We start from the raw sequence: 57,671 nt of genomic DNA on the forward strand, positions 1-57,671 counted from the left end.
TTGCTGTTGCCCTCTCCGTCAGTGACCTCAGCAGTCATGGTGCGCAGGGTGTCCTTGCCATAGTTGTCCGGATTGTCCGAATTGCTGCGATAAACCAGATTGCGCAGAGCCTCCTGATAATCAGCCTTCGAACCCGGCCCGCTCAGCGTGCCGACGCCTGTTTTCGGATCATAGCTCCAGCTCATACCCTCGGGCAGAGTGTAACCCTCAGCAAAGGCAAGCACGTCACCGGGCTGGAAACCCTCCGCGATCCGGACGGTTGCACCGGTCATATCCTGATCATCAACATCGGACAGCACAACACTGTCAAAGACAGGAACTGCATCCTCACCTTCAACGAAGGTAAAGGTGGGCCGTGGCGTCCCGTCTGCATTGAAGGCCCGGCTGTAGATCGCCCCGGCATTGTCCCAGGTGGCAACCCAGCCGCCATCGTCCAGTGCCTTGACGCTGACGTTCGTCTGGTTTCCGGCTGTGATCACATTCAGCGGGATAGGCCCGCCGATCTTTGAACCGTCCGCAGCGAAGAGCTGACCATAAACACCCTTGCCGTCGCTGTCGTTCGCGCTCCAGACCGCAATCCAGCCACCATCTTTCAGAGGCGCGACATCCACGTCACTTGTTACCGTGTTGATGATCTGAAACTCGTCACTCAGCGGATTGCCGTCCGGCTTGTAAATCCGGCCATAGGTTCCGTCAGGCCCCCGCCATGTGACAACCCAGCCACTGTCCTCAAGGGCCGTGACGCTCGCGCGCTGCTGATTGCCCTCTGTCGTGGTGTTATTGACAGGGAACTCGCTTCGCCAGCCGTTGGAGCTGCTGTAAATCTCCTGACCGTCCTTGTTGTAAGCCTTGCCATAGATACCGAAACCGGAACCATCCTGACCCTTGCTCTGCCAGACGATTACATAACCGCCATTGGGCAGCCCCACCACAGAGGGGTAAAGCTGACGGTCATTTGTGTAGTCGTTGGCCTGTCGTTCCACGCCGACCTTGCGACCCTCGGAATCATACCGCTGATAACGCACAGCATAGCTGGACCCGTCCGCATAAAGAGACTGCCAAGCAATAATCCAGCCGCCATCTTCCAGAGCCGTTGCGGTCGCACCGGACTGGTGATTGCTTGTTCTGGTGTTGGCCCGGAACGCGGGGCCTTGTGGCGTTCCATCCGCATTGTAGGCCCGGCCAAAGACCTCGCCACCGGAATCCCAGGCTGTAATCCTGCCGCCATCCTTCAGCACAGTCCGTGCCTGTGGAACATCATCTGTCGGGGTTTCACGACTGCCGGCAGAGTTGTCCAGCACGGGGGCCTGATTGACAGGGGTGATGCCGAGCTTTGTCCGGACAGCTTCACCGTTGCCAGTGCCATCGTTCACCTGCGTGACAATGGTGCGCTCAGGATCGTTACCGTAGTTGTCCGGATTGTCGGACGTGCTCCTGTACTTGATATTGCGCAGAGCTTCCTGATAGTCCGCGACTGAAGCAGCCCCGCTCAGCGTGGCAATGCCTGTGTCCAGATCATAGTGCCAGCTCATACCTGCAGGCAGGGTGTAACCCAGAAGGGTAAGCGCGTCGCCCTCCCGGAAATCCTCAATCCGGATCGTTGCACCGTCCATCAGGCCGCTGTCCGGGTCAGACAGGACAATCCCGTCCAGAAGAACCGCTGGCGTGCCACCTTCGGTGTAATCGCCTTCCCTGACAGCAGAGGCATCCAGAACCGCCCTGTCGTTCACTCCGCTCACCCCGACCTTTGTCCGGACAGCTTCACCGTTGCCACTGCCATCATTCACCTGCGTGACAATGGTCCGCTCCGGATCGTTGCCGTAGTTGTCCGGATTGTCGGACGTGCTCCTGTACTTGATATTGCGCAGAGCTTCCTGATAGTCCGCGACTGAAGCAGCCCCGCTCAACGTACCGACACCTGTGCCCAGATCATAGCGCCAACTCATGCCCGCAGGCAGAGTGTAACCCAGAAGGGTAAGCGCGTCGCCCTCCCGGAAATCCTCAATCCGGATCGTTGCACCGTCCATCAGGCCGCTGTCCGGATCGGACAGAACGATCCCGTCCAGAAGAACTGCTGGCGTGCCGTCTTCGGTATAGTCGCCTTCCCTGACAGCAGAGGCATCCAGAACCGCCCTGTCATTCACTCCGCTCACCCCGACCTTCGTGCTGACAGACTCGCTGTTGCCACTGCCATCATTCACCTCTGTGCTGATGGTGCGCAGGGTGTCCTTGCCATAGTTGTCCGGGTTTTCCGATGTACTGCGATAAACCAGATTGCGCAGGGCCTCCTGATAGTCGGCCTTTGAACCGGCTCCACTCAACGTGCCAATGCCTGTGGCCGGATCGTAGCTCCAGCTCATGCCCTCCGGCAGGCTGTAACCCTCCCTGAAGGCAAGCGCGTCGCCGGGCTGGAAACCCTCCGCGATCCGGACGGTTGCACCGGTCATATCCAGATCATCAACATCAGACAGAATAACTTTGTCGAAGACAGGAACAGCGTCCTCACCTTCAACAAAGGTTACAGGAGGCCGTGGCGTCCCGTCTGCATTGAAGGTCCTGCTGTAGGGCACTCCGGCATTGTCCCAGGTGGCCACCCAGCCACCATCGTCCAGCGCCTTGACCGTTACACCGGTCTGGTTTCCGGCCGTGATCGCATTCAGCGGGATAGGCCCGCCAATCTTTGAACCGTCCGCCGCATAGAGCTGACCATAAACACCCTTGCCATCGCTGTCGTTCGCGCTCCAGACCGCAACCCAGCCGCCCTCTTTCAGGGGCGCGACATCCGCCCTTACTGACGCGTTGAGGATATGGAACTCGCCGCTCAGCGGATTGCCGTCCGGCTTGTAGATCCGGCCATAGGTCCCACCATCAGAGCCGCGCCACGTGACAACCCAGCCACTGTCGTCAAGGGCTGTGACAATCGCGCGATCCTGATCGCCCCCTGTCGTGGTGTTGACAGGAAACTCGCTCCGGAAACCGTTGGAGCTGCTGTAAAGCGGTTGGCCGTCCTTGTTGAAAGCCTTGCCATAGATGCCGAAACCGGAGCCATCCTGCCCCTTGCTCTCCCAGACGATCACATAACCGCCATTGGGCAGCCCCACCACAGAGGGGTAAAGCTGACGGTCATTTGTGTAGTCATTGGCCTGTCGTTCCACGCCGACCTTGCGACCCTCGGCGTCATACCGCTGATAACGCACAGCATAGCTGGACCCGTCTGCCAAGAGAGACTGCCAGGCAATGATCCAGCCGCCATCTTCCAGAGCCGTTGCGGTCGCACCGGACTGGTGATTGGCTGTTCTGGTGTTGGCACGGAACTCGGGACCCTGTGGCGTTCCATCCGCGTTGTAGGCCCGGCCAAAGACCTCCCCACCGGAATCTCTGGTTGTAATCCAGCCACCATCCTTCAACACAGTCCGCGCCTGAGGAACATCATCTGTCGGAGTTTCGCGGCTCTCACCGGCAGAATTGTCCAGCACAGGCGCTTCGTTGATGGCTTTGACCGTCACGGTCGCGGACACCGTGTCACTGCTGTCCTCATCATCATTGTCGAAACGGGCCTTGATGGTGCGGGTTGGCTCTGCTCCATAGGCATCAGGATTTTTCGATGTGTTGTTGTAGACAATATTCCGCAGAACTTCCTGAAAGGCCTCTGCCGAAGCTCCGGAACTGTTGATGATTCTGATCGTAGCTCCTGCAGTTCCTGCCTCATCATCATTGTACAAAACAGTGAAACCATCCGGCAGTGTATAACCGGGCGCCAGATCCAGAATGTCTCCGGTCTGGGGATTGTCAACATAGACCAGCAGGGCTTCGACCCTGTTGTCCGGGTCGGACAGAACCGCCCCGTCGAAAGGTGCAACGGGTGTTCCGTTTTCCACATAATCAGCGGACTTCACCCCGGATGTGTCAATGACAGAAGGATCATCCGTCCCTGTCACCCCGACCTTTGTGCTGACTGGCGTGCCATTGCCACTGCCATCATTCACCTGTGTGACAATGGTGCGCTCCGGATTGTTGCCGAAGTTGTCAGGATTGTCAGACTTGCTTTGATAGGCAATGTTGCGCAGGGCCTCCTGATAGTCCGCAACAGAACCGGAACCACTCAGTGTGCCGATGCCTGTCTCCGGATCATAGCTCCAGCTCATACCCTCCGGCAGACTGTAACCCTCCTTGAAGACAAGTTCGTCGTCATCCTTTTGAAAGCCTTCTGTAATTTTGACCGTTGCACCATCCACGGTTTCGCTGTCCGGATCGATCAGTACAATCCCGTCCAGAAGAACCGCTGGCGTGCCGCCTTCGGTATAGTCGCCTTCCCTGACAGCAGAGGCATCCAGAACCGCCTTGTCATTCACACCATTCACCCCGACCTTTGTCCGGACAGCTTCACCGTTGCCACTGCCATCGTTCACCTGCGTGACAATGGTGCGCTCAGGATTGTTGCCGAAGTTGTCAGGATTGTCAGATGTGCTGCGATAGGTGATGTTCCGCAAGGCTTCCTGATAGTCGGCAGCAGAACCGGGCCCGCTCAGCGTGCCGATACCTGTGGCCGGATCATAGCTCCAGTTCATGCCTTCGGGCAGAGTGTAACCGTCTGCCAGTACAAGCGCGTCGCCGGGCTGGAAACCCTCATCAATCCGGACCGTTGCAGTATCCATGGCCTCGCTGTCCGGGTCGGACAGAACGATCCCGCCCAGAAGAACCGCTGCCCCGTCTTCTGTATAGTCCGCGTCACTGACAGCAGAGATATCCAGAACCGGAACTCCGTTCACGCCTTTGACACCAACGTCCGAGGTCACGGTATTGCTGTTGCCCTCTCCGTCAGTGACCTCAGCAGTCATGGTGCGCAGGGTGTCCTTGCCATAGTTGTCCGGATTGTCCGAATTGCTGCGATAAACCAGATTGCGCAGAGCCTCCTGATAATCAGCCTTCGAACCCGGCCCGCTCAGCGTGCCGACGCCTGTTTTCGGATCATAGCTCCAGCTCATACCCTCGGGCAGAGTGTAACCCTCAGCAAAGGCAAGCACGTCACCGGGCTGGAAACCCTCCGCGATCCGGACGGTTGCACCGGTCATATCCTGATCATCAACATCGGACAGCACAACACTGTCAAAGACAGGAACTGCATCCTCACCTTCAACGAAGGTAAAGGTGGGCCGTGGCGTCCCGTCTGCATTGAAGGCCCGGCTGTAGATCGCCCCGGCATTGTCCCAGGTGGCAACCCAGCCGCCATCGTCCAGTGCCTTGACGCTGACGTTCGTCTGGTTTCCGGCTGTGATCACATTCAGCGGGATAGGCCCGCCGATCTTTGAACCGTCCGCAGCGAAGAGCTGACCATAAACACCCTTGCCGTCGCTGTCGTTCGCGCTCCAGACCGCAATCCAGCCACCATCTTTCAGAGGCGCGACATCCACGTCACTTGTTACCGTGTTGATGATCTGAAACTCGTCACTCAGCGGATTGCCGTCCGGCTTGTAAATCCGGCCATAGGTTCCGTCAGGCCCCCGCCATGTGACAACCCAGCCACTGTCCTCAAGGGCCGTGACGCTCGCGCGCTGCTGATTGCCCTCTGTCGTGGTGTTATTGACAGGGAACTCGCTTCGCCAGCCGTTGGAGCTGCTGTAAATCTCCTGACCGTCCTTGTTGTAAGCCTTGCCATAGATACCGAAACCGGAACCATCCTGACCCTTGCTCTGCCAGACGATTACATAACCGCCATTGGGCAGCCCCACCACAGAGGGGTAAAGCTGACGGTCATTTGTGTAGTCGTTGGCCTGTCGTTCCACGCCGACCTTGCGACCCTCGGAATCATACCGCTGATAACGCACAGCATAGCTGGACCCGTCCGCATAAAGAGACTGCCAAGCAATAATCCAGCCGCCATCTTCCAGAGCCGTTGCGGTCGCACCGGACTGGTGATTGCTTGTTCTGGTGTTGGCCCGGAACGCGGGGCCTTGTGGCGTTCCATCCGCATTGTAGGCCCGGCCAAAGACCTCGCCACCGGAATCCCAGGCTGTAATCCTGCCGCCATCCTTCAGCACAGTCCGTGCCTGTGGAACATCATCTGTCGGGGTTTCACGACTGCCGGCAGAGTTGTCCAGCACGGGGGCCTGATTGACAGGGGTGATGCCGAGCTTTGTCCGGACAGCTTCACCGTTGCCAGTGCCATCGTTCACCTGCGTGACAATGGTGCGCTCAGGATCGTTACCGTAGTTGTCCGGATTGTCGGACGTGCTCCTGTACTTGATATTGCGCAGAGCTTCCTGATAGTCCGCGACTGAAGCAGCCCCGCTCAGCGTGGCAATGCCTGTGTCCAGATCATAGTGCCAGCTCATACCTGCAGGCAGGGTGTAACCCAGAAGGGTAAGCGCGTCGCCCTCCCGGAAATCCTCAATCCGGATCGTTGCACCGTCCATCAGGCCGCTGTCCGGGTCAGACAGGACAATCCCGTCCAGAAGAACCGCTGGCGTGCCACCTTCGGTGTAATCGCCTTCCCTGACAGCAGAGGCATCCAGAACCGCCCTGTCGTTCACTCCGCTCACCCCGACCTTTGTCCGGACAGCTTCACCGTTGCCACTGCCATCATTCACCTGCGTGACAATGGTCCGCTCCGGATCGTTGCCGTAGTTGTCCGGATTGTCGGACGTGCTCCTGTACTTGATATTGCGCAGAGCTTCCTGATAGTCCGCGACTGAAGCAGCCCCGCTCAACGTACCGACACCTGTGCCCAGATCATAGCGCCAACTCATGCCCGCAGGCAGAGTGTAACCCAGAAGGGTAAGCGCGTCGCCCTCCCGGAAATCCTCAATCCGGATCGTTGCACCGTCCATCAGGCCGCTGTCCGGATCGGACAGAACGATCCCGTCCAGAAGAACTGCTGGCGTGCCGTCTTCGGTATAGTCGCCTTCCCTGACAGCAGAGGCATCCAGAACCGCCCTGTCATTCACTCCGCTCACCCCGACCTTCGTGCTGACAGACTCGCTGTTGCCACTGCCATCATTCACCTCTGTGCTGATGGTGCGACCGGGATTGTTGCCGAAGTTGTCCGGATTGTCGGACGTGCTGCGATAGGTGATGTTCCGCAGGGCTTCCTGATAGTCCGCGGCAGAACCGGGCCCGCTCAGGGTGCCGATACCTGTCTCCTGATCATAGCTCCAGCTCATGCCCTCGGGCAGACTGTAACCTTCCCTGAAGGCAAGCGCGTCACCGGGCTGAAAACCATCCATAACCCGGACCGTCGCACTTTCAATGCTCTGGTTATCGACATCGGTCAGATCCAGTGTGTCAAAGACTGCCACCGCTGCACCGCCCTCTGTATAGGCCTTCATATTGACCGGCACACCATTGGCATCATAACGCTGCAGATAAATGTCATTGGCCGAGCCGTCCGCTCCGCGTCCCTCCCATGCAATCACCCAGCCCCCATCGGGAAGCGCTGTAATGGCAGGAGAGCCCTGCAAACCCGCCGTGTCATCATTGACCCGGAACTGAGGGCCCTGCGGATTTCCATCCTTGTCAAAACGGCGGGCAAAGACACCATCTCCGTCGCCTTCTCCGGCACCGCTCCAGACCGCAACCCAGCCACCGTCTTCCAGTGCAGCAACAGCCGGATCCCACTGTATGCCAGTCGTGTACTCATCATTGAGCAGGAACTGGGGACCTTTCGGATTACCATTCTCGTCAAATATCCGGGCATAGACACCCGAACCGTCGCCTTCACCGTCGCCGCTCCATACGGCCACCAGACTCCCGTCTTTCAAAGGCACAATATCCGGCCAGATCTGACCGCCACCGGTATGATCATTCACCCGGAACTGGGGACCTTTCGGGTTGCCATCCCTGTCATAGATCCGGGCATAGGCACCCTGTCCGTCGCCGTCTCCCGCACCCTGCCATATAGCCACCCAGCCACCGTCCGGCAGGGCTGTGACGTCCGGATTGACGTGCTGGCCGCTCGTGTGACTGTTGATCCGGAACTGGGGACCTTTCGGACTGCCATCCCTGTCATAGGCCCGGCCATAGACATGGTGCCCACCTGAAGAGCTTTGCCAGACAGCCACCCAGCCGCCGTCTTCCAGCACCGTTACAGCCGGATGGATCTGATCACCAGCCGTCTGGTTGTTAACCACAAACTCCGGCCCCCGCTTGCTGCCATCTGCATTGAAGGCCTGAGCGCGAATATCCTTGATGTTCGTCCTTTTCTGCTGGGACCCCCAGATAGCAACCCACCCTCCATCGGGCAGGGCTGCAACATCCCCATTCCACTGTTCTCCCCAGGTGTATGAATTCGCATGGAACTCCTGACCTTGTGGCCTGCCATAGGCATCATAGGCCTGACCGTAAACACCATCACTGGTGCCGCCCGCATCCTGACCCAGGCTTGTCCAGATCGCGACCCAGCCCCCGTCGGACTTTGCCGCAAGCTCCGGCACCGCCTGACGATTGCTGGTATAGCTGTTGGAGCGCACAGACTCTGGTGCCATGCCCAGCTCTGACGTGTCGTTTACAGGGATGATGCCAATGGTTGTACTGACAACGGCACCGGTGGCACTTCCATCATTCACCTCTGTGCTGATGGTGCGCTCCGGATCATTGCCGTAGTCGTCAGGATTTGCTGACGTACTGTGATAGGCGATGTTGCGCAGGGCCTCCTGATAATCCGCAACAGAGCCGGCCCCGCTCAGCGTGCCGACACCTATTTTCGGATCATAGCTCCAGCTCATACCCTCCGGCAGGCTGTAACCATCCGCAAGGACAAGCGCGTCACCCGGCCGGACATCCGTGATCCGGACCGTTGCCCCGTCCACATTCTGATTATCGGCATCGGACAGAACGACACCGCCCAGAACCGGCACAGCCGCACCGCCTTCCGTGTAATCCCCTCCGGGAAACCCGGGTCGGGCCACAATGGGTTGCCAGTCCGCTTCCCCTTCCTGACGATATTGCAGGAGATAGTCACCGTTGCCCTGCCAGTTCATCGCAAGGAATTCGAAATCATAGAAGCCGGATTTTGCTGGTGTGAAGCTGCCGGTCGTGCTCCGGAACGACGAACTGTCGCTCAGGATTTCCCGACCGTTGAGCGTCAGTTTGGTCACATCATCAACGGCCTCGAGGAACTGATAGGTCTTGCCCTCTTCGAGCCAGATCCTGCCGGTAATTCTGGTCAGAGTGTCCACAGCGTTGTCGCCCTGGAACTCTCTCAACACCAGCGGAGTATCCGGGCCAAAGGCAGGACTGTTTGCCAGGACATCATCAAGCGACGGCTGTCCACCTCCGGTTGGTGCCTGCGCAAACTTCGCTTCATAGAGAACACCCGGAAGACCGGGGTTTTCCAGCACAGGCGCCTGATTGACAGGAACGATGCCAAGGGTTGTGCTGATTGGATCTCCATTGCCGTTTCCGTCATTCACCTGTGTGATGATTGTCCGCTCCGGATTGTTCCCGTAGTTGTCCGGATTGTCCGATGTGCTTTGATAGACAATGTGGCGCAGGGCTTGCTGATAGTCCACAACGGAGCCGGGCCCGCTCAGCGTGCCGATGCCTGTCGCCGGATCATAGCTCCAGTTCATACCCTCCGGCAGACTGTAACCCTTCGCAAGCACAAGCGCGTCACCGGGCTGGACACCATCAATACGGACCGTCGCACTCTCCAGCCCCTGATCATCCACATCAGACAGCTCAACTGCACCCAGCACGGGAACCGCATAGCCGCCTTCCGTGAAGGTTGCGGGTCTAGCGGTACCGTCTGCATTGAAGGCCCGGCTGTAGTATTCGTCACCGTTATTGAGCCAGGTGGCCACCCAGCCGCCATCTGCCAGCGCCCTGACGATGACGTTCGCCTGATTTCCTGCCGAGATCATGTTGAGCGGGATCGGTTCACCGATCTTCTCGCCGGTCGCCGAATAGAGCTGTCCATAAACATCGTGGTAATCATCGCCTCCGCTCCAGGCACTCCACACCACAACCCGGCTACCATCTGCCAGCAGCGCGACATCTATGTCATTGTTTCCTTTCGAATTCTCAATCAGAAACCCGTCAGCAAGCGGGCTGCCATCCGCATTGTAAAACCGACCGTACATATCGCCATTGGCACCCTCCCACAGGACCATCCAGCTACCATCATCCAGCAACCTGATCTCCGGATCGAGCAGATAGCCCTTTTTGACCAGGAATTCGCCCTGGCTGTTGGTGGAGGGCTCGTTGACAATCGGCTGACCGTTCCGGTCATATACCCGCCCATAGATCCCCGCATCGAAACCATCCCGGCCATCGCTGATCCAGACGATCACATAGCCACCGTTCGGCAGAGCGGCAACAAACGGAGCAAGCTGACTGCCATTGGTATGGTCATTGGCCACCTCTTCTCCGCCGACCTTCTCGCCAGCAGCATTGTAACGCTGATAGACGACACCAGCACCGGAACCATCAGCATCAATTGACTGCCATACGATAATCCAGCCACCGTCTGCCAAAGCCGCGATTTTCGGTTCGAAAAACTTATCTGCCGTTGTGCTGTTGACCCGGAACGGTTCGCCAACCGGTTGACCGGCCTCATCATAGCGCTGAGCATAGACATCATCACCGTAAGTCTCGGCTTCAATGCGGCCACCATCTGCCAACACATCCGGTTTCAATTGCTGCGGGATGTCAATGGCAGGAGCTTCAGCACGGGTATTGCCGGCAGGGTTCTTCACCTCCGTCGCATCGTTCACGCCGATCACACGGACGATGCTGTTCACCGGCACACTGGCATGGGCACCATCATAAACCAGAGCGGAGATCTCGCGATAGGTATTGGCACCGAAGTTGTCCGGATTGTCAGACGTGCTGTGATAGGCAATGTTGTTCAGAGCCTCCTGATAGTCCGCAACGGAAGCGACACCACTCAGCTCACCAATCCCTGTCACAGAATTGTAGCGCCAGCTCATGCCTTCCGGCAGGCTGTAACCCTCCTTGAGAACAAGTGCATCCCCCGCAAGCGGATTGACAATCTGAACGATCGCAGCCGCCATGGTCTCGCTGTCCGTATCGGAAAGCGTTGCACCCTCCAGCACGGGAACGGCTGCACCCTCTTCTGTAAAGTTCGCTCCCCTGACAGCAGAAGTGTCCAGAACCGCCGGATCATTCACCCCTGTCACCTGGACTTTTGTGCTGACAGGCTCAGCGTTGCCGCTTCCGTCGTTCACCTGCGTGATGATAGTTCGCTCCGGATCCCTGCCGAAGTCATCCGGGTTGTCCGATCTGCTGAGATAGGCAATTTTGCCCAGCACATCCTGATAGTCCGCAGCAGAACCGGGTCCGCTCAGCGTGCCGATCCCTGTCTCCGGATCGTAGCTCCAGCTCATACCCCTTGGCAGAATATAGCCCTCCGGCAGGACAAGCGCGTCACCAGGCCGGAAATCCGCGATCCGGACCGTTGCCCCCTCCATCGAGGCGCTGTCCGGATCGGACAGCACGATCCCGTCCAGAAGGGTTGCTGGCGCGCTGCCTTCTGTAAAGCTCGCGTCCCTGACAAGAGAGATATCCAGAACCGCAGGGTCATTCATCCCCATGATCGCGATTCTTGTGCCGACAACATTGCTGTTGCCATACCCGTCACTGACTTCAACCCTGATAATGCGGTCCGGATTGTTGCCGAAGTTGTCGGGATTGTTCGATGTGCTGTGATAGCCGACATTGCGCAGGGCTTCCTGATACTCCGCCCTGGACCCTGCACCGCTCAGCGTGCCGGTGCCTGTCTCCGGATCATAGCTCCAGCTCATGCCCTCGGGCAGGCTGTAACCCTCCTTGAGAACAAGCTCGTCGCCGGGCCGGACATCCGCGATCCGGACGATTGCGCGGTCCATATCCTGATCATCAGTATCGGCAATCCCCAAACGACTCAGCATAAAATAAGCTGGACCGTTTTCTGTAAAACCCGCTTTCCTGACAGTCGGGGAGCTTGAATTCTTGCGCATCGTTTAAACCCTCTGAAGCAAAATCACATAGGGTCCGAGACGTACTAAAGAAAAGCCACGCAAAAATTTCCATTAACATCAAAACAATTTCAATTAATGCCTTACAGCTTCAAAGGTCTGCTTTTGACTTTGAAATGTTTCAAAAGCTTCAAAGCTTTTTGACCCTGTCAGGCAGAACAGAGTTTTCGAAAGCAGGGTTATCCCTTTTCCGGACTGTTCCGGCCAGACGGCTCTTTCAGGATCTGTTCCAGTGTCCTGTTGCCGCGCTGCCGGAGACTGGTTCTCTGCCCGACAGAACGCAGGAAAGGCTGTCTCCGGAAGAGAGGAAGACAGCCTTTCCCTTGTCGGATTACCCCGCGGGTAACCCAACGCTGCACCCTGGAGCCCGGGATTTCGGACCCCCTAGAGGTTCTGGTTGATCAGGCTTTGCTCGTCCTGATCCCTGTTTTCGAGAGTGACAGAGTTAAAGTCTGCTCCTTCCCTCTCCGGAGACTGCGGTGCTGCAGGCTCGGTTGTGGTCTCGACCCGCTTCTGCTCGGCCTGCAGGAAGTCATCCAGCAGCTTGGCGTCCTCTTCGCCATCCTGCTGATCCAGCAAATCGGAAAGCTGCAGCGCCGGTTGGGCAGAACGTGTTTCCGGAAGAGGATCATCCAGGGTCACCACAGGCGGATCGTTCACAGGGATAATGCCAACCGTCGAGGTGATGGTGTTGCTGTTTTCACTACCATCGTTGACCGTTGCCTTGATCGTCCGCTCCGGATCGTTGCCGAAATCATCCGGATTGTCCGACGTGCTGTGATAGGTGATGTTGCGCAAGGCTTCCTGATAGTCGGCAACAGAACCGTAACCGTTCAGCACACCAACACCCGTGGCCTGATCATAGGTAAAGCTCATGGTTGGCGGCAGGAACTTGGCGTGAAGAATATCACCGGGCCGGAAGTCATCAATCCAGATCATTGCACTGATCATGCTTTCACTGTTCGCATCCGTCAGTGAAGCCTCCGGGAAAACAGCCACATGATCACTGTTTTCAGTATAGTTAATCGGGTCATCAGGGGTTTTCATTGTCAGTTCAGGCGCTTCGAAAGCCTGAACACCGACAACACGGGCAGCCGTGTTGCTGCCATCCGCGCCATCGCCAACCTGCATGACGATGGTTCGCGTGGAATCGGTGCCCCCTGCATCGGGATCGTCCGACCTGCTCCTGTACTGGATGTTGCGCAGGGCTTCCTGATAGTCCGCCGCAGAACCGGGACCACTCAGTGTGCCGATCCCTGTCGCCGGATCATAGCTCCAGCTCATACCCTCAGGCAGGGTGTAGCCAACCGGAAGAAGCAGTTCATCACCGGAGCGGAAATCGTTGATCCGGACTGTCGCACTGTCCATGCTCTGATTATCGACATCGGACAGTTCCACATCCCCGAAGACAGTGACAGCATCACCCCCCTGTTTGTAGTTGATGGAAGACCGCGGCGATCCGTCAGGATAGAAGACCTGGCTGCGAACATCCCCGTCACTGTTCCAGGTGGCGACCCACCCCCCGTCACCCAGTGCTGTGATCGCGGGGAGATTCTGAGCGCCTTCTGTTGTCGTGTTCAACTGGAAGCGTTCGCCGATCCTGTCGCCCTGCGCCGTATAACGCTGGCCATAGATCTCACCGTCTGCATCCCAGACCGCAATCCAGCTTCCATCTTTCAGAAGCGTGACATCCGAACGGAGGCCGCCGTCCGCAATCCGGAACTCGTCACTCAGTGGATTTCCATCCGCCTTGTAAACCCGGCCATAGATCCCGTCCGGACCTTGCCACGTGATAACGTAACCCCCATCGTCGAGCGCTGTGACAGCCGGTACTTCCTGATCACCCGCTGTCGTGGTGTTAGCGCGGACTTCACTCCGGATTTCGCGACCGTCCTTGTCGTAGAGCTTGCTGTAAACACCGAAGCCGTCGCCATCCTGTCCCCGGCTGACCCAGGTGATCACATAGCCGCCGTTGGACAGACCTGCCAGGTCCGGATACCACTGATCGCTGGCCGTGTAGTCATTGGCCTGTTGTTCCCCGCCGACCTTCTGGCCGTCGGCATTGTAACGCTGATAGCGCACAGCATAGCGGTCACCATCAACACTTAGAGACTGCCAGGCAATCACCCAGCCACCATCTTCCAGAGCCGTTATCTTCGCACCGGACTGGTGAGTAACCGTCTCGGAGTTGACCAGGAACTGGCCACCCTGTGGTGTCCCGTCCGCATTGTAGGCCTGGGCATAGATATCGCCACCGGAATCCCAGGCGACAACCCAGCCCCCGTTTTTGATACCGGCAACGTGGACATGGTCCTGATCACCGGACGTTGTGCTGTCGACTCTGAATTCATCCCCAACAGGGTTTCCATCCGCACCAAAGCGTTGACCATAGGCGCCCCAGCCATCACCGTCCTGCCCCCGGCTCTGCCACACTGTGACCCAGCCGCCATCAGCCAGTTTCGAAACATCAGATCCGCCCTGAAAATCACCTGTGTGAGTGTTGGCCCGGGTTTCGGTATCCGGCTGATCCGGCAGGGTAAGGACCGGAGGCGTATTGATGTCGTAAACAACAATCTTGGAGACAAGAGCGTCGCTGTTGTTGCTGCCATCAGTGATCTCGGTCGTGATCTCCCGCTCGGGATCATTTCCGTAATTGTCCGGATTGTCGGAACTGTTCCTGTACTGGATGTTGCGCAGGGCCTCCTGATAATCCGCTTTGGAACCGGCACCGCTCAGCGTGCCGATGCCTGTCTCCGGATCATAGCTCCAGCTCATGCCCGCAGGCAGGCTGTAGCCATCTGCAAGGACAAGTTCGTCACTTCCCTTCAGGAACCCGCCTGTAATCTTGACGGTTGCGCCTTGCATGGTGTCGCTGTCGGCATCAGACAGCTCAACGCTGTCAAAGACAGGAACGGCATCAGCCCCTTCAACGAAAGTCACAGGATACCTTGGCGTCCCGTCCGCATTGAAGGTCCGGCTGTAGGCTTCCCCGGCATTGTCCCAGGTGGCCACCCAGCCACCGTCAGCCAGTACCTTGACTGTCACACCGGTCTGGTCCCCGGCCGTGATCACATTGAGCGGAATGGGGTCACCGATCTTGGTACCATCCGCCGCGTAGAGCTGACCATAAACGCCCTTGCCGTCACTGTCGTCAGCGCTCCAGACCGCAACCCAGCCACCGTCTTTCAGAGGCACGGCATCCGCAACGCTCGCATTTGTTACGGTGTTGGTGATATGGAACTCGTTGCTCAGCGGATTGCCATCCGGCTTGTAAATCCGGCCATAGATCCCGTCAGGGCCGCGCCAGGTGGCGACCCAGCCGCTATCGTCGAGCGCTGAGACAAACGGGCTCTGCTGATCGCCTGCCGTCGTGTTGTTGATGCGGAATTCGTCCCCCCGTGCAGAACCGTCAGCATTGTAGACCCGACCATAGACCCCGTAACCGGAGCCATCCTGTCCCAGACTGTTCCAGACGATCACATAACCGCCATCGGGCAGCCCCGCCACATCCGGATTCAACTGCCTGTTCGTTGTGTAGGTATTGGCCCGGAGTTCATCGCCGACCCTGTTACCATCGGCATCGTAACGCTGATAGTGTACAGCATAGCTGTCCCCATCCGCGTGGTTTGATTGCCAGGCAATAATCCAGCCACCATCCTCCAGAGCCGCAGCGGTCCCGCCGGACTGGTGCCAGAGCGTTCTGCTGTTGGCGCGGAACTGACCCCCTTGTGGCGTCCCATCCGCGTTGTAAGCCTGACCATAGATCTCGCCACCGGAATCCCAGGCTTCAATCCTGCCGCCATCCTTCAGCACATTCGGCGCCTTCGGAACATCATCTGTCGGAGTTTCACGACCATCACCAACAGGGTTGTTCAGGACAGGTGCGTCGTTGACAGATACCACCTTGATCGTTGAGGTCAGGGTGTTGCTGTTGTCCTCCCCGTCATTGATCTGCGTCGTGATTTTCCGTTCGGGATTGCTCCCGGAGTTGTCGGGATTGTCCGACGTGCTCCTGTAGAGGATGTTGCGCAGAGCTTCCTGATAGTCGGCTTTGGAGCCGGAACCACTCAGTGTCCCAACGCCTGTCGCCGGATCGTAGCTCCAGCTCATGCCCGCTGGCAGAGTGTAGCCGTCTGCGAGTACAAGCTCGTCAGAATCCTTCAGGAAGCCCTCTGTGATCTGAACCGTTGCACTTTCAATGTTCTCGTCGTCAACATCGGAAAGCGTCGCATCGGGCAGGATGGCCACAGCCTCTCCGTCTTCTGTGAAGTTCTCGGTCGCAGCAACCTCAGACCGGGCCACAATCGGTTGCCAGCCGGTTTCCCCTTCCTCGCGGTATTGCAGGAGATAATCACCATTACCCTGCCAGTCCATCGCAAGGAATTTGAAGTCATAGTATCCGGATTGCGCTGGTGTGAAGCTGCCGGTTGTGCTCTGATTCGAGACATTGTCGTTCAGAACCTCCTGGCCGTTGAGTGTCAACCGTGCCACATCATCCACAGACTCGCGGAACTGATAGGTCTTGCCTGCTTCCAGCCAGATTTTCCCGGTGATTCTGGTCAGAGTGTTGTTGGCGTTGTCACCCTGAAGGGACGCTGCGTCAAGAGGAGTGTCCGGGCCAAAGGCAGGACTGTTTGACAGAACATCATCAAGCGGCGGCTTTCCGCCTCCGGTTGGCGCCTGCGCAGACTTCGCTTCGTAGAGCACACCGGGCTGACCGGGGGTTTGCAGCACAGGGGCATCGTTGACGGCCTTGACCGTCAGGGTCGTGGACACCGTGTCGCTGTTTTCATCGTCATCATTGTCGAAACGGGCCTTGATGGTGCGGGTTGGCTCTGTCCCGTAGGCATCAGGATTTTCCGATGTGCTGTAATAGACAATGTTCTGCAGAATTTCCTGATAGACCTCTGCCGGCGCTCCGGAATTGTTGATAATTCCAATCGAAGGTCCTGCCGTTCCGTCCACGTCATCATTGCGCACGATAGAAAAACCATCCGGCAGTGTATAACCCGGTGCCAGATCCATGGCATCTCCGGGCTGGGGATTGTCAACAAAGACCAGCAGGGCTTCGACCCTGTTGTCCGGATCGGACAGCACGGCCCCGTCAAAAGGTGCCACGGGCGTTCCGTTTTCCGTATAGTCGGCGGACTTCACCCCGGATGTGTCAATGACAGAGGGATCATCTGTCCCCTTGACCTTGACCTTTGTGCTGACGGGATCGCTGTTTTCACTGCCGTCATTCACCTGTGTTGTGATTGTGCGCTCGGGATTGCTGCCGAAGTCATCGGGATTGTCAGACTTGCTTTGATAGGCAATGTTGCGCAGGGCCTCCTGATAGTCATCAACGGAACCGGAGCCACTCAGCGTGCCGATCCCTGTCGCCGGATCATAGTTCCAGCTCATACCTGCAGGCAGGCTGTAGCCATCCTTGAGCACAAGTTCGTCACCAGGCTGGAACCCCTCACCAATCCGGACCGTTGCACCATCCATGGTGCTGCTGTCCGGATCACTCAGAACGATGCCGCCCAGAAGAACCGCTGGTGTCCCGCCTTCGGTGTAGTCGCCTTCCGCAACAGCAGAGGTATCCAGAACCGCCTTGTCATTCTCCCCGGTCACACCAATCTTTGTCCTGACAGGCAAACTGTTGTAAGTGCCGTCATTCACCTGCGTGACAATGGTCCGCTCGGGATTGTTTCCGTAGTTGTCCGGATTATCAAAATTGTTCCTGTACTTGATATTGCGCAGCGCTTCCTGATAATCCGCGACAGAAGCAACCCCGCTCAGCGTAGCAATGCCTGTGTCCAGATCATAGCGCCAGCTCATGCCAGCAGGCAGGGTATAGCCCAGAAGGGTAAGCGCGTCACCCTCCTGGAAATCCTCGATACGGATTGTTGCACCGTCCATCATGTCACTGTCCGGATCGCTCAGAACAATCCCGTCCAGAAGAACCGCTGGCGGGTTACCTTCGGTGTAGTCGCCCTCCCTGACGCCTGCGGTATCAAGCACCGGCGCATCATTGGTCGGCGCAATCCCAACGTCCGAGGTCACAGTGTTGCTGTTGCCCTCCCCGTCAGTAACCTCTGCGGTTATGGTGCGCCACGTATCCGTGCCATTGTTGTCGGGATTGTCGGACTTGCTTTGATAGGCGATGTTGCGCAGGGCTTCCTGATAGTCCGCCTTGGAACCGGCTCCGCTCAGCGTGCCGACACCTGTGTCCGGATCATAGCTCCAGCTCATGCCCGCGGGCAGGGTATAGCCGTCCTTGAAGACAAGCTCGTCACCGGGCTGGACATCCGTAATCCGGACAGTTGCGCTTTCCAGATTCTGATCGTCGACATCCGACAGATCAACCTGGTCGAAGACAGGAACTGCAGCCGCGCCTTCTGTATAGGAAACAGAAGCTCTTGGTGTCCCGTCCGCATTGTAGACACGACTGTAAACGTTGCTACTGCCATCTCCCCATACGACCACCCAGCCGCCGTCCTCCAGCGCAGTGACCCGGCCACGATACTGGTCACCTGCTGTTATTGTATTGATGAGGAAGGGGTCTCCGATCCTTTCACCCTCTGCCGTATAATGCTGGCCATAAATCCCTCTGCCGGAGCCATCATTCGCAGCAGTCCAGACCGCAACCCAGCTTCCATCTTTCAGAAGCGTCACATCAAGAGGAGTCGCATAGACATTGTCACTGATCCGGAACTCATCATCAGCAGGCTTGCCGTCCGCATCATAGATCCTGCCATAGACCCCATTGGGAGCAATCCACACGACCACCCAGCCACCATCTGCAAGCTCCGTAACGCCTGGCATCCGCTGATCACCTGCTGTCGTGGTGTTAACAAGGAATTGACCCGATGCATCAGTATAGGGCTCATTGACAATCGGTTGACCATCCGCACCATAGGCCCGACCATAGACACCGTAACCGGAGCCATCCTGTCCTGCGCTTGCCCAGGTGATCACATAGCCACCATTTGGCAGACCTGTCACATCCGGGTAAAGCTGATTGCCTGCTGTATAGGCATTGACCCGTGGTTCCCCGCCGATTTCATTGCCATCAGCATCATAACGCTGGGAGTAGATATCACCGTCCGTGCTCCAGACAGCAATCCAGCCACCATCTTCAAGAGCTACCGTCCGAAAATGATAGGACGTTTTGCTGGTCACAAGGAACTGACCACCCTGTGGTGATCCATCCGCATTGTACATCTGCCCATAGAGATCGTTATTGCTACTGAGGATACTACTGGCGGAGGTCCAGACAGTCACCCAGCCACCGTCTTTCAGACCAACGCTATAAGCATTATACTGATCACCAGAAGTTGTGCTGTTGACTCTGAACGGCTCCCCCTGTGCAAGACCATCTGCATCATAACGTCGACCATAGACACCGTAACCGGAGCCATCCTGTCCCCTGCTGACCCAGGTGGTGACATAGCCACCATCAGGCATTCCGGTAACAGATGGATCCGACTGTATACCATTGACATTGTCATCTATACGGCTTGCCGGATCTGCTCCCGCGCTGTTGTCCAGCACCGGCGCCTGATTGACACCCTTGACGCCAACGTTTGAAGTGAGAGGCTCACTGTCGCCGGTTCCATCATTGACCACTGTCGTAATGGTGCGCGCTGTATCCGTGCCGTAGTTGTCCGGATTTTCCGAGCTGCTTTGATAGGCAATGTTGCGCAGGGCTTCCTGATAGTCCGCAGCGGAACCGGGCCCGCTCAGCGTACCGATGCCTGTTGCCGGGTCATAGCTCCAGCTCATGCCCGCAGGCAGGCTGTAACCCTCAGCAAGAACAAGCGTATCACCGGGCTGGACATCCGTAATCCGCACCGTTGCTCCGTCCATATTCCGGCTGTCGACATCAGACAGGTCAACACTGCCCAGCACAGGCGCAGCCGCCCCGCCTTCTGTGTATTCCACGGCAGACGCCCCGGAGTTGTCCAGCACAGGCACCTCATTGACCGGGGCAATATTTACATATCCGGTCACGGTGTTGCTGTTACCGTTGCCGTCATTCACCTCTGCCAGAATGGTGCGCGACGGATTGCTGCCATAGTTGTCCGGATTGTCGGATGAACTCCTGTACTTGATATTGCGCAGCGCTTCCTGATAGTCCGCGACTGAAGCAGCCCCGCTCAGCGTGGCGATGCCTGTGTCCAGATCATAGCGCCAGCTCATACCTGCAGGCAGGGTGTAACCCAGAAGGGTAAGCGCGTCGCCCTCCCGGAAATCCTCGATCCGGATCGTCGCACCGTCCATCATGTCACTGTCCGGGTCATTCAGAACAATCCCGCCCAGAACCGGCACAACGGAACCGCCTTCTGTGTAGGTCTCGCCCGCAACTCCGGGCCGGGCCGCAATGGGTTGCCAGCCGGTTTCCCCTTCCTCGCGGTATTGCAGGAGATAATCACCATTACCCTGCCAGTCCATCGCAAGGAATTCGAAGTCATAGTATCCGGATTGCGCTGGTGTGAAGCTGCCGGTTGTGCTCTGATTCGAGACATTGTCGTTCAGAACTTCCTGGCCGTTGAGTGTCAACCGTGCCACATCATCCACAGACTCGCGGAACTGATAGGTCTTGCCTGCCTCCAGCCAGATCTTGCCAGTAATTCTGGTCAGAGTGTTGTTGGCGTTGTCACCCTGAAGGGACGCTGCGTCAAGAGGAGTGTCAGGGCCAAAGGCAGGACTGTTTGACAGAACATCATCAAGCGGCGGCTTTCCGCCTCCGGTTGGCGCCTGCGCAGACTTCGCTTCATAGAGCACACCAGGCTGACCGGGGTTTTCCAGCACAGGCGCCTGATTGACACCCTCGACACCAACGTCCGAGGTCACAGTGTTGCTGTTGCCCTCCCCGTCAGTGACCTGTGCCGTTATGGTGCGCACGGTATCCGTGCCGTAGTTGTCCGGGTTTTCCGAGCTGCTGCGATAGGCGATGTTGCGCAGGGCTTCCTGATAGTCCGCCTTGGACCCGGAGCCGCTCAGTGTGCCAATGCCTGTCGCCGGATCATAGCTCCAGCTCATGCCCTCGGGCAGGCTGTAGCCGTCTGCCAGCACAAGTTCATCGCCGGGCTGGAAGTCCGTGATCCGGACAGTCGCGCTTTCCATATTCAGGTCATCGACATCGGACAGATCCACCTTGTCGAAGACAGGAACAGCGTCCTCCCCTTCGATGAAGGTGACAGGAGGCCGTGGCGTCCCGTCTGCATTGAAGGTGCGGCTGTAAGGCACGCCGGCATTGTCCCAGGTGGCCACCCAGCCTCCATCGTCCAGCGCCTTGACCGTTACACCGGTCTGGTTTCCGGCCGTGATCACATTCAGCGGGATAGGCCCGCCAATTTTTGAACCGTCCGCCGCGAAGAGCTGACCATAAACACCCTTGCCATCGCTGTCGTTCGCGCTCCAGACCGCAACCCAGCCACCATCTTTCAGAGGCACAGCATTCACGTCGGTTGTTACCGTGTTGGTAATATGGAACTCGTCGCCCAGAGGATTGCCATCCGGCTTGTAAATCCGGCCATAGGTCCCACCGGGGCCGCGCCATGTGACAACCCAGCCACTGTCATCGAGTTCAGTGACGGTTGGGTATCTCTGATCGCCTGCCGTCGTGGTGTTGACGCGGAATTCACCCCCCTGTTGGCTGTCATTCGCATTGTAGCGCTGCCCATAGATACCATAACCGGAACCATCCTGCCCCAGGCTGTTCCAGACGATCACCCAGCCGCCATCAGGCAGTCCTATCACAGACGGGTTCAACTGCCTGTCATATGTGTAGCTGTTGGCCTCTCGTTCTACGCCGACCTTGCGGCCTTCGGCATCATAACGTTGAAAGCGGACAGCATAGCTGGAGCGATCAGCACCGTTTGACTGCCAGGCAATGATCCAGCCGCCATCTTCCAGTGCCGCCCCCCTTGCACCGGACTGGTGCTGTACCGTTCGGGTGTTGGCCCGGAACGCAGAGCCCCGTGGCGTTCCATCCGCATTGTAGGCCCGGCCATAGACCTCACCACCGGAATCCCAGGTTGTAATCCAGCCGCCATCCTTCAACACAGTTCGTGCCTGTGGAACATCATCTGTCGGCGTTTCACGTCCGTCACCGGCAGAGTTGTCCAGCACAGGAGCCTGATTGACGGAGGTCACGCCAACGGTTGCGGTAACAGAGTTGCTGTTGCCTTCCCCGTCACTAACTTCCGCCGTGATGCTGCGCCCGGTATTCGCGCCATAATTGTCAGGATTTTCGGAGGTGTTGCGATAGGCAATGTTGCGCAGAGCCTCCTGATAGTCCGCCTTGGACGCGGAACCGCTCAGCGTGCCGATGCCTGTCGCCGGATCGTAGCTCCAGCTCATACCCGCCGGCAGGGTGTAGCCATCCCTGAAGGCAAGCTGGTCACCGGGTTGCACATCCCCGATCCGGACCGTTGCATTTTCAATGTTCTCGTCGTCGATATCGGTCAGGTCCAGCGTGTCAAAGACTGTCACCGCTGCACCGCCCTCTGTATAGGTCGCCATATTGATCGGCACACCATTGGCGTCGTAACGCTGCATATAGAGGTCCTTGCCGGAGTCTGCAGCCGCCTGATCGGTGCCCGTCCAGACCACAACCCAGCCCCCATCATCCAGTGCGATAATGCTGCTCTGCTGATTATTTTCAGTGGTGGTATTGTGGACGCGGAACATCTCGCCCACCTTGTTTCCATTCCGGTCATAGGCCTGACCATAGACATCCGGGCCGGAGCCATCCTCCCTCTCACTTGTCCAGGTCGCAATCCAGTTGCCGTTTTTCAGCCCTGTGATTTCTCCGTGCCGCTGCGCTCCTGCAGTATAAGCGTCATTCACCAGGAACGGCTCGCCACGGGGGGTGCCATCATCCTCGAAAATCCGGGCGTAAACATCTCCTCCCTCGTGCCAGGAAGTCACCCAGCCTCCCCCTTCCAGAGGAGTAAGGGCCAGTTGCTGTCCCCAGCTCCCAATGCTTTCAAGCACTGTAAATTCACTTCCATTGGGCGTGCCATCAGCATTAAAACGTTGCCCACGGACAATTGAGGGAGACAATTCCGAGACAGAAGCAGCGGTGTTCCAGATCACAATCCAGGTCCCGTCTGCAAGCGCAATGACATTCGGGAAAACCTGGGCCTCCGGCAGTGTCGTGTTGACCACGAACTCCGGCCCCTGCGGGTTCCCGTCCCTGTCAAAAAGCCGGGCATAGATATCAATGGTTTCCGTATCGGAATCAGCAGGGTCTGTCCGCACAGTTCCCATCCAGATCGCAACCCAGCCACCGTTATCAAGAGCTGCGACGCTCGGAATCTGATGTATCAGATCCAGTGAATTGACCGTGAATGGGCCGCCCCGCGTGCTGCCATCCGCATTGTAGATCCGGGCACGAATATCCATGTCCTTGTTGTCACCAATCTGCCAGACAGCGACCCAGCCGCCATCCTCGAGACCGATAACGCTCATGTTGGCAGAAGCCGCTTCCTCTCCCTGACTGACCGGAAACTCTGCGCCGCGCAGCGTACCATCCGCATTGTAGCGCTGACCATAGGCCTCGCCATCGACAGCATTCACCCAGAGGGCAACCCAGCCTCCGTCTTTCAATGGAGCAACCTGAGAATTGATTTGATCCCCATCCGTACTCTTGTTGACACGCGTTTCCCTTGGCGACAAGGCCAGCTCCGGCGGGGAGTTCACGGGCACAACCTCGATCTCGCCGGCATACTTGTCGCTTGCGGCGTTGTCTGCGTCGAAAACTTCCAGTTCAAAGGCCCGTCTGGCATCACCGGGATTTTTCGATGCGTTTTTGTAGACGATATTTCTCAGGGCTTCCTGATACTCTTCCGGAGATGCCTTGCCTCTCAGGGTCAGAACCTGCATCTCTGATCCGTCGGGCATGGTCCGGGTCGTAAAGTCGTAGCTCATGCTTGAAGGCAAAGTGTAACCCTCTGCAAAATCAAGCTCGTCATCAGGCTGGGCATTTTTCAGTTCGATGATCGCTTTGTGCAGGGCCTTGCTGTCCGGGTCCGCAACCGTTATGCCCTCGAAAAGCTTGAGCGGGTCGTCACCCTCTGTGTAAACGGACTTCAGCGGAGGCACCATGCCGCCCAGCGCGGGGGCATCGTTCACGGCCTCAAGCTCGACTGTTGCCACAAAGGTGTTGCTGTCGGCCTCGCTGTCCCTGACAAAAACCGAGAGATTGCGCGTTGGAGCCTCGCCATAGTTGTCCGGGTTTTCCGATGTGTTGCGATAGAGAATGTTCTGCAGAATATCCTGATAGACTTCCGGGGAAGCCGGACCACTCAGCGTCCCTACCCCCGTGGCCGGATCATAGGCCCAGCTCACGCCAGCGGGCAGGCTGTAGCCCTCCGGCAGGAAAAGCTCGTCACCGGGTTGAAAATTGTCATTTTTGATTGTTGCTCCCTCAAGCTGGTCCCCGTCAGGATCAGCCGCCTTCAACCCCCTGAAAGCCGGAACAAAATCCGCACCTTCCTTGAAGGTCACCGGTGTAACAGCAGCTCCATCCAGAACAGGCGGCGTGTTCGAAACCTGCTCGTCAAGCCCTTCACCGTCGAGTGCGCGTTGCGCGAAACGCGTCAGGCCGGACAGATCCTCAAGCGGCTGGAGATACTCCACGGGGTTTTCCATATCCAGTTCGCCCACAAGCGGAGAGGAAATGCTGTTGTCAACAAAGTGCGCCCCTTCGGACATCACCAGCCCGGGAACGCCCTCTCTCTGGGGGCCGGCAGCGGTTTCAAGAACCCCGTCACTTGCCTTGATCTGCTCCAGAAATTCGGAAAGGTTCGCGCGATGAAGCCCCGAACCCGAGAGGCCATCCATGGCAACCTCGTCCAGCAGAAGCTGTTCCAGAATGGCAATGACGTCAATTTCGCCAATTTCCATATCCTCGAGGCTGTTTTTGATGACCGCTTTCATCTCCCGCTCCTGAGCGGCACTCAGCGCCTTCTCGTCAAGCACAAGGTTCATCAGCACCGTGCTGATATCAGCAGCCAGAGTCTCGAGTTCGACCGGGGTTGGATTTGGGGTTGAATTCTCGCGCATCGTTTTAAACCCTTTGAAGCAAAATCACGTTGGGTTCGAAACATACGGAAAAAAAGCCGCGCCAGAATTTCCGCCAATCTTAAAATGACTTCAATTAATTCCTTATAGTTTCAAAAACTGACTCTTTGGCTTCAAATTATTTCATCGCCTGTGGATATTAAGAGCCTGTTAAGTGAATTTTAAGGGGCTGTTAAGAATGACGCAAAACAGGCCCCTGCTGTTTCAATCTGTCATCGGTCTTTCCGGCCCCTGCCCGACAGAACTTTCGAGACAGAGTCGCCGCTCTTTCAGACTGTATGTTTTCAGGATGCGTTTTCAGAACCCTTTCCGAAAGGTTCGGAGCCGCTTTCACGGAACCCGCCAGCAGGGAAAGACCACAAAGGAAACGCCGGTCCCGATCAGAGCCCGGCGTTGCTGTGTTTCTGTTTTTCGGATTTTGGATCCGTCATTTCTTCTGAACAGGCCGGCTTCTGCTCTTGGCTGCTCTTTCAGGGAACAGACCGGGAGCGAGGGCTTCCGAACAGACGGATCGCTCTATCAGAACCCGGAAATCCTTTCAGAACAAAAGCTTCCGGGAAAATCTCTGGAGCGCAGCCCTGAAGCCTGCTGCTATTCGAGCTTGGTGTCTCTTTGCAGGAAATTGACGCAGCCCCTGGCAGCCATCAGCTTTGCCAGTTTCTTTTCGGCCTTTGCAATGGCCTTTTCCGGCGTCGTGCTTCTGGAGGTCTGAATTCCCCTGAAGAGCTGCGGACAGGCAAAATCACAGGCGCTCTTGTTGTCATCAATCGGTCGCGGCGTAAAAATAAACGCCACCATGCCGCGCTCCTGCGCGCGATCAAGCCCGTAGAAATAATGCCGAAGAACCCGATTGAAATCGGGCTGTCTGATTTTCTCGAGCTCACCGGGTTCAAGCAGGCTGCTTTGCGCTGCTGCACCATTGCTCTCATCTGTTGATGACAGATTCAACTCACACACACTCTGTCTAACCATGGAAAGGGTCTCTCCAAACGGCACTTCCGTGCCCTTGCAACACCCCCCGAACAGACAGGATGCATAAAAGCCCCTGCTATCCCCTGACTCTCGTTATCTTGTCGTTCCACACACAATCGGGTGAAACCGCCTGTCTGGTCTGCAGACCTGAAGAACAGACTGCCTTGATCCAGCTTCTCAATCTTGGGCTGCTTTCATACAACCGTATTTCATTATAAGAAATTATCGCGAAAGCACAACCATCATTTGAGAAGAAAAAAGATTACAACCAGCCGGACAGCTCGCTCTTCACAATGTTGAAGATCATCCGCATGGACTCCTCGCTGTCATTCAGACAGGGGACGTAGGTGAAAACCTCGCCGCCGTTTTCCATAAAGGTTTCGCGGATGCCGATATTGATCTCTTCCAGTGTCTCGACACAGTCCGCAGAAAAACCGGGCGTCAGGAGCATGATCCGCCTGGTGCCCTGCTGCGCAAGCTCCTCGACCGTTGGCTCGCAATAGGGTTGCAGCCATTCCTTCGGGCCAAAGCGGGACTGGAACACCAGTCTGAGCTGTTGCTCATCCAGCCCGAGACGCTCTCTCAAAAGGCGGGTTGTCTTGGCACAATGGCAATAGTAGGGATCGCCCTTTTCCAGATTTTCCTTGGGCAGGCCGTGGAAGGACGCCAGAATAACCTCCGGCTTCTGCTCCAGCTTCTCCAGCTCCCGCTCGACAGAAACGGCGAGGGCCTCGATATAGTCCGGATGATCGTGATAGGACGGCGCACAACGCACGGCAGGCTGACGGCGCATTTCCATCAGGCCCCTGAAACACTGGTCATAGGCCGTTGCTGTTGTCGTCGCGGAATACTGCGGATAGAGCGCCATCAGAAGGATGCGGTCACAGCCCTGTTCAAACAGCTTCTCAATCCGTTCGGACGCTGCCGGATTGCCATAGCGCCAGCCCCAGTCCACCACGACATTCGGGTGTTCCTCCGCCATCATGGCGCTCAGCTTTTCGGCCTGGTCCCGGGTGATGGTGCGCAAAGGGGACTCATCCTTTTCCCTGTTCCAGATCTGCGCGTAGGCATGACCGCTCTTGGAAGGGCGCAAGGTCAGGATCACGCCCTGCAGCAGCGGTTGCCACAGCCAGGACGGTGCCTCGATCACCCGCTTGTCGCTCAGGAACTCCCCGAGATATCTTCGCATGGACCAGTAATCGGTCCCGTCAGGTGTTCCGAGATTGAGAAGCAGCACGCCGATCTTTTTTGCGGGGACTGTCGGGTGCTGATCTGGAAGGTGTAACTCTGAATGTGACATGCGAAAACTCGTACCCTGTTGCGTGTTTGTACAAACAAGGTTCCACCCGCCCCCGGAATGGAACCCTGAAAAGAGACTGAAACCTCTCCGCTCCTACGGCATTTCACCGCAAACAGATCAGCAGAGGCTTCACGAAAGATCAAATGGACCTTAGCAAGTTCCGCTTAATCTTCAAAGGCTTCCGGTCTAATAAAACGTGCGACCAATTCGACATGCCCGCTCCAGATGAACTGATCGACAGGCGTAACCCTTTCAAGCCGGTATCCCCCGTCTTCCAGAATTCTGGCATCGCGGGCAAAGGCATTGGGGTTGCAGGAAACATAGACCACCACCGGCACATCGGACACCGCCAGTTCACCGCACTGCTCCTTCGCACCGGCCCTTGGCGGATCAATGACCACAACATCCCCGCCTTCAAGGTCTTCGGCCTCAACCGGTTCGCGGGCCAGATCGCGACAGTCGGCTGTCACGCGGAACCCGGTCGAGAAACGACGGGCCGAGGACGACAGCGCAGCAACGGCACCGGGATCGCCCTCGATGGCATGCACCCGTCCGCGTTTGGAAAGCGGGAAGGTGAAGGTTCCACAGCCGCAATAGAGATCGGCAATGGTCTCTGCATCCTCCGGCAGGGCATCCAGCACCAGGGACACCAGTGCCTCCTCACCTTCCCTGGAGGGTTGAAGAAAGCTGCCGGGCTGGGGTGTGACCGGAACAGAGCCGAAGGTCAGCACCGGATTTTCCCCCACATAAAGCGGTTCCGGATCTTCCCGGCGCGCTTTGGGATCACGGCTGTTTCCGGCATCAATCCACGAAATCCGGGCCACCCTGTTCTGCTGGGCAAAGGCACTGACAGCTTCGCGCCCCTCGAGCTTGAGCGTGAACTTTCCAACCAGAAGAATATCCGCCCCGTTGTCGGACAGGTTGACCGTGATGTCGGCCTTTGCTCCGGCTCCGGACTGCCCCTGTGGAGCCAGCAGGACCGTCAGGAGATCACGCAAGGGGGCAACCAGCTCCATCAACTCCGGTGCGAGCAGGTGACACTGTCTGATATCAACCAGATCATGACTTTCGCGCCCGTGGAACCCCAGTCTGGCTCTTTTGCCCCTGAACTCGGCCGCAAAAACAGCGCGGCGCCGGGTCTGCGCCGGAATTTCAACCAGCGCTCCGACCAGCTCCTCGGCCTCAAAGCCCTTGCGGGACAGGGACTGGACGACCAGATCACGTTTCCATTTGCGATAGAATTCCGGCTTGGCATGCTGGAGGGTACAGCCTCCGCAAGGCCCGAAATGCTCACAGACAGGATCCTGCCGGTCCGGGCTTTCTTCCAGAAGCTCGAGTACATCCGCCTTCAGGCCGACATTGCGGGTTCCCTTGACCTTTCCGCGCAGACGCTCGCCGGGCAGGGTCATCGCAGTAAAGAGCGGCTGACCGTCGTAGCTGCTGACACCGTCACCGCGGGCACCAAGGCTTTCAATGACGTATTCGATCTGTTTGCCCCCACCGGGGCGTGCTTTTCTGCGCATGAAAAAAACCTGACGTAAATTTTGCACTCCCTTGTATCAATCGGGAGCCTTGAATTTCTGCGGCACTCTACCAGCTTTTAACGGAACTGCAATTGCCGAGACCTGCTCTCTTCATCATGAAGCCTTTTCACGATCACATTTCCTTTGTAGCATCGACCCATGCCATTTGAATATTCACAGGTTCCTCCGCAGGAACGTCCCGCTCCGCCCTCTGCTTCCCCGGAAAGATCAGAGAATTTCCTCATGAAGATTATCAAAAAGCTCTTTCGCCTTTTTTCCTGGCTCCTGATGGCTGCCGGCGCCCTGACTGCTGTTGTTATTGCAGGACTGTGGATTGCAGCCAACAACATCGGGGAACTTGAAAGCTACCAGTATCAGCAGGAACTGTCCGAGCGGATGATCCTGAGCCTCGACCTTTCCTATGATCTTGCAGGCGGGCAGTCTGCCCTTCCCATACTGGATTCCTCTTCCGTATCGCTTTCCTCACTGATTGACGGCCTGCACAGGGCCTCCAAGGACGACCGCGTTGAAGGGCTGGTTGTTCGCGCCGGTATCGGCGGACTGACCATGGTTCAGGTTCAGGAACTGCGCGCAGCCATCAAGGCCTTCCGCGACAGTGGCAAGAAAACCTTCGCCTTCGCAGAAAGCTATGGCGAGGGTGGAAACGGAACGCTGCACTATTATCTGGCCAGCGCTGCAGAGGAACTCTGGCTCCAGCCTTCGGGTGACCTTGATGTCACGGGCTACAGCATTCAGACACCCTATGCCCGCAATGCTCTGGAAAACCTGGGTATCTCTCCGCAGTTTGCCCAGAGAAAAGAGTTCAAGGGCGTTCTCCAGAGCTTCTCCGAAAGTCGCATTCCGGCTCCGATTGAGCAGAACATGCAGACCCTGCTGGACTCGCTGCTCAGCCAGACCGTAAGCGATATTGCCGGCAGCAGAGACCGGAGCCCTGAAGACATCAGGGCCGCCGTCGACAATGCTCCCTTTGGGGCGGCTGACGCACAAACCGCCGGGCTGATTGACACGCTCGGCTACTGGGACGAGATGATGGAGCAGCGGATTGACCCGCTTGACGCAGACACCCTGCCCCTGTCCATTTATGCACTGGCCCACCCGCACAAAAGCATTGCGGAACAGGGCAACGCTCCGCGTATTGCCGTGATCAATGCCCTGGGTGAAATCCACATCGGAGACAGCCAGTACGATGCCTTTGGCAGCAGTGAATCCATCGGCTCCTCGACCTTTGCCTCTGCCATCGAAGACGCCGCTCTGGCGGATGATATTGATGCAATCCTGATCCGGATTGACAGCCCCGGCGGTTCCTACGTGGCATCAGACACCATCTGGCGTGCCATTCTTCTGGCAAAGGAAAAGGGAAAAACCGTCACCGTTTCCATGGGTGACGTTGCAGCTTCCGGCGGCTATTTCATTGCGGCTGCGGCCGATACCATCTACGCCAATCCCGGCACCATCACAGGCTCCATCGGGGTTGCCGGTGGCAAGATTGCCCTGCGGGAACTCTGGGAAGAACTGGAAATCAACTGGTCCGAGATCAAGGCCGGCAAAAACGCCGATCTCTATTCCATGAACCAGCCCTTTGATCAGGATGGATGGAACCGTTTGAACCGGTCACTTGATCGTATCTACGCCGACTTTACCTCCAAGGTCGCCTCCGGGCGGGATCTCTCCTCCAGCGATGTCGAACGCGCAGCCAAGGGACAGGTCTGGACAGGTGTTATGGCTCAGGAACTCGGTCTGGTTGACGAGCTTGGCGGCTTCCGTGCCGCGCTCAACGGCACGCTGGAAGACCTCGGCTCAGGCATTGAGCAACCGCATGAGCTGGTTGCCTTTCCAGAGCCTGTCGATCCCATTGAAGCCTTTCTGGAGCAGTTGTCGTCCGGTTCCGGCATCGTGCGCAGCAGTCTGGAAACCCTGAACAGGCTCCAGACAACCCTGGCACCGCTGGAACCTGTTGCCCGCAGCCTTTCCAGAGCCGGGGAGCCCCAACAGCGGCTCCATGCCCCGATCAAGCCGATCGGCGCTCAATAACGGTTATTTGCAGGCCCAGATGAGGAACTCGCGGTTCCCGTCCGGGCCTGTAATGGGGCTCTCGCGCAGCCCTCTCACACTCCAGCCCTGCTCTTGTACAAGCCAGCGTTTTATATCCTCGCAGCAGGCTGCATGAAGGGCGGAATCACGGACAATTCCACCCTTGCCAACCCTGTCCCTGCCGACCTCGAACTGGGGTTTGATCAGAGCCAGCAAGGCCCCGCCTTCCCGGACCAGTTCAAGGGCCTTTGGCAGAACAAGCTTCAGACTGATGAAACTGGCATCACAAACCACCAGATCCAGTTCAGGCAATCGGGCTTCGGGAAAATCTTCCGCACAGAGATGGCGTGCGTTGGTCTGTTCCATCACCACAACACGCCCGTCCTCTCTCAGTCGTCCGGCAAGCTGATCACGCCCCACATCAACCGCAAAGACCCGACGGGCACCGTGATGCAACAGGACATCCGTAAAACCGCCTGTCGAGGACCCAACATCCATGCAGACAAGGTCAGACACTTCGCAATCGAAAGCATCGAGGGCTCCGACGAGCTTCAAGCCTCCGCGACTGACCCAGGGATGATCCTCCCTGGTCAGCTGCAGTGCAGCATCTTCTGCGACCTTGCTTGACGGCTTGCTCAAAACCTGCCCGTCCAGCATCACCGCGCCGCTTTCAATCAGGCTTTGCGCCCGCGCCCGGCTCTCGCACAGCCCCTGCAGAACCAGAACCTGATCCAGCCGCTTTTTCGCCGCTTCCGACATGACCTAGTAGCATTCCTTCAAAAGTCCGACCTGTTCCCTTCTGATAAAGCGGATCAGAAGGATAACAGCCACGACAGCCAGACCGGCCGCCATGCCCATCCAGATGCCGCGTCCATCCAGATCAAAAACAAAAGCCATCAGATATCCAAAGGGTGCGCCGACCCCCCAATAGCCGATAATGCCGGCCCACATGGGAAAGCTGGTATCCTTGAGGCCACGCAGCACACCACCCGCAACAACCTGGAGCCCGTCAACCAGCTGGAAGACCGCAGCCACCTGAAGGAAGGTGATCGCAAGACGAATGGGTTCCCTGTTAATTTCAAGATTCCCATCCAGAAAGGCAGAAATGAAAACCTCCGGGATGACTGCAAACAGCCCGGCTGTGATGCACATGAAGCCAACCCCGAAGCCGATGGACACCCAGCCAGCTTTCCGGACATTTTCACGCGATTGCTGCCCGGCCGCCAGACCGACGCGAACTGTTGCAGCCTGGGAAAGCCCAAGCGGCACCATGAACGCAACAGCAATACACTGCAGGGCCACCGAATGAGCCGCCAGTGTATCTGTTCCGAGCCAGCCCATCATGATCGAAACACCACCAAACAGGGAGGATTCAGCAAAGATCATCGCTCCGATCGGCGTTCCAACGCGGAAGATCTCCCGCAGGCGTTCGAAATCCGCCTTCCACAGACGCACCAGAAGATAGTAACGCTTGTAATGACGGTGCCAGAGAACATAGGCCAGAAGACACAGGAACATAAAGGCGTTCACCACAGACGTGCTGATCCCCGCCCCCATAAGTTCCAGCCGGGGAAACCCGAAGTTTCCGAACATCAGCGCATAGTTGCCAACAAAATTCACACCGACCCCGGCAATGGTCACCCAGAGGAAGAGTCTGGTATCGGCATGCGCTGCCAGAAAGAACCGCAAGACCATCGCCAGCATCGCCGGGAAAAAGCCCCACACGGCATAAAGCATGTAGATGCCACCACGCGCGGCAACCAGTGGCTCCTGCCCGAACAGCAACAGGAGCCGTTCCCCGTTCAGCAAAATCACGGTCAGGCCGGAGAACAGAATCAGTGAGGCCCAGAATCCCTGTCGGGCACAGCGGCGCACCGACTTGATATCACGACGTCCCCTGGCCTGCGCAATGATCGGAGACACAGCATTCAAAACGCCGCCAAAGCCCAGAAAAAAGGTAAAGCCGAGGCTGGTTGCAATGGCTCCTGCAGCCAGTTTCTCCGGACCGAGCCAGCCCATCATGATGACATCTGTCACCCCCAGCGCCATCATGGCAAGCTGGGCAGCGACCATTGGCCAGGCCAACACCAGTGTCTCACGCATCTCTTCCGTCCAGGAGAGATCCGGCACACGCGGTTTTTGCGGTTCATGATGGGGCTGCCTGTCGTTATGCACGACGGCAGTCTGTTCGATAGTCATTTCATCAGCTTTCAGAAAAATGCGAGTTCTGCTGTCCTCTTCTGCGATGGAGAACTAAAACAGAGCCGATAATACAGGAACCCGAATGCAACCCAACTGCCGTTTTCAACAAAAGTCTGCGACCAGAAATCTCAAGCCCGGGCTTCCGGGAACTTGAAACAATCACAAATCCGGGTTTTCACAACATCAGGAATTCTTCATCTGCGTCCACAAACTTGCATATTCTCTTTTCGTAATCCCAGCGTCCACCGCGATCAAGACATTTGTCCATTTCGATATACTCACAGCCCGCCAAAAGAACACAGGAAAAAACCAAAGCCCAAACCAGCTTCATCTGTCACCCCTATAGAGTTTGGTGGCATTTCATCCGGATGATCTGGTGGGTAATCTGATCGAGAATTCTGCCCGGCCTGACACCTGCCCCTGCAAACAGCAGCGCAGAGACAGCCGCCAACCGGCAATGCGCGCAGTTCCTCCTGCAAGAAACGTCAAACCTGCGAACAGCCTACCGAATTTCACACACAAGTAAATGTTGTTTTTCGACGTTCAGAGTTCGCGATGGCGATAGTCTTCAAACTGTGTCTCCCGATGGCGCTTGGAACGCATCTCCCGATAGTTTTCAAGCAGCGGGCTTTTGATCATCAGGGATGCGGAGGCTTCATTGCAGGCCAGCGGAACATCATAGAGAACGGCCAGACGGATCAGCGCCTTGACGTCCACGTCGTGCGGTTGAGGTGTCATGGGATCCTGAAAGAAGACCAGGGCATCGACATCATAGCCGGCAATCATGGCGCCAACCTGCTGATCACCGCCAAGAGGACCACTCTTGAGCCCTTCTATTGTGATCCCGGGAAGAGCCTCCTGCAAAACCCTGGCCGTTGTTCCGGTCGCATAGATCTGCGCATCGGTCAGAACAGCCTGATGGCGCTCCATCCATGCTCTGAGCACAGGTTTCATGCGATCATGCGCAACAACAGCCATTGTAAAGGGTTTGTCGTCTTTGCCCGTCATGTCCTGAACCTTTCATTTGTCTTTGCTTTCAACAGCATAAAGCCTGAAAAACAAAAGGCAAAGGAAAGTCTGATGACAGTCTGTCAGGATTTCGCCTGCTTGCTTTCAGAGGAAAGCTCACTTGCAGAGCCCGGCCCCAGCGCCTTCAGTGCCGTCTGGAAAATACCCTCGGCATCCAGACCGGCCTGGGTCATCTGCGCAGCAGGACTGTCGTGGTCAATAAGTTCGTCCGGCAGGTGAACAGGACGGAAAACCAGTCCCTTGTCAAAAACACCTTCCTTCGCGAGCAGCCCCATGACCAGCGCAGAAAAACCGCCGCTTGATCCCTCTTCAACAGTCAGCAGAACATCATGTTCCCGGGCCAGATTCAAAATCATGGCTTCATCAAGCGGCTTGGCAAAACGCGCATCCGCAACTGTTGTCGAGAAACCGCGCGCATCAAGCTGTGCAGCCGCGGCAAGACTGTCTTCAAGACGGGTCCCCAGCGAGAGGATCGCAACCTTGCTGCCCTGCCTGACAATCCGGCCCCTGCCGATTTCCAGAACGGTACCCCGGTCCGGCAGTTCCATTGCACCTGTCGCTTCCCCGCGCGGGAAACGGATGGCAGAGGGACGGTCATTGATCGTTGCCGAAGTCGCAACCATGTCCATCAGTTCCTTCTCGTCAGAAGGAGCCATCAGAACAATGCCCGGCAGGCAACCAAGATAGGCAAGGTCAAAGGATCCCTGGTGCGTGATGCCGTCAGCCCCGACCAGACCGGCGCGATCAAGGATCAGGCGCACAGGCAGTTTCTGAACCACGACATCGTGAACAACCTGGTCAAAGGCGCGTTGCATGAAGGTGGAATAGATTGCCACATAGGGCTTGATACCGTCACAGGCCAGACCGGCCCCGAAAGTCACAGCGTGCTGTTCCGCGATTCCAACGTCATAGGTCCGCTCGGGGAATTCCTCTTCAAAAAGATTCACACCTGTGCCGGACGGCATGGCTGCAGTGATGGCCGCAATGGTTTCGTCTTCGCGTGCTTCGGCAATCAGCGCCTTTGCAAAGACGTTCTGGTAAAGCGGAGCCTTGGGCTTGGATTTCTGCTGCTTTCCGGAAATCACATCAAACTTGCTGACGCCGTGATACTTGTCTGCGGACTGTTCTGCAGGCTCGTAGCCCTTGCCTTTCTGGGTGACGACATGGATCAGAACAGGTCCGTCGTAATCCTGATCCCGGGCATTCTTCAGAACCGGAAGCAAATGGTTCAGATCGTGTCCGTCCACAGGGCCGATATAGAAGAAACCGAGCTCTTCAAAAAGTGTTCCGCCTGTCAGCATGCCACGTGCATATTCCTCGGCACGCTTGGCGGCACGTTCCAGACGGTCCGGAAGGTGGCTGACCAGTTCCTTGGCTGCATTGCGCACAGAGATGTAGGGCTTGGCGGAAATCAGACGGGACAGATAGGCACTCATGGCCCCCACAGGCGGTGCGATGGACATGTCATTGTCATTCAGAATGACAATCAGACGGGAGTTCATCGCCCCGGCATTGTTCATGGCCTCGTAGACCATGCCTGCTGTCATGGCCCCGTCACCGATCACACAGACGACGTTGTTATCCTCGCCCTTGAGATCGCGTGCAACCGAAAAACCCAGCCCTGCAGAAATGGATGTGGAACTGTGTCCTGCACCGAAAGGATCATATTCACTTTCGTAGCGCGCCGTAAAGCCGGACAGACCGCCACCCTGTCGAATAGTGCCCATGGCGTCCCTGCGACCAGTCAGGATCTTGTGCGGATAACACTGGTGGCCAACATCCCAGATCAGTTTGTCACCGGGTGTGTTAAAAACGTGGTGAATACCGACAGTCAGTTCAACAACCCCCAGACCGGCACCCAGATGCCCGCCTGTCTTGGACACGGAATTGACCATGTCCAGACGCACTTCCTCAGCAACCTGCTGAAGCTGGCTCTCATCAAGTTTGCGCAGGTCTTCCGGCGACTGAATCTCGTCCAGCAAAGGGGTCTGGCGGTTATGTCCAAACTGACTCACAAGTCTCACTCCATTCCGGCTTAACACCCGGTTCTGTACGACAGGGCCCGGGCGTTCCGTTCAGACAGGTTCTTCCTTCAGATAGAACCTATGAGCGTCTTTTCAAAACAAAATCTGCTACATCCCGCAGGGTTTGCGCCTTTGCACCGAAAAGATCAAGGGAAGATTTCGCCTCTTCCACGAGATCAGCAGCTTTCTGGCGCGCCTGATCGCGTCCGAGCAGACCAACAAACGTGGCTTTGCCCATATGATCATCAACCCCTGTCGGTTTTCCGGCTTCTTCCGGCGAAAGATCACCATCCAGCAGATCATCAACAACCTGAAATGCCAGACCGATGCAATCCGCATAGCGACGCAGGGCTCGTCTTTCCTCGGCTGTGGCCCGCCCCAGTATAGCACCGGCTTCACAGGAAAAGGCAATCAGGGCACCGGTTTTAAGTGCCTGCAGATGCGTGATCCCGTCAAGTCCGAGCTCTGAACGGATGTCGGACAGGTCAATCATCTGCCCTCCCACCATGCCGAGAGCTCCTGCTCCTCTCGAAAGTGCAGCGACAAGTTCAATCCGGACAGCCGGATCGGGATGCGTTTCCTCTCTGGCAAGAACAGCAAAGGCTTCAGTCAAAAGCCCGTCACCTGCCAGAATGGCTGTTGCATCATCCCAGACCTTGTGAACCGTCGGTTTTCCCCGGCGCAGATCACTGTCATCCATGGCAGGCAGGTCATCATGCACCAGAGAATAGCTGTGCAGCATCTCCAGAGCCGTCGCACAGGGCAGGGCCTGTTCATAGCCGACCCCGAAAAGTGCTGCTGTCTCAAGCACCAGAAAAGGACGCAGTCTTTTCCCCCCTGCCAGAACAGCATGGCGCATGGAGCCATACAATTCGTTCAGGGCATTTCTGGAATCCCGGCATCCCATGCGGTCAGCTTCTGCATCATATTGCAGAGACTCTTCCAGTGCCTTTTCCACAGCAGCGACATGCTGTTGCAATCTGTCCTCGAAACTCACGATCTGTACCTCTGGCCTATTCTGAATCGAAAGGAGTCACGCCAACGTCCTGCTGCCCGTCGGCAGAGGTTTTCAAAGTGATCTTTTCGATTTTTGCCTGGGCATCACGGAGTTTTTCCTCGCAGTGCGCTTTCAGTGCAGCGCCGCGCTCATAGGCATCAATCGCTTCATCCAGCTTGCCTTCACCCTGCTCAAGACGACTGACAATCGTACGCAATTCGGCCAGAGCCTCCTCAAAACTCATATTTTGAACATCAGGGCGTTGAGAAGCTGCAGTCTCTGTCATTCCGTGTCTTCCTGTCGTCTTTCAGCGCTGGAACGCTTTGTCAAATTCCGGCCTGCACCTTAGCCTGCCTGATCAGACTGCACAAGCTCCAGAAACCCTATTCCGGGCGGCCTGCAAAGTTTCCATCAATCAGCGGACGCCAGCCTGAAGCCAGAATGCGGGACCCCAGCAACCTTAACAGCGCGTTTCTGCAGAAAACAGCGACAGGACTGTCAAGTCTGGCCAGCCCCATTCTCCTGAAGGACTGCCCTTGCACCCAGTGCGCTTCCGGTTTGCGCCTGCGTTCGAAACGGGCCAGCGCAACAGAAATTTCTCCATCCTCATCAAGCGCAGCAGCCAGCTCAATTGCGTCCTTCATGGACTGGGCTGCGCCCTGCGCGAGGGTCGGCAGGGTTCCATGCGCGGCATCTCCGATCAGCACAACCCTGCCCCGGCTCCACTGCTGCATCTCCATCTGCTGCAGGGTGCCTTCATGGAGATTGTGCGGATCAAGGTCCCTTGTCAGTCGCGCGACAAGGCCGGGTTCAAACTGTTCCAGAAGCTTCTTCATTGCTGCAACAGACAGCTCCCTGAACTGTTCCTCCGGATCGTGGACAGAAACAAAAACATAGGTTTTTCCACCCTCCAGAGGCATTGCCAGCAGAACAACACCGCGTCCCATAACAAACCGCGGATAAGCCATCACATCAGCATCATCGGCAATCCAGCGCCAGCAGCGAAAACCTGTTTCCTGTGGTTTGCAAGCCTCTCCAAAGAGGCTTCGTCTCACCCGGGAACCGATCCCGTCCGCTCCAATGACCAGATCAAAGTTCTCCTGCGTGCCATCAGACAAAATGACATGCCCCTCAGCAGAAACACTCTTCACAGCAACACCCGTCCGTGCTGAAGACAGATCCGCCCTGTCCAGCAGGATCCGATGGAAGGACTGTCGCGAAAGAGCCCTGAAACGAGGCCAGCCCTGCGCTGCAACATTCAGGGAAAAAAGCGCCTTCCCGTCCGCGCGGCAGTAGCACAGTTGCTCAAACGAAGCCGATTGCCTTTCAACGGCTTCCAGCACCCCCAGATGCTTCAGCAGCGGTTCGCTGTTGCCCGGCAAATGCAAACCGGCACCGAAAGTCTGCCAGTTTTCTGACCTTTCGATCAAAGACACCTGATGCCCCTGCTGTTGCAAGGCAATGGTCGCACTCAGGCCTGCGATCCCCCCACCGCATACAAGAATTTTCATCTTTTCCCCCACGATTGTTCAAACCCCATGTTCTGACAGCGCACGAAGGTGCGCTTCAACAGATCCCCTGAGCGCGGCCAGATCATAGCCTCCCTCCAGAACGGAGATCAAACGCCCCTCACACAGCCTTTCAGCTTCCTCAACAAGCCGCCTTGTCACCCAGGAAAAATCTTCTTCCAGCAGATTGCAACCCGCCAGAGGATCATCGCGATGCGCATCAAAGCCGGCCGAGACAATCAGCAGATCGGGGGCAAAGGCATTGAGCCCGGGCAAAATCCTGTCTTCAATGGCCTCCCTGAAAACATGACCGTCTGCACCACCGGGCAAGGGTGCATTGCAAATGGTACCGAACTGCCCCCGTTCCGTTGCTGCACCGGACCCGGGATAGAGGGGCATCTGGTGTGTCGATCCGTAAAAGCAGTTTTCTTCCGACCAGAAAATATCCTGTGTCCCGTTGCCGTGGTGAACATCAAAATCGATAACAGCAACACGCCTGATACCATGGCTTTCGCCCCACTTGTCCTGTGCATGAAAGGCAGCAATGGCCGGGTTACAGAACAGGCAAAATCCCATGGCCCTGTCCCGTTCGGCATGGTGCCCCGGCGGACGGGACGCCACAAAGGCGTTTTTCAGCTCCCCCGTAACCACAGCATCAACCGCAGAGCAGATTGCACCGGCGCCACGGCGCGCAATGTCCAGCGAAGGCGGTGACAGAATGGTGTCACCGTCAAGCTGGACAAGCCCTCCAGTATCCTGCGCCTTGCTCCCGGCTGCCTTGAGATAGGCCAGATAGTCCGGTGAATGAGCCCGTCCGATTGCATGCCAGTCCAACGGCAAGCACTCAAACCGGGGCAAGGCCGCAAAATCCGGGTGGGAAAGAGCCTCCCGCACGGCCTGATCTCTCAGCGGCTGTTCCGGGTGCCCCGGACCGGTATCATGATCAAAGAAGGAACTGTCGTGATAAAGTCCGGTGGTCATGCCTTGCTCCTTGCACTTCAAACAATCCGGTCAGCTTAATTTTCTGGACATCCTAACAGCGACAATGTCTTATTCTGAAAACACTATGTTTTGCAGCGGCGCCAGCCCCGACAAAATATGATCACAAAAAGCAAATGATAAAGAAAAAATACTGGTCTTTTTACAGAGCAAAACTCATCTAGAAACAGTAGATTGCCCTGATGATGCAAAGCTCGCTTTTCCCACTCGCCCCGCAAGGTTGTGCTGACCGGCAGTTCCTTGCAGAACAGAACAAGGTTCGAACCGTGAAACTGACGACTCCTTTTGCACGCTCCCCAAAAAGACAGCTGTTCGGGGTTCTGGTCCTGCTGCTTTCAGTCCGGGTCCTCCTGCCGGAGACAGCCTTCGCCCAGGCCCGGGAATCTCTGGTGCAGGTCGACACGGTTCGCGAAACAACCCTCAATGAAACAGTCCCTGTCATTGGCCGTCTGGTTTCCGGCCAGAGCGGGACAGTCGCAGCGCAGATCAATGGGCCTGTTTCCGTGATCCACGTGGCCGTCGGGGACCGGGTTCAGGAAGGACAGATCATTGCCGAACTGGACATTGAAACGCTCAGTGCCAACCGTGCACTCGTTCGAAGCGAACTGCAGGCGTCGCAGGCACAGCTCAAAACCTTTGAAGCCCGCCGCACCCTTGCAAAGCAACAGCTTGACCGACTTGAAAAACTGCGTTCCTCAACAGCTTTCAGCAAGGCCAACTATGATGATGCGATCCAGAACCTGCAGATTGCCGATGCCGAAGTCGCCCAGCGCAGGGCCGATATCGCCGCAGTTCGCGCAAGGCTGAATCTGGCCGAGATCGAGCTGTCCAAGGCTACGGTCCTGGCCCCCTATGACGGCGTTGTTCTCAGCAAGGAAACAGAGGCCGGTGAATATGTCAGCGAGGGTGATGCTGTTATCAACCTGATGTCCCCGCAAAGCCTCGAGATTGAAGTGGATGTGCCCTCCAGCCGCCTTGATGGTGTCCAGCCCGGGCAAAGCTTTACCTTTACCATGGCCGACGGTTCCCCGCTGATTGCAACCCTGCGGGCCATCCTGCCGCGAGAGAATGTCCTGACCCGTACAAGGCCTGTCAGATTGTCTGCTGATCTGTCCGGCCATCCCGAACTTGCCGACAATCAGAGCATCACCCTGCTTGTTCCTGCCGGCAGGAAACGCCAGGCCCTGACCGTTCACAAGGATGCTGTTGTTCAAAACCCCAACGGCCCGATTGCCTTTGTTGCACAGGACGGTTCAGCCCAGTTGCGCAGCCTGCAGCTTGGGCAGCAGGTTGAAAACCGCATTGAAGTGCTCTCCGGTCTTTCCGCAGGTGAATATGCTGTCATCCGTGGCAATGAACGCCTCCGCCCCGGTACACCGCTGAAATTCGACACGCCTGAGACAGCGGCTCAGACAGGCGAAGATGCGGGAGACGAAGGATGAACCTGATCAAGGCTTCCATCGACCGCCCGATCGCAGTGCTTTCGGCCATCATCATGACGGTGCTTTTCGGTCTGGTGGCCCTGCAGACAATCCCCATCCAGCTTGCTCCGGACGTCAACAAACCGGTGATCCGCATCGAAACAAGCTGGCCCGGCGCCGCACCTGCCGAGATCGAGCGCGAAATCATCACCCAGCAGGAAGAGGAACTGACAGGACTTGAAAACCTTGTCAGCATGACCAGCAGCTCCTCCAGGGGTGAAGGAGACATCACCCTGGAATTCAATGTCGGCACAGACATGAGCCGCGCCCTGCTGCTGACAGCCAACCGGCTGGACAGGGTCAGTGACTATCCTGAAGAAGCCAACGAACCCACCCTGAGCACCTCCGGTTCGGAAGACAATGCCATTGCATGGTTTGTGATCAAGCGGGTTCCCGGAAACGACAAGCCAATCCACACATACGGTGACTTTGCCGAAGATATCATCAAGGACCGGATCGAGCGTGTTCCCGGCGTTTCCGGCGTCAACATCTTTGGCGGCAGCGAACAGGAAATCCGCATTATCACACAACCGGACCTGCTCGCACGTTACGGACTGACAGCAACCGAAGTGGCAAACACACTGCGCAATGCCAGCGCCTCGGTTTCCGCCGGGGATGTCGAGGAAGGCAAGCGTCTCTACATCGTAAGGACGGAAGGTGAACTTGATACCCTGGACGCCATTCGCTCGGTTGTGCTCAGAAGCGAAACCGACGTCCTGTCAGGAAACGTTGCCCGCGTCACCATCGGCGACATTGCAACAGTGGAGTACAACTACAAGGAACCGACAGCCTCCATTCGCCACCGCGCCAATGCTGCCATGGCTTTCAACATCACCCGCGAGACCGGTGCAAATGTCATTGCAACAATGGAGCTTATTCAAAAGGCTGTCGACGAACTCAACACCCGGGTTATTCCCGACAGCGGCCTGACACTCCAGCAGGTTTATGACGAGACAATCTACATTGATTCCGCGATTGAGCTGGTGCGCCAGAACATCTGGTTCGGGGGCGTTCTGGCAGCCGGAGTGCTTCTGATTTTCCTGCGCTCCGTTCGTGCAACCGTCATTATCTCCATGGCCATCCCGGTTTCGGTTATCGGCTCTTTCGTCGCCATGGCAACACTGGGACGCTCGATCAATGTGATCTCTCTGGCCGGTCTTGCCTTTGCCGTCGGAATGGTTGTCGATGCGGCTATCGTTGTTCTGGAGAACATCTATCGCCTGAGGGAAGAAGGCAAAAGTCCTGCCGAAGCCTCCCGTATCGGGGCCGAACAGGTCTGGGGGGCCATTCTGGTCTCTGCCCTCACAACCGTGATGGTCTTCATTCCCATCCTGCTCATGGAGCTGGAGGTCGGGCAGCTTTTCCGGGATATCGCCGTTGCCATCTCTGTGTCCGTTGTTCTTTCCCTGCTTGTATCAATCACCGTCATTCCGGCCCTGTCACGCAAGTTCATGACACGACGCGGTGATGATCTCACCCCCGAGCCTGTCCAGAAACGCCTGCATCTGCCCGTCATCGACAACTTCGCAAGCGGCTTTGTCAAAACAGTCATGGGCCTGCAGAAGTCCATCCTGAACAGCCGGATCAGATCCCTCGTTGTCGTGGCCTCCGTGGTTGGTGTGACCCTGACAGGCTCCTGGCTTTTCCTGCCAAAGCTTGAGTATCTGCCGGAAGGAAACCGCAATCTGGTCTTTGGCATCATCCTGCCACCTCCCGGCTACAATCTGGACACCATGAAAGAGATTGCAGAAGGTGTCGAGAGCGTTGCTGCCCCTCTGTGGAACAGCGAAGCAGATGGAGAAAGCAACGCTGATGCTCCACCAAAAATCGACAATTTCTTCTTTGTGGCAACACGATCCAGCACCTTTGTGGGGGCCTCAACAGAAGATCCCTCCCGCGTCGCAGAGCTGATTCCCCTGCTTCAGGAACCCGTTTTCCGGGAGCCGGGAACCTTTGGATTCATCAATCAACCCTCTCTCTTTGGGCGCGGCATCGGTGGAGGGCGCAAGATCGATCTTGATATCTCCGGCTCCGATCTGAACCAGCTGATTGCTGTGGCAGGACAGACAACCGGCATGCTCCTGCAGGCCTTCCCCATCCACGAGGGCAACCAGTTCCGTCCCAGACCGGGCCTTGAACTTGGAGCACCCGAAGTCCGGCTGCTGCCAAAGCGTATCGAGCTGGCCGACAACGGCCTGACAGTGCGCGATCTCAACACCTCCATCGATGTTTTCAACGACGGTCTGCGCGTGCAGGAAATCACTCTTGGCAACAAGCGTGTCGACATGATGTTACAGGGTCCCGAGGACAACATCCGCCAGACTCAGGGAATCAACTCCCTGCCGGTTGTCACCCGGGATGGCCGTATTGTTCCGGCTTCCGCCCTTGCCGACATCATCCTGACATCAGGACCGACGGAAATCAGACACCGTGAGCGACTGCGCACCATCACACTGGAACTGCGACCCTCCGCAAACGTTCCACTGGAGGCAGTGCTGGAAAAACTGGAAGCAGATGTGATCGCCCCTCTTGAAGCACAGGGGCTTCCGGGGGATGTACGGCTAAATCTGAGTGGAACGGCCGACTCACTGGCGCAAACCTGGGATGCCATGGTTCTTGATCTGGCTCTGGCCATTGTCATTGTCTACCTCGTGATGGCCGTCCTTTTTGAAAGCTTCCTCTATCCGCTTCTCATCCTGCTGGCTGTGCCTCTGGCCACAGCAGGCGGCGTTGCCGGTCTGGCCGGCCTCAACCTGCTGACGTTCCAGCCTCTGGACATGCTCACACTTCTGGGGTTCGTTATTCTGGTGGGGATTGTCGTCAACAACGCCATTCTTCTGGTGCATCAGACCCTGCATCACCTGCGTTCCGAAGACATGGACCCGATCAAGGCCATTCTGGAAGCAACACGCAACCGTATACGCCCGATCTTCATGTCGACACTGACTTCGGTTGTCGGCATGCTGCCGCTCGTGCTGGTGCCGGGTGCAGGCTCGGAACTCTATCGCGGACTGGGATCAGTCGTTGTCGGAGGACTGGCTCTTTCTGCTGTCCTGACCCTTCTCATCATCCCGCCGATCCTCGCATTGCTCAAAGGCGTGCTCCAGCGTGACCGGGAAGATGCCAGGCTCGCCCGCAACCGGGCGAAGCAGCAAAATGAAATTGCGGCAGAATAGGAAAGGGGGAAGCAAGACAGCTTCCCCTTTCTCCCTTATCCGGATTTGAAACCCATCCAGACCGTTCGTCCCAGCAGGGCAAACAGCACGAACCAGATAGCCCAGTAGAAACAGCGGACAGCAACAACGGTCCAGACGTAGGTTTCCTTGCTTTCAAAAGAGAACCCCAGAACATTCCTCGTGCCCTCAACAAGATAGGCCGGGAAAAAGGCTGCCGAAAACATCCACCACAGCCCCAGCAGCAGAAGACAAAGCAAAACGCGCCGGATCATCAGGTCTTTTCAATCAGAATTTCCAATGTGACATCATCCCTGTCTTCAATGGAAATCAGCCTGTATCCTGTCGTCTCGCAGAAAGACTGAAAATCCTGACGCGCACTCGGGTCCGTTGCCAGAATCCTGAGAACCTCACCGGCTTGCAAAGGCTTCATAACCTTGCGGGCCTTGAGAACAGGCAGGGGACATTTCAGCCCGATCGCATCCAGCAGATGTTCACTCATTTTCTTCTCCAGTCTTCAAAGCACAGAGCGTTCATTGGTTGCCTTGCAGGACAATCCGAAAATCGCCAGCAAAAACCAGCCGAGGATCTGCAGGGCGCCCCCGACAGGGATCAGAAAGGAAAGCGGAAAAGATCCCGTCAGGGCCTTTGTCACAAGACCACCCGAAAAGAACAGAATTCCCAGCAGGAAACAGGTCCCGCTGATCCTGCGCACCAGATGCAGCGGACTGCGTGCAAAGGCCAGCAAACCGACCGCAATCATGGCCACGGCATGGATCATTCCGTAGCTGCTGGCCAGATCAATCCAGCGCATGGCCTCCTGATCCAGAGCCGTCCCGTGACTGGTCGCGGCATCGACCGCAAGCAACAAACCGCCGAACAAACCGGCAGACCCCACCCAAAGTTTCATCGTAACCCCCAATGCAAAGGCTTGTTCTTTGGTCTCTTTCATAAAGGATTTGGATACAAACCGAAAGGCTGTCGTTTTTTGATGTCTGCGACACTTTAGCAGAACACACAAGACCCCGATCCTGTGCTAAGCATACTGAGGGGGATAACAGGTCTTCACACTTCAGGAATTTTTCACGATGTCTTTTTCCAGCCAGAAAAAAAGCAAGCAAACCGTCGTCAGGGAAATGGAACCCGGAGCAGAACAGCTCTATTCCAAACGCATGCCCGTCAACGAATTCGACACACGCCTGCTTCTCAGCACAACGGAAAGCCTGATCGAAACACTGGAAAAGCTTCCCGCTGAAGGTGCAGCAGCACTGCGGATTCTGGATGATGAAGGCTGTGACATCCTGCTGCAAGAGGCCAACAATCTGAAATATCGGGAATGCTCCCCCGTTGTCGGAACAGGTGACAGAGCCGTCACACAGGATTTCGACATCGCGCTGAACTTTACAGACAGCACGCGACTGGACGAGTTCGCCGCAGCCTTCGAACGCCAGTTCAATGCCGCGCTGGAAGCCATGTCCCCGCAGCCTTATCCGACCCCGGTTCACTTCAATGACCGCGCCATGCTGCGCTACCCGCAGGGTTCGACAGGTATTTCACCCCACCAGGATCTCAAGCGCTTTGAAGCGGTTGTCGCCATCCTGACACTGGAGGGCACAGGGGATTTCTATATCTGTGAGGATCGCCAGAAAACAAACAGCCAGCTGATCAGGGCCGAGCGCGGGATCATGATCCTGATGCGCGGCACACACTATGCCGGCATTGAGCACCGCCCGTTTCACTATGTTGAGAATCTCAGCAAGGGACGTGTCGGCTTTGGCCTGCGGTATGATGTCAAGCTGGCACAGGAAAGCACCTACAGCTACGAGGTGCCGGTCAGCAGCTAGTCGGAAACCGGCTTTGCAGGGCTCAGGCTTTTTCCTCTCAGCAGACGCCCCCAGGGAACGTTCGAGGAAAAGGCTGCGCCCAGCAGCATCGGAATGGCCGCTGCGATCTGAACCGGAACAACCGTCTCGTCCGTGATGAAAACCGAGATCATCAGCGCAATCAGCGGAGAGACATAGGCATAGAGGCTGGAACGCACAGATCCCCAGTCTCTCAGAAGCAGAAGATAGATCCCCAGTGCTCCCATGGATGCAAAGAAGACCAGATAGATAAAGGACAGCAGAAAATCGGGTCTTTCCAGCGACACAACAATGTCATACCAGCCATCGGCCTTTTCAGCGACGGCAAAGACAAGCAGAAACGAACCACCAATCAAAAGCCCGTAGCCAGCAGCGGCATAGACCGGAATGCTCTGCATCACCGGACGAACCATCACAGCCCCCAGTCCCATCGTCAGCGTGGTCACGAGAACAACAACAACACCGATCACGTCCAGGGTCCCGATATCTCCTTCGATGTTGGGAACAAAGAGCATCGAAACACCGACAAACCCGAGCAACAGCCCGACAAAGTGCCGATAGCTCAGCTTTTCCTTTTCGATCAGCGAGCCAAAAATCATGTAGCCAACCGGCAACATGGCAAAGTGAACCAGCGCGGAAACGGCCGAAGGCAGACGTGTGCTGCTCCAGAACAGCCCCAGATACAGGAAGCCATAAAGAATAAGGGCCCCGACCACAAAACGCGGCCACCCCGGCACGGCAGGCAGGCGTTTTTCCTTCAGATAAAGGAAAAGCAGGATCAGTCCGCCCGCAATCAGAAAGCGTACAGAGCCCATCCAGAACGGACCGGCAATCTCTGCGGCGACCTTGATCGGGTACCAGGTCGCACCCCACAGGAGGCACATAATTGCAAAGAGGAAAAGCGCACGCATTCGTCGGGACTTTCTATTCTTTTTGGCGAGTTCAATCCAGCCAGTCTTGAGCAAGAAAACGGGGATTGTAAAGTCAATATCCGTTGAACTTTGACTTTTCGGGAATATCTGTTACCACTGCGCCGGATGCCTTTTGATATCCGCTCAGAGCGCGCCTGTCTGAACAGATGAAGCGCTGTGGATTGACCATCGACTTCACAACAGCCGAGTTCCATTGAATGAAAACAGATCTCTTCGATTTTGATCTGCCACGCGAATTTATTGCCCAGCGACCGGTCACCCCCCGTGATGCGGCAAGACTGCTGCATGTTGCCTCCTCCCTGACGGATCACACCATGCTGGATCTCCCGGCCCTGCTCAGGGACGGCGATCTGATGGTGTTCAACGACACGCGTGTCATCCCGGCACGCTTGAAAGGGAAACGCGGCGAGGCAGGCGTTGAAGTGACACTTCACAAACAGGAACCACCCTCGGAAGAAGGTCTGGCCCGCTGGTTTGCCTTTGCCAAACCGGCCAAGAAACTGAAACCCGAAGACAGAATTGTGTTCTCCGAAGACCTCAATGCTGAGGTCCTGGGCAAGAACGAAGGCGAAGTCCTGCTGCAATTCAATCTGAGCCCGGAAGAGCTTTACCCTGTGCTGGAACACAAGGGTTCCCTGCCCCTGCCCCCCTATATTCAGCGGGAAAGCGGGTCCGATGATCAGGACCGCAAGGACTACCAGACGCGCTTCGCCAGACACACCGGAGCTGTCGCAGCCCCGACAGCCAGTCTGCACTACACTGATCGCCTGATGGCGCAGCTTGCACAGCACAACATCCGCAACACCACCCTGACACTCCATGTCGGGGCCGGGACTTTCCTGCCAGTGAAGGTGGATGACATCAAGGATCACAGGATGCACAGTGAAAACGGCATCATTGGTTCCGAAGCCGCCAGCCTGATCAATGAAACCCGCAAAAACGGCGGACGCATTATTGCTGTGGGTACAACGTCCCTCCGCCTGCTGGAATCAGCGGCCGGGGAAGACGGCACAATCAAGCCCTACAACGATGCAACCGATATCTTTATCTCTCCGGGATACCGTTTCAAATGCGTGGATGCCCTGCTGACCAACTTCCACCTTCCACGCTCCACACTCTTCATGCTCGTCTCGGCCTTTTCCGGCCTTGAGCGCATGAAAGCCGCCTACAGCCATGCCATGACAAACAACTATCGTTTTTACTCCTATGGCGACTGCAGCCTGCTGGAGAGGGAAGACAGACTGTGACAGATCAGACAACACAACAGGAAAACACAGCCCCGGAATTCGGGTTTGAACTGAAGGCCACGGATGGCACCGCACGTCGTGGTGAAGTGACAACGGCACACGGGACCTTTCAGACACCGGCTTTCATGACCGTTGGTACAGCCGGGACCGTCAAGGGCCTGACACCTGACCAACTGCGCAACACTGGTGCAGAGGTCGTGCTGGGCAACACCTATCACCTGATGCTCCGCCCAACAGCAGAGCTTGTTGCCGAGCACGGCGGACTTCACAAATTCATGGACTGGCCCCATCCGATCCTGACAGATTCAGGCGGCTATCAGGTCATGTCCCTTTCGGGTTTGCGGAAAATCACCGAGGAAGGCGTGACCTTCCAGTCCCATATCGACGGCAGCCGCCACAACCTGACCCCCGAACGCTCCATCGAGATTCAGGATCTGCTTGATTCCAACATCACCATGGTTCTCGACGAATGCACCCCCTACCCGGCAACCCACAAGGAAGCCGCCGTTTCCATGCAGCGTTCCATGCGCTGGGCCGAACGGTGCCGCAAGGCCTTCAGAAACCGTCCCGGCTACGGTCTGTTCGGTATTGTTCAGGGGTCCACCTATGAAGACCTTCGCCATGAGTCCATCAGGGCCCTGACCGACATCGGCTTTGAAGGCTACGCCGTTGGCGGACTGGCCGTCGGTGAAGGCCAGAAGGTCATGTTTGACGTTCTCGACTTCACCATGCCTGCAATGCCGACAGACAAACCCCGTTATCTGATGGGCGTGGGGAAGCCTTCGGACCTGGTTGGTGCCGTGGCGCGCGGGATTGACATGTTCGACTGTGTTCTTCCGACCCGTTCGGGACGCAACGGGCAGGCCTTTACCCGGCATGGCGCGCTCAACATGCGCAACAACCGTCACAGGAACGATCCGCGCCCGCTGGACGAGAACTGTGGCTGCATGGCCTGCACCCGTTTCAGCCGCGCCTACATCAAGCATCTCTTCACCGCCAAGGAAATGCTGGGACCGATCTTGCTGACCATCCACAACCTGACATACTATCAGGATCTGATGGCAGGGATGCGCGAGGCTATTGAAAACGGACGGTTTGAGGAATTCCAGCTTGAATTCCATCGTCTTCAGGAAGCCGGAGACATCCCGCCTCTGGACTAGGACAGACCATCGTTTCTGATGGAGCCATCACCCTTGATGAGGTTTGTGCGAGATGGGCAATCACGGCAAGGCCGCCCGCAAGACAGAGTTGCACAGCAGTGACGCGCTCCTGAAAGAACACATCAGGGCCGAGGCACTCAGGCTGGGTTTTGACGCCATCGGTTTTTCTCCTGCCCGGATCAGCGACATGGCAAAGGAACATCTCAGAGAGTTCCTGGCCAGAGGCTATCACGGCGACATGGGCTGGCTGGAAGACCGCTCCAACTGGCGTGAAAACCCCCGGGAAATGTGGGAGGATGCCCGGTCCGTCATTGTACTGGGTTGCAATTACAGCCCGGCAGAAGATCCTCTCAAACTGCTGGAACACCCGGATCGCGGCAATATCTCTGTCTATGCCCGCAACAGGGACTACCACGACTTTGTCAAAAAACGGCTGAAGGCCCTCGCCCGCTGGATCGTCACCACCATTCCGGATTGCCAGGTCAAGGTCTTCGTCGATACAGCCCCCGTTATGGAAAAAGTCTTCGCCAATCAGGGTGGCCTGGGCTGGCAGGGCAAGAACACTCATCTGGTTTCAAGAGAGCACGGTTCATGGCTCTTTCTCGGTGAAATCTACATATCGCTGGATCTGGAACCGGATGCAGCAGAACCGGATCACTGCGGGCGCTGCAGCCGATGCCTGGATGTCTGCCCGACGAAGGCCTTTCCTGCTCCCTATGTGCTGGACGGAAGGCGCTGCATCTCCTACCTGACCATCGAGAACAAGGGGCACATTGCAGAGGAATTTCGCAAGCCCATTGGAAACAGAATTTATGGTTGCGATGACTGTATTGCTGTCTGCCCCTGGAACAAGTTCGCAGACGATACACTGGAGCCCAATGTCTTCCCCCGCATCGAACTGACCGCTCCGAAACTGGTTGAGCTTGTCCAGCTCAGTGATGCCGATTTCAGACAGGTCTTCAGCGGATCACCCATCAAGCGGATCGGCAGGAATGCCTTTGTCAGGAACGTTCTGATTGCTTTGGGAAACAGCGGAGACAGCCACAGCCTGAAACAGATTTACCCTCTGCTGAGAGACAGCTCTCCACTGGTCAGGGCCATGGCTGTCTGGGCTTGCAGGCAGCTGTCCGAACCGGAGGCTTTTCATTCCCTGAAAAACGAACTCGTCCATCTGGAGGACGATAAGGCCGTCATACAGGAATGGGAATGGAACGGGGCGGCCTAGTCAAAGTCGTCAGCCCAGTCCTTGTCATCCTTGTAGGTTCCCAGATCCGGCAATTCCTTAGCAGTTTCGCCGCTGCCAGCCTGGGGATAGCAGACAAAGTTCGCGCGACTGATCTGGAACAGGGGACAGTCAGAAAAAACATTGTCCGTTCCGCGATATTCAAGGCGTCCTCGCCCACAGGTGTTTTTGGCCGTTTCAATGAGCTTGCCCAGATTTGTGCTGGATGCACTGTAACAATAGGCAAAGCCCCAGGGAGAACTCGGCGTTCTGCCATAGCGTTCATAGGACGCATCCAGCGCCTCCTGAACAATCCGGGAAGGTTTTTGAGGAATGGGATCGACGGAACTGGCAGCACAGCCGGACAGGACCAGCGCTGCAGCAAAAAAGGTGATGTGTCTTTTTACTGTTACAGCTCGAGGAAACTTTTTACCCATTTTTGCCTTCTCTCAACGACGTCTGCCCCCTGCCCGGCAGAGGAATAACCCTATTCAGTCGTAACAGCTTTACGACCAATCCGCATCCTGGAAATGGCGATTCCTCCGACGATCAGACAAAAGGCCAGAAGCGCGGAGGCATTCAACTGCTCCCCGAGGAATACGACCGAAATTCCGACACCCGACAACGGCACCAGATAATTGTTCAGCGAGGTAAAGGCTGCTCCGACCTGCCGCAGAAGTGTATAGAGCAGAATATAGGCCCCACAGGTCCCCAGAACAGCAAGCCCTGTAACAGCCAGACCACTGCGCAGAGACACGGTATGAAGCTCTGTTCCTCCGATGAAGAGCAACGGCAGGGACAGGAGCGCAGAACAGATCAGCACACCCGAAGTGCTGACAAAGGGATTCAAATCCGTGACCCTCGTCCGCCGAGCCATGACACTGTTGAAGCCGTAACTGAACGCAGACAGGGCAATGGCAATCTGACCAATCACGTTGGTGCCCAGACCGGACAGGGCCTCCGGCCCGATCAGGACAACCACCCCCGCAAACCCGACCAGGACCCCCGCCAGCTTTGGCACCGACATCTTCTCGTCACTGGTCAGAAGGTGCGCCATGACCAGCGAACTCAGGGGAACAAGCCCCATCAGGATCGAAGCCAGTGCGGCATCAACATATTGCTGCGCCCAGAAGATCAGTACAAAGGGCCCCAGCGTTCCCATCATGGCAAGCAGAGAAAACTTTCCCCAGAGCGCCGGATCCCGGGGAAGGCGCAATCCGCGCGACAGGGTAAAAAGCGTCATGAAGACCGCAGCCAGCACCAGTCTGGCAACAACACCGCTGAGCGCATCAATCGTTTCAAGGGAAATCTTGATCAACGGAAAGGAGCTGCCCCAGATCAGTCCAAGGGCAACAAGCATCACATAGTGCTGTTTTTCCGCCTTCAGATCAGACGGCATCAGAGAACTCTTGTTCAGCCTGTTCCTCTGTCCCCAGTGTCGCCTGGACTGTTTCACTGATTTTGCGGAGATTTTCGATATGGCTGCCCAGAGAGGCAAGGGTTTGGCCAATTTCTGTTGTGGCCTGACTTGTCTGACTGGCCAGCTGCTTGACTTCACCCGCAACAACGGCAAAGCCACGACCAGCCTCACCGGCACGGGCGGCTTCAATGGTCGCGTTCAAGGCCAGAAGGTTTGTCTGTCTGGCAATTGCATCAATCTGCTTGGCAACAGCGTCAACCTTTTCGATTTCTGCATTCAATTCAGCAATTTCTTCAAAAAGCCTGCCAACACTGCCTGTCACACTCGCCATCATTAAATCCTACTCATCACAATCAGCTTTTCTGCAGTGTTTCAGCCCCCCGAAGCACTACAGTCATTTCAAAATCCCCTTTTGCGAAACTTTCTACCAAAACCTGAGACAAGGAAAGTTCTTTCTCCCCAATTTCTCCGCTAAAGTTCCCGGACAGGTTCAGGTTCGACCTGTTTTGGATGGCAAAAAGAAACAATAATTGCTAATATTTATTCGACCATTTTGTGAAAAATCCCAAAAAAATGAGTTTTTTAAAGAGAGCATTTTAAAAAAACACTTTTCATTAACGGGTTTGTCCTAGTCTTGATGCGAAAATCACAGAACTGGTATATAGTTGTCCAAGCAACTAGATTCTTCAGGGTACGGACATAAACACCTATAAGTAGTTCAGACCTGAAAGAACAAGCCGCTCGAAGGTATTTAAAAGGGCTGTTATAGAGGTCTTAAGGTGCAATCTCGCTTTCTCAAATCTATCAGTGGCAAGCTTCTTTCTGTCTATGTCCCGCTGATTTCCTTTAGCTTGCTGCTGCTTTTCGCCGTTCTTGAAAGCCGCAACATCCGCAAGCTGAACAGCGAACTGACAGAACGTCTGGACAAAATGGTCGCGGTTCAGAGTACATCCCTTGCGACCCCTGTCTGGAACTATGACATCCGTTCCATTGAATCCATCCTTCTGGCCCTTTCGCGAAATCCCGAATTCTACTCTGCGACAGTCTATGATGTTGATGGCCAGGTCCTGAGCGAGAAACCCGCTGACAACATTGACCGCTATGAAGACGCCAACAAGCTGGTCAAAACCGCACCGATCAATCATCAGGCCTTCGGTCAGACAGAAGCCATCGGTTCGGTCAAGGTCAGCTTCCATGACAGCCTCATTCGCGAAGAGATTCAGGAACGCCTGATCTTTGATGCCCTTGTCATCGCGGTCACCGTGATGGTCCTGTCCTGTCTGACACTTCTTGCAACCAACACCTTTATCGGTCGGCCTCTACGTATGCTGCTGAGCTCCATCGAAATCGAGAAGCAGCACAAGAACAGACAGCCTGTCGAATGGTCATCCAACGATGAACTCGGCACTGTTGTTTCGGCCTACAACGACCTGCTGGCGAAGCAGTCGGAATATGAAACGGCTGTCAAACGCTCGGAGATGCGGGCAAAACGCTCGGAAGCCCAGCTCTCCCAGGCGATTGAGACCATGTCCGAGGGGTTTGCTGTTTACGACCAGAACGAAATGCTGGTCCTGTGCAACAACAACTACAGGAATCTTTCCGAAAACCGTTCGCGCGTCATTACAATCGGCACCCCCTTCATGACCATCATGCGCAAGCTGATCGAGATGGGGGATTTCATCGGGGTTGACGATCCCGAGGAGTATCTGCAGAACCTGCACAAGATCCACTCCCAAAGCCACGAGACAATGATCATCCAGTTGTCCAACGGCAAATGGCTGCAAATGACACACCGTCAGACTCCCGGCGGTGAAACCGTTGTGATCGCGACCGACATTTCCGCTCTGAAACTGCAGGAAAGGGAAATTCGCCTTGCCAAGGAAACGGCCGATCAGGCCAATCAGGCGAAGTCCCGCTTCCTTGCCAACATGAGCCACGAACTGAGAACACCGCTGAATGCCATTCTGGGTTTCTCTGAAATCATGAAAAAGGAAATGATGGGCGCTCTGGGTTCCGAGTACTACAAGTCCTATGCCAGCGACATTCACTCATCCGGAACGCACCTGCTGTCCCTGATCAACGATATCCTTGACCTGTCCAAGATCGAGGCCGGAGCCTTCGAGCTGACAGACGAGATGATCGATATCATCAACGAGGCCCGCGCAGCTGTTAATCTCGTGACAGGCCAGGCAACGGCAAACAAGGTTGAGGTCGCCTTCGAGATTGCCTGTCCGCGTCCGTGCCTGATGGCAGACCTGCGGGCCGTCAAACAGATTTTCCTGAACCTGCTGTCCAATGCCGTCAAGTTTACACCCGAGGGCGGTCGCGTCACCTTCCGCCAGTGGAAGAACGAGGACGGCGAGATCATGATCCAGGTTGCAGATACCGGGATCGGCATCTCAAAGCATGAGCTTAACAAGGTCATGGAACCTTTCATGCGCGCAGACACCCCGATGACAAGAACCTTCGAGGGAACAGGCCTTGGCCTCCCGCTGGCAAAATCCCTGATGACACAGCACGACGGTTCACTGGAAATCGAAAGCCAGGTGGGACAGGGCACCACTGTCACCCTCACCTTCCCGGCAGAGCGCTGTATTCCCGGTCCGATCGAAGCCGTTGAAGAAGGCTCTTCTGTCAGCGCCTGATCCGGCCTCTGTCTTCCGGGCGCCTTCCCGACACGATCGACATACCCCATAAAAAAACCCGCCGGTTGTTTCCGGCGGGTTTTTCTCTTGTCCTGTTACGGACCGCATTCAGGCACTCAGGCGATATTCCTTCATCGCATCCAGCAGCCAGTCCACCAGATACTCTGCAAAGGACGGACGCACATAGAGGCGATAGGTTGGTGTTTCATCAACGATCTGAATGATACAGGGCGCCTTTTCGATGCGGGACTGCGCACAGTCGCCCGGCTTGAAGGACGGGGCATCCATGTCAAGACGACAGGATTTCTTCATCACTTCGCGGGCCTTTGCACCAGACAGTTCCAGACAGGTCCGGTTGCCGGAAACATCAACGACAGAGACATGCTGCCCTGCGAGAGCTTCGCGGAGTTTGGCTGTCAGCTCGTCCTGATTGTCAACCGGGCCAACGATGTGCCACTCATCCGGGCTCAGCCAGAAGATCGTGTAATCGCCGGCAGTGTTGCAGGTGTTTGCCTTGGTTGGGACATCCACACCGATAACAGACTTCACACCGTCCTTGAACTTGGGACTGCGCGGGTTGCCACGGATTGTGACCTGAGCCTGAAACGGCACTTCTTTCAGGCTCACTCCAGCGTCACCGCTGGAGGAACCATTGATCATGTCCTGATACTTGTCGGCAATGATGCTCAGACGAAATTCATCAGCCATCACGACGTTCTCCCTTTGCATCATAGAAGACCGGGCTGACAATCTTGACTTTCGTCACCTTGCCGCGGTCGTGAGCGTAGATCCATTCACCCGTACGGTTCAGGCCATCCTTGCACATGGCCATTGCGATAGAGTGACCCAGGTTCGGGCTCCAGTAACTGGAGGTCACGTGACCAAGCATCGGGGCAGGCAAAGCGTGATCCCGCTCGTTGGTCAGCTGTGCACCTTCTGTCAGAACCTCTTTCGGGTTCTCGGTGATCAGACCAACCAGCTGCTTGCGGCCTTCGCGGGCCGTGTCTTCACGTGCGAAGGAACGGCGACCAACGAAGTCACCCTTCTTCTTGGACACGATCCAGTCCATCCCCAGATCCTGAGGTGTTTGCGTACCATCCGTATCCTGGCCAACGATAATGAAGCCCTTTTCCGCACGAAGAACGTGCATGGTTTCAGTACCGTAAGGTGTGATGTCGTATTTCTTGCCCGCTTCCATGCAGGCCTTCCAGACATGGAGGCCGTGCCAGTTGCGCACGTTGATCTCGTAGGAAAGATCACCGGTAAAGGAAATACGGAACACACGCGCCGGGACACCGGCAACAGTTCCCTCACGCATGGTCATGAACGGGAAAGCGTCCTGGGAGAAGTCAATGTCAGAACACAGCTCTTCCATCAGGGCACGTGCCTTCGGACCACCGATCGAGAGTGTGGACCACTCCTCGGTCACAGAAGTACAGTAAACTTCCAGATCTGGCCATTCGGTCTGCAGGTATTCCTCGAGCCAGTCGAGAACACCGGCAGCACCACCGGTTGTTGTGGTCATGTGGAAGTGGTTTTCGCCAAGACGTGTGGTCACACCATCGTCAAAGACCATGCCGTCTTCCTTGAGCATGAAGCCGTAACGGGCAGAACCCACCGGAAGCTTCAGCCATGCATTCGTGTAAATGCGGTTCAGGAACTCGGCAGCATCCTTACCCTGGATGTCAATCTTGCCCAGAGTGGACGCATCCAGAATACCGACGCCTTCACGCAGAGCCTTTGTTTCACGAGCAACAGCTGCATGCATGTCCTCACCCGCTTTCGGGTAGTACCAGGCACGTTGCCACTGGCCAACAGGCTCGAAGGTTGCACCGTTCTCGACATGCCAGCTGTACATTGGCGTGCGGCGAACAGGATCCGCCAGATCACCATTGATGGAACGGCCAGCCAGCGCACCGAAGGTAACCGGCGTGTAGGGAGGACGGAAAGTTGTTGTACCAACCTTCGGAATATCCTTGCCGATCTGGTGAGACAGGATCGCCAGACCGTTCACGTTGGACATCTTGCCCTGGTCTGTCGCCATACCGTTTGTTGTAAAGCGCTTCATGTGCTCGACAGAGTGCATGCCTTCGCGTGCAGCCAGCATAATGTCGGCTGCGGTCACGTCGTGCTGATAGTCGACGAAGTGCTTCTTCTTGCCCTGACCAACCGGATGATCTGTCGGGACAACCCAATAGGCCTTGAGCGGTTGCTCTTCGACCACCAGGCCTTCTGCCTTGACGGTAACAGCACCCTTGCCGGTACCGGCATCCTTTGCGGCAGCTGCACCAGCTGCTGCACCCTGATCCAGAGCTTCCTGCAGAGTGAAGGCACCGGAACAGGCCCCCACTGTGCGCTCTTTCTGAGCAGAGATATTCGGAAGGAAACAGGCCTTCTCGTCATCATAACGAAGCTTGCCGATAGACTGGGAGAAAAGGTGGACCGCAGGGTTCCAGCCACCGGACATCAGAATGGTGTCACAATCAATGCGACGCTTCTGACCGGTCATTTTCTCGCCATCGGAAGAAACAGACGCAACCATCACACCGTTTACGTGCTTCTTGCCAAGTGTATCGACAACACCGGAACCGGTGATGACTTCAACGCCTTTCTTGCGAACAGCATGTGCCAGTTCACCTTCTGCGCTTTCACGCAGATCAACAACAGCCGCGATTTCCATACCGGCTTCCAGAAGGTCCAGAGCCGCCTTGTAGGCTGAGTCATTGTTGGTGAAAACAACACCGCGTTTGCCCGGCAGAGCGCCATAACGGTTGGCATAGGTCTGACCGGCAGACGCCAGCATGATGCCCGGACGATCATTGTCGGCAAAGACCAGCGGGCGCTCGTGCGAACCTGTTGCCAGCACGACCT

General features: G+C 56.5%; 29 protein-coding genes and 1 pseudogene (1 of these 30 running past the window's edge). 8 read left to right on the top strand and 22 right to left on the bottom strand.

Annotated features, from left to right (window positions below):
• From AAAH10_RS00005 to rlmD, 5 genes and pseudogenes are all read right to left on the bottom strand, one after another.
• Positions 1-11,954 (bottom strand): annotated as a pseudogene (locus AAAH10_RS00005) (hypothetical protein); the annotation flags it as partial.
• Between the two features lie 402 nt (positions 11,955-12,356).
• Positions 12,357-25,034, bottom strand: a complete 12,678-nt coding sequence (locus AAAH10_RS00010; RefSeq protein WP_343559185.1) for a hypothetical protein — start codon at positions 25,032-25,034, stop codon at positions 12,357-12,359.
• Between the two features lie 609 nt (positions 25,035-25,643).
• On the bottom strand, positions 25,644-26,024 hold the full coding sequence (locus tag AAAH10_RS00015) for a hypothetical protein (RefSeq protein WP_343559188.1): 381 nt from the start codon (positions 26,022-26,024) through the stop codon (positions 25,644-25,646).
• Between the two features lie 262 nt (positions 26,025-26,286).
• Entirely contained in the window at positions 26,287-27,261 is a 975-nt protein-coding gene (hemH, locus tag AAAH10_RS00020; protein ID WP_343559191.1) for a ferrochelatase, read from the bottom strand.
• 227 nt (positions 27,262-27,488) lie between these two features.
• Positions 27,489-28,847: a 23S rRNA (uracil(1939)-C(5))-methyltransferase RlmD gene (gene rlmD / locus AAAH10_RS00025; protein WP_343559195.1), complete on the bottom strand. Its 1,359-nt coding sequence runs from the start codon at positions 28,845-28,847 to the stop codon at positions 27,489-27,491.
• Between the two features lie 243 nt (positions 28,848-29,090).
• Here rlmD and AAAH10_RS00030 point away from each other — a divergent pair, with 243 nt between their 5' ends.
• Positions 29,091-30,899, top strand: a complete 1,809-nt coding sequence (locus AAAH10_RS00030; RefSeq protein ID WP_343559198.1) for a S49 family peptidase — start codon at positions 29,091-29,093, stop codon at positions 30,897-30,899.
• A gap of 3 nt (positions 30,900-30,902) precedes the next feature.
• On the opposite strand, the gene AAAH10_RS00035 is transcribed toward AAAH10_RS00030, so the two are convergent.
• The 8 genes from AAAH10_RS00035 to AAAH10_RS00070 all read right to left on the bottom strand — a co-directional run bounded on the left by AAAH10_RS00035 (position 30,903) and on the right by AAAH10_RS00070 (position 39,640).
• Positions 30,903-31,658 (bottom strand): TlyA family RNA methyltransferase, encoded by a 756-nt coding sequence (locus tag AAAH10_RS00035; protein WP_343559200.1) that lies wholly within the window; start codon positions 31,656-31,658, stop codon positions 30,903-30,905.
• A 3-nt stretch (positions 31,659-31,661) separates the two neighbouring features.
• On the bottom strand, positions 31,662-33,098 hold the full coding sequence (locus tag AAAH10_RS00040) for an MATE family efflux transporter (protein WP_343559202.1): 1,437 nt from the start codon (positions 33,096-33,098) through the stop codon (positions 31,662-31,664).
• Between the two features lie 546 nt (positions 33,099-33,644).
• Positions 33,645-34,109: a methylglyoxal synthase gene (locus AAAH10_RS00045; RefSeq protein ID WP_343559205.1), complete on the bottom strand. Its 465-nt coding sequence runs from the start codon at positions 34,107-34,109 to the stop codon at positions 33,645-33,647.
• Positions 34,110-34,192: 83 nt separating this feature from the next.
• The gene (gene dxs / locus AAAH10_RS00050) at positions 34,193-36,145 is read right to left on the bottom strand and encodes a 1-deoxy-D-xylulose-5-phosphate synthase (protein WP_343559208.1); all 1,953 of its coding nucleotides are present in this window, start codon (positions 36,143-36,145) and stop codon (positions 34,193-34,195) included.
• Between the two features lie 88 nt (positions 36,146-36,233).
• Positions 36,234-37,151 carry a polyprenyl synthetase family protein gene (locus tag AAAH10_RS00055; RefSeq protein ID WP_343559210.1) on the bottom strand — a complete coding sequence of 306 codons (918 nt, stop codon included), beginning with the start codon at positions 37,149-37,151 and terminating at the stop codon, positions 36,234-36,236.
• A gap of 16 nt (positions 37,152-37,167) precedes the next feature.
• Complete coding sequence (locus AAAH10_RS00060; protein WP_343559212.1) at positions 37,168-37,437, bottom strand: exodeoxyribonuclease VII small subunit; 270 nt, start codon at positions 37,435-37,437, stop codon at positions 37,168-37,170.
• Between the two features lie 97 nt (positions 37,438-37,534).
• Positions 37,535-38,662 carry an FAD-dependent monooxygenase gene (locus AAAH10_RS00065; RefSeq protein WP_343559213.1) on the bottom strand — a complete coding sequence of 376 codons (1,128 nt, stop codon included), beginning with the start codon at positions 38,660-38,662 and terminating at the stop codon, positions 37,535-37,537.
• Between the two features lie 18 nt (positions 38,663-38,680).
• Positions 38,681-39,640 carry a histone deacetylase family protein gene (locus tag AAAH10_RS00070; protein ID WP_343559214.1) on the bottom strand — a complete coding sequence of 320 codons (960 nt, stop codon included), beginning with the start codon at positions 39,638-39,640 and terminating at the stop codon, positions 38,681-38,683.
• Between the two features lie 284 nt (positions 39,641-39,924).
• Between AAAH10_RS00070 and AAAH10_RS00075 the strand changes: the two genes are divergently transcribed.
• The gene (locus tag AAAH10_RS00075; protein WP_343559215.1) at positions 39,925-41,100 is read left to right on the top strand and encodes an efflux RND transporter periplasmic adaptor subunit; all 1,176 of its coding nucleotides are present in this window, start codon (positions 39,925-39,927) and stop codon (positions 41,098-41,100) included.
• Positions 41,097-44,315, top strand: coding sequence for an efflux RND transporter permease subunit (locus AAAH10_RS00080; protein WP_343559216.1), 3,219 nt, complete (start codon positions 41,097-41,099; stop codon positions 44,313-44,315). The genes AAAH10_RS00075 and AAAH10_RS00080 overlap by 4 nt, the downstream gene beginning before the upstream one ends.
• 35 nt (positions 44,316-44,350) lie before the next feature.
• Here the strand turns inward: AAAH10_RS00080 and AAAH10_RS00085 are convergent, their stop codons facing one another.
• From AAAH10_RS00085 to AAAH10_RS00095, 3 genes are read right to left on the bottom strand one after another with little or no spacing between them, the layout of a single operon-like run.
• The gene (locus AAAH10_RS00085) at positions 44,351-44,587 is read right to left on the bottom strand and encodes a hypothetical protein (protein ID WP_343559217.1); all 237 of its coding nucleotides are present in this window, start codon (positions 44,585-44,587) and stop codon (positions 44,351-44,353) included.
• On the bottom strand, positions 44,587-44,814 hold the full coding sequence (locus tag AAAH10_RS00090; RefSeq protein WP_343559219.1) for a sulfurtransferase TusA family protein: 228 nt from the start codon (positions 44,812-44,814) through the stop codon (positions 44,587-44,589). The genes AAAH10_RS00085 and AAAH10_RS00090 overlap by 1 nt, the downstream gene beginning before the upstream one ends.
• 15 nt (positions 44,815-44,829) lie before the next feature.
• On the bottom strand, positions 44,830-45,222 hold the full coding sequence (locus AAAH10_RS00095) for a DUF423 domain-containing protein (RefSeq protein ID WP_343559221.1): 393 nt from the start codon (positions 45,220-45,222) through the stop codon (positions 44,830-44,832).
• Between the two features lie 178 nt (positions 45,223-45,400).
• On the opposite strand from AAAH10_RS00095, the gene AAAH10_RS00100 reads away from it, so the two are divergent.
• A complete protein-coding gene (locus tag AAAH10_RS00100) occupies positions 45,401-46,156 on the top strand; it encodes a hypothetical protein (RefSeq protein ID WP_343559223.1) in 756 nt (251 codons plus the stop codon).
• Here the strand turns inward: AAAH10_RS00100 and AAAH10_RS00105 are convergent.
• On the bottom strand, positions 46,153-47,085 hold the full coding sequence (locus AAAH10_RS00105; RefSeq protein WP_343559226.1) for a DMT family transporter: 933 nt from the start codon (positions 47,083-47,085) through the stop codon (positions 46,153-46,155). The genes AAAH10_RS00100 and AAAH10_RS00105 overlap by 4 nt on opposite strands.
• 218 nt (positions 47,086-47,303) lie before the next feature.
• Here AAAH10_RS00105 and queA point away from each other — a divergent pair, with 218 nt between their 5' ends.
• Genes queA through queG form a run of 3 tightly spaced genes read left to right on the top strand, consistent with a single transcriptional unit; the run spans position 47,304 to position 50,738 of the window.
• Positions 47,304-48,353 (top strand): tRNA preQ1(34) S-adenosylmethionine ribosyltransferase-isomerase QueA, encoded by a 1,050-nt coding sequence (queA, locus tag AAAH10_RS00110; protein WP_343559229.1) that lies wholly within the window; start codon positions 47,304-47,306, stop codon positions 48,351-48,353.
• Complete coding sequence (tgt, locus tag AAAH10_RS00115; RefSeq protein ID WP_343559232.1) at positions 48,350-49,513, top strand: tRNA guanosine(34) transglycosylase Tgt; 1,164 nt, start codon at positions 48,350-48,352, stop codon at positions 49,511-49,513. Before queA ends, tgt begins: the two co-directional genes overlap by 4 nt.
• Before the next feature lie 52 nt (positions 49,514-49,565).
• Positions 49,566-50,738 (top strand): tRNA epoxyqueuosine(34) reductase QueG, encoded by a 1,173-nt coding sequence (gene queG, locus AAAH10_RS00120; protein WP_343559236.1) that lies wholly within the window; start codon positions 49,566-49,568, stop codon positions 50,736-50,738.
• Here queG and AAAH10_RS00125 read toward each other — a convergent pair.
• The 3 genes from AAAH10_RS00125 to AAAH10_RS00135 are packed head-to-tail and all read right to left on the bottom strand — an operon-like array spanning position 50,735 to position 52,486.
• Entirely contained in the window at positions 50,735-51,172 is a 438-nt protein-coding gene (locus AAAH10_RS00125) for a hypothetical protein (protein WP_343559238.1), read from the bottom strand. The two genes, queG and AAAH10_RS00125, sit on opposite strands and share 4 nt — an antisense overlap.
• Before the next feature lie 50 nt (positions 51,173-51,222).
• Complete coding sequence (locus AAAH10_RS00130; protein ID WP_343559240.1) at positions 51,223-52,134, bottom strand: DMT family transporter; 912 nt, start codon at positions 52,132-52,134, stop codon at positions 51,223-51,225.
• Positions 52,124-52,486, bottom strand: a complete 363-nt coding sequence (locus AAAH10_RS00135) for a methyl-accepting chemotaxis protein (RefSeq protein WP_343559243.1) — start codon at positions 52,484-52,486, stop codon at positions 52,124-52,126. The genes AAAH10_RS00130 and AAAH10_RS00135 overlap by 11 nt, the downstream gene beginning before the upstream one ends.
• A 448-nt stretch (positions 52,487-52,934) precedes the next feature.
• Here AAAH10_RS00135 and AAAH10_RS00140 point away from each other — a divergent pair, with 448 nt between their 5' ends.
• Complete coding sequence (locus tag AAAH10_RS00140) at positions 52,935-54,800, top strand: ATP-binding protein (RefSeq protein ID WP_343559246.1); 1,866 nt, start codon at positions 52,935-52,937, stop codon at positions 54,798-54,800.
• Positions 54,801-54,908: 108 nt separating this feature from the next.
• Here AAAH10_RS00140 and AAAH10_RS00145 read toward each other — a convergent pair whose 3' ends face one another.
• The gene (locus AAAH10_RS00145) at positions 54,909-55,508 is read right to left on the bottom strand and encodes a sarcosine oxidase subunit gamma (protein ID WP_343559248.1); all 600 of its coding nucleotides are present in this window, start codon (positions 55,506-55,508) and stop codon (positions 54,909-54,911) included.
• A protein-coding gene (locus tag AAAH10_RS00150; protein ID WP_343559249.1) for a sarcosine oxidase subunit alpha crosses the window boundary here: on the bottom strand, positions 55,501-57,671 show its 3' portion. It continues 850 nt past the right edge of the window; the window shows 2,171 of its 3,021 coding nt (coding positions 851-3,021); the start codon falls outside the window, past its right edge; its stop codon occupies positions 55,501-55,503. The genes AAAH10_RS00145 and AAAH10_RS00150 overlap by 8 nt, the downstream gene beginning before the upstream one ends.

The organism is Carbonatibacter coralli, from assembly GCF_039592655.1.
GTDB lineage: Bacteria > Pseudomonadota > Alphaproteobacteria > Kiloniellales > Kiloniellaceae > Carbonatibacter > Carbonatibacter coralli.

Excerpts from the sequence above, each read along its gene's own strand:
- AAAH10_RS00085 (WP_343559217.1), bottom strand. The coding sequence starts at position 44,587 with ATGATCCGGCGCGTTTTGCTTTGTCTTCTGCTGCTGGGGCTGTGGTGG.
- AAAH10_RS00080 (WP_343559216.1), top strand. The coding sequence starts at position 41,097 with ATGAACCTGATCAAGGCTTCCATCGACCGCCCGATCGCAGTGCTTTCG.
- AAAH10_RS00130 (WP_343559240.1), bottom strand. The coding sequence starts at position 52,134 with ATGCCGTCTGATCTGAAGGCGGAAAAACAGCACTATGTGATGCTTGTT.
- AAAH10_RS00090 (WP_343559219.1), bottom strand. The coding sequence starts at position 44,814 with ATGAGTGAACATCTGCTGGATGCGATCGGGCTGAAATGTCCCCTGCCT.
- AAAH10_RS00105 (WP_343559226.1), bottom strand. The coding sequence starts at position 47,085 with ATGCGTGCGCTTTTCCTCTTTGCAATTATGTGCCTCCTGTGGGGTGCG.
- AAAH10_RS00125 (WP_343559238.1), bottom strand. The coding sequence starts at position 51,172 with ATGGGTAAAAAGTTTCCTCGAGCTGTAACAGTAAAAAGACACATCACC.
- AAAH10_RS00100 (WP_343559223.1), top strand. The coding sequence starts at position 45,401 with ATGTCTTTTTCCAGCCAGAAAAAAAGCAAGCAAACCGTCGTCAGGGAA.
- AAAH10_RS00045 (WP_343559205.1), bottom strand. The coding sequence starts at position 34,109 with ATGACGGGCAAAGACGACAAACCCTTTACAATGGCTGTTGTTGCGCAT.
- AAAH10_RS00145 (WP_343559248.1), bottom strand. The coding sequence starts at position 55,508 with ATGGCTGATGAATTTCGTCTGAGCATCATTGCCGACAAGTATCAGGAC.
- AAAH10_RS00095 (WP_343559221.1), bottom strand. The coding sequence starts at position 45,222 with ATGAAACTTTGGGTGGGGTCTGCCGGTTTGTTCGGCGGTTTGTTGCTT.
- AAAH10_RS00010 (WP_343559185.1), bottom strand. The coding sequence starts at position 25,034 with ATGCGCGAGAATTCAACCCCAAATCCAACCCCGGTCGAACTCGAGACT.
- rlmD (WP_343559195.1), bottom strand. The coding sequence starts at position 28,847 with ATGCGCAGAAAAGCACGCCCCGGTGGGGGCAAACAGATCGAATACGTC.
- AAAH10_RS00040 (WP_343559202.1), bottom strand. The coding sequence starts at position 33,098 with ATGACTATCGAACAGACTGCCGTCGTGCATAACGACAGGCAGCCCCAT.
- AAAH10_RS00035 (WP_343559200.1), bottom strand. The coding sequence starts at position 31,658 with ATGTCGGAAGCGGCGAAAAAGCGGCTGGATCAGGTTCTGGTTCTGCAG.
- AAAH10_RS00060 (WP_343559212.1), bottom strand. The coding sequence starts at position 37,437 with ATGACAGAGACTGCAGCTTCTCAACGCCCTGATGTTCAAAATATGAGT.
- queA (WP_343559229.1), top strand. The coding sequence starts at position 47,304 with ATGAAAACAGATCTCTTCGATTTTGATCTGCCACGCGAATTTATTGCC.
- AAAH10_RS00070 (WP_343559214.1), bottom strand. The coding sequence starts at position 39,640 with ATGACCACCGGACTTTATCACGACAGTTCCTTCTTTGATCATGATACC.
- AAAH10_RS00065 (WP_343559213.1), bottom strand. The coding sequence starts at position 38,662 with ATGAAAATTCTTGTATGCGGTGGGGGGATCGCAGGCCTGAGTGCGACC.
- AAAH10_RS00135 (WP_343559243.1), bottom strand. The coding sequence starts at position 52,486 with ATGGCGAGTGTGACAGGCAGTGTTGGCAGGCTTTTTGAAGAAATTGCT.
- AAAH10_RS00030 (WP_343559198.1), top strand. The coding sequence starts at position 29,091 with ATGAAGATTATCAAAAAGCTCTTTCGCCTTTTTTCCTGGCTCCTGATG.
- AAAH10_RS00015 (WP_343559188.1), bottom strand. The coding sequence starts at position 26,024 with ATGGTTAGACAGAGTGTGTGTGAGTTGAATCTGTCATCAACAGATGAG.
- queG (WP_343559236.1), top strand. The coding sequence starts at position 49,566 with ATGGGCAATCACGGCAAGGCCGCCCGCAAGACAGAGTTGCACAGCAGT.